At 50.1% G+C, this 57,671-nt stretch carries 43 protein-coding genes (1 of these 43 only partly in view); 24 read left to right on the plus strand and 19 right to left on the minus strand.

Going from position 1 to position 57,671, the window contains the following annotated elements:
* The 9 genes from F566_RS0123245 to rluB form a co-directional block, all read left to right on the plus strand.
* Positions 1-2,327, plus strand: the 3' portion of a protein-coding gene (locus tag F566_RS0123245) for a 2-oxoglutarate dehydrogenase E1 component (RefSeq protein WP_020409432.1). It extends 517 nt beyond the left edge of the window; 2,327 of the gene's 2,844 nt are visible here — the last part of the coding sequence; its start codon lies off the left edge, out of view; the stop codon is at positions 2,325-2,327.
* Between the two features lie 23 nt (positions 2,328-2,350).
* Positions 2,351-3,601, plus strand: a complete 1,251-nt coding sequence (gene odhB / locus F566_RS0123250; RefSeq protein WP_020409433.1) for a 2-oxoglutarate dehydrogenase complex dihydrolipoyllysine-residue succinyltransferase — start codon at positions 2,351-2,353, stop codon at positions 3,599-3,601.
* A gap of 28 nt (positions 3,602-3,629) precedes the next feature.
* A complete protein-coding gene (lpdA, locus tag F566_RS0123255; protein ID WP_020409434.1) occupies positions 3,630-5,063 on the plus strand; it encodes a dihydrolipoyl dehydrogenase in 1,434 nt (477 codons plus the stop codon).
* Positions 5,064-5,180: 117 nt separating this feature from the next.
* Positions 5,181-6,347 carry an ADP-forming succinate--CoA ligase subunit beta gene (gene sucC, locus F566_RS0123260; protein ID WP_020409435.1) on the plus strand — a complete coding sequence of 389 codons (1,167 nt, stop codon included), beginning with the start codon at positions 5,181-5,183 and terminating at the stop codon, positions 6,345-6,347.
* Complete coding sequence (gene sucD, locus F566_RS0123265) at positions 6,347-7,222, plus strand: succinate--CoA ligase subunit alpha (RefSeq protein ID WP_020409436.1); 876 nt, start codon at positions 6,347-6,349, stop codon at positions 7,220-7,222. The genes sucC and sucD overlap by 1 nt, the downstream gene beginning before the upstream one ends.
* A gap of 194 nt (positions 7,223-7,416) precedes the next feature.
* Complete coding sequence (locus tag F566_RS0123270) at positions 7,417-8,631, plus strand: tryptophan--tRNA ligase (RefSeq protein ID WP_083921162.1); 1,215 nt, start codon at positions 7,417-7,419, stop codon at positions 8,629-8,631.
* A 57-nt stretch (positions 8,632-8,688) separates the two neighbouring features.
* Positions 8,689-9,690, plus strand: a complete 1,002-nt coding sequence (locus tag F566_RS0123275; protein ID WP_020409438.1) for a segregation and condensation protein A — start codon at positions 8,689-8,691, stop codon at positions 9,688-9,690.
* Positions 9,677-10,384, plus strand: coding sequence for an SMC-Scp complex subunit ScpB (gene scpB / locus F566_RS33815; protein ID WP_020409439.1), 708 nt, complete (start codon positions 9,677-9,679; stop codon positions 10,382-10,384). Before F566_RS0123275 ends, scpB begins: the two co-directional genes overlap by 14 nt.
* A gap of 38 nt (positions 10,385-10,422) precedes the next feature.
* Positions 10,423-11,352 (plus strand): 23S rRNA pseudouridine(2605) synthase RluB, encoded by a 930-nt coding sequence (gene rluB / locus F566_RS0123285; RefSeq protein ID WP_020409440.1) that lies wholly within the window; start codon positions 10,423-10,425, stop codon positions 11,350-11,352.
* 103 nt (positions 11,353-11,455) lie between these two features.
* On the opposite strand, the gene F566_RS35740 is transcribed toward rluB, so the two are convergent.
* Positions 11,456-12,418 (minus strand): GGDEF domain-containing protein, encoded by a 963-nt coding sequence (locus F566_RS35740; RefSeq protein WP_157497029.1) that lies wholly within the window; start codon positions 12,416-12,418, stop codon positions 11,456-11,458.
* A gap of 313 nt (positions 12,419-12,731) precedes the next feature.
* Positions 12,732-13,844 (minus strand): alkane 1-monooxygenase, encoded by a 1,113-nt coding sequence (locus tag F566_RS0123295; RefSeq protein ID WP_020409442.1) that lies wholly within the window; start codon positions 13,842-13,844, stop codon positions 12,732-12,734.
* 231 nt (positions 13,845-14,075) lie between these two features.
* Here F566_RS0123295 and F566_RS0123300 point away from each other — a divergent pair, with 231 nt between their 5' ends.
* From F566_RS0123300 to F566_RS0123320, 5 genes are all read left to right on the plus strand, one after another.
* Complete coding sequence (locus tag F566_RS0123300; protein ID WP_020409443.1) at positions 14,076-14,747, plus strand: GntR family transcriptional regulator; 672 nt, start codon at positions 14,076-14,078, stop codon at positions 14,745-14,747.
* 292 nt (positions 14,748-15,039) lie between these two features.
* Positions 15,040-18,540 carry a chromosome segregation protein SMC gene (gene smc, locus F566_RS0123305; protein ID WP_020409444.1) on the plus strand — a complete coding sequence of 1,167 codons (3,501 nt, stop codon included), beginning with the start codon at positions 15,040-15,042 and terminating at the stop codon, positions 18,538-18,540.
* Between the two features lie 286 nt (positions 18,541-18,826).
* Positions 18,827-20,077, plus strand: coding sequence for a cell division protein ZipA (zipA, locus tag F566_RS0123310; protein WP_020409445.1), 1,251 nt, complete (start codon positions 18,827-18,829; stop codon positions 20,075-20,077).
* A 116-nt stretch (positions 20,078-20,193) separates the two neighbouring features.
* Positions 20,194-22,227, plus strand: coding sequence for an NAD-dependent DNA ligase LigA (ligA, locus tag F566_RS0123315; protein ID WP_020409446.1), 2,034 nt, complete (start codon positions 20,194-20,196; stop codon positions 22,225-22,227).
* A 270-nt stretch (positions 22,228-22,497) separates the two neighbouring features.
* Positions 22,498-25,101: a hypothetical protein gene (locus F566_RS0123320; protein ID WP_020409447.1), complete on the plus strand. Its 2,604-nt coding sequence runs from the start codon at positions 22,498-22,500 to the stop codon at positions 25,099-25,101.
* A 29-nt stretch (positions 25,102-25,130) separates the two neighbouring features.
* Here F566_RS0123320 and F566_RS0123325 read toward each other — a convergent pair whose 3' ends face one another.
* The 3 genes from F566_RS0123325 to F566_RS0123335 are packed head-to-tail and all read right to left on the minus strand — an operon-like array spanning position 25,131 to position 28,278.
* Positions 25,131-25,739 carry a CBS domain-containing protein gene (locus F566_RS0123325; protein ID WP_020409448.1) on the minus strand — a complete coding sequence of 203 codons (609 nt, stop codon included), beginning with the start codon at positions 25,737-25,739 and terminating at the stop codon, positions 25,131-25,133.
* 53 nt (positions 25,740-25,792) lie between these two features.
* The gene (gene mnmC / locus F566_RS0123330) at positions 25,793-27,709 is read right to left on the minus strand and encodes a bifunctional tRNA (5-methylaminomethyl-2-thiouridine)(34)-methyltransferase MnmC2/FAD-dependent 5-carboxymethylaminomethyl-2-thiouridine(34) oxidoreductase MnmC1 (protein ID WP_020409449.1); all 1,917 of its coding nucleotides are present in this window, start codon (positions 27,707-27,709) and stop codon (positions 25,793-25,795) included.
* Positions 27,706-28,278, minus strand: coding sequence for a peptidylprolyl isomerase (locus F566_RS0123335; RefSeq protein WP_020409450.1), 573 nt, complete (start codon positions 28,276-28,278; stop codon positions 27,706-27,708). The genes mnmC and F566_RS0123335 overlap by 4 nt, the downstream gene beginning before the upstream one ends.
* Positions 28,279-28,699: 421 nt before the next feature.
* Here F566_RS0123335 and F566_RS0123340 point away from each other — a divergent pair, with 421 nt between their 5' ends.
* The 3 genes from F566_RS0123340 to yaaA all read left to right on the plus strand — a co-directional run bounded on the left by F566_RS0123340 (position 28,700) and on the right by yaaA (position 30,736).
* On the plus strand, positions 28,700-29,455 hold the full coding sequence (locus F566_RS0123340; protein WP_020409451.1) for a cyclic di-GMP-binding domain-containing protein, MshE-related: 756 nt from the start codon (positions 28,700-28,702) through the stop codon (positions 29,453-29,455).
* A 241-nt stretch (positions 29,456-29,696) separates the two neighbouring features.
* A complete protein-coding gene (locus F566_RS0123345; RefSeq protein WP_020409452.1) occupies positions 29,697-29,972 on the plus strand; it encodes a glutaredoxin family protein in 276 nt (91 codons plus the stop codon).
* Positions 29,966-30,736: a peroxide stress protein YaaA gene (gene yaaA / locus F566_RS0123350; protein WP_020409453.1), complete on the plus strand. Its 771-nt coding sequence runs from the start codon at positions 29,966-29,968 to the stop codon at positions 30,734-30,736. Before F566_RS0123345 ends, yaaA begins: the two co-directional genes overlap by 7 nt.
* 37 nt (positions 30,737-30,773) lie before the next feature.
* On the opposite strand, the gene F566_RS0123355 is transcribed toward yaaA, so the two are convergent.
* A complete protein-coding gene (locus tag F566_RS0123355; protein WP_083921163.1) occupies positions 30,774-31,535 on the minus strand; it encodes a substrate-binding periplasmic protein in 762 nt (253 codons plus the stop codon).
* A 424-nt stretch (positions 31,536-31,959) separates the two neighbouring features.
* On the opposite strand from F566_RS0123355, the gene F566_RS0123360 reads away from it, so the two are divergent.
* Complete coding sequence (locus F566_RS0123360) at positions 31,960-32,160, plus strand: DUF2788 domain-containing protein (protein ID WP_020409455.1); 201 nt, start codon at positions 31,960-31,962, stop codon at positions 32,158-32,160.
* A 141-nt stretch (positions 32,161-32,301) separates the two neighbouring features.
* Positions 32,302-33,585 (plus strand): adenosylmethionine--8-amino-7-oxononanoate transaminase, encoded by a 1,284-nt coding sequence (gene bioA, locus F566_RS0123365; RefSeq protein WP_020409456.1) that lies wholly within the window; start codon positions 32,302-32,304, stop codon positions 33,583-33,585.
* 11 nt (positions 33,586-33,596) lie between these two features.
* Here bioA and F566_RS0123370 read toward each other — a convergent pair whose 3' ends face one another.
* The 7 genes from F566_RS0123370 to F566_RS0123400 all read right to left on the minus strand — a co-directional run bounded on the left by F566_RS0123370 (position 33,597) and on the right by F566_RS0123400 (position 42,158).
* The gene (locus F566_RS0123370; protein ID WP_020409457.1) at positions 33,597-34,469 is read right to left on the minus strand and encodes a substrate-binding periplasmic protein; all 873 of its coding nucleotides are present in this window, start codon (positions 34,467-34,469) and stop codon (positions 33,597-33,599) included.
* Between the two features lie 444 nt (positions 34,470-34,913).
* Positions 34,914-36,716: a BatD family protein gene (locus F566_RS0123375; RefSeq protein ID WP_157497031.1), complete on the minus strand. Its 1,803-nt coding sequence runs from the start codon at positions 36,714-36,716 to the stop codon at positions 34,914-34,916.
* Positions 36,716-38,626: a vWA domain-containing protein gene (locus F566_RS0123380; RefSeq protein WP_020409459.1), complete on the minus strand. Its 1,911-nt coding sequence runs from the start codon at positions 38,624-38,626 to the stop codon at positions 36,716-36,718. Before F566_RS0123380 ends, F566_RS0123375 begins: the two co-directional genes overlap by 1 nt.
* Entirely contained in the window at positions 38,626-39,693 is a 1,068-nt protein-coding gene (locus tag F566_RS0123385) for a vWA domain-containing protein (protein WP_020409460.1), read from the minus strand. Before F566_RS0123385 ends, F566_RS0123380 begins: the two co-directional genes overlap by 1 nt.
* The gene (locus F566_RS35745; RefSeq protein WP_020409461.1) at positions 39,687-40,157 is read right to left on the minus strand and encodes a DUF4381 domain-containing protein; all 471 of its coding nucleotides are present in this window, start codon (positions 40,155-40,157) and stop codon (positions 39,687-39,689) included. Before F566_RS35745 ends, F566_RS0123385 begins: the two co-directional genes overlap by 7 nt.
* Complete coding sequence (locus tag F566_RS0123395; protein ID WP_020409462.1) at positions 40,154-41,098, minus strand: DUF58 domain-containing protein; 945 nt, start codon at positions 41,096-41,098, stop codon at positions 40,154-40,156. The genes F566_RS35745 and F566_RS0123395 overlap by 4 nt, the downstream gene beginning before the upstream one ends.
* 100 nt (positions 41,099-41,198) lie before the next feature.
* Positions 41,199-42,158, minus strand: a complete 960-nt coding sequence (locus F566_RS0123400; RefSeq protein WP_020409463.1) for an AAA family ATPase — start codon at positions 42,156-42,158, stop codon at positions 41,199-41,201.
* Between the two features lie 489 nt (positions 42,159-42,647).
* Between F566_RS0123400 and F566_RS0123405 the strand changes: the two genes are divergently transcribed.
* Positions 42,648-47,510, plus strand: coding sequence for an NAD-glutamate dehydrogenase (locus F566_RS0123405; protein WP_020409464.1), 4,863 nt, complete (start codon positions 42,648-42,650; stop codon positions 47,508-47,510).
* A 128-nt stretch (positions 47,511-47,638) separates the two neighbouring features.
* Here F566_RS0123405 and F566_RS0123410 read toward each other — a convergent pair whose 3' ends face one another.
* The 5 genes from F566_RS0123410 to F566_RS0123440 all read right to left on the minus strand — a co-directional run bounded on the left by F566_RS0123410 (position 47,639) and on the right by F566_RS0123440 (position 53,025).
* Positions 47,639-48,682, minus strand: coding sequence for a YHYH protein (locus F566_RS0123410; RefSeq protein WP_020409465.1), 1,044 nt, complete (start codon positions 48,680-48,682; stop codon positions 47,639-47,641).
* A 691-nt stretch (positions 48,683-49,373) separates the two neighbouring features.
* Positions 49,374-49,901 (minus strand): hypothetical protein, encoded by a 528-nt coding sequence (locus F566_RS0123420; protein WP_020409466.1) that lies wholly within the window; start codon positions 49,899-49,901, stop codon positions 49,374-49,376.
* The gene (locus F566_RS0123425) at positions 49,898-50,914 is read right to left on the minus strand and encodes a YHYH protein (protein WP_157497033.1); all 1,017 of its coding nucleotides are present in this window, start codon (positions 50,912-50,914) and stop codon (positions 49,898-49,900) included. The genes F566_RS0123420 and F566_RS0123425 overlap by 4 nt, the downstream gene beginning before the upstream one ends.
* Positions 50,915-51,569: 655 nt before the next feature.
* The gene (locus F566_RS0123435; RefSeq protein WP_020409469.1) at positions 51,570-51,854 is read right to left on the minus strand and encodes a hypothetical protein; all 285 of its coding nucleotides are present in this window, start codon (positions 51,852-51,854) and stop codon (positions 51,570-51,572) included.
* Between the two features lie 10 nt (positions 51,855-51,864).
* A complete protein-coding gene (locus tag F566_RS0123440) occupies positions 51,865-53,025 on the minus strand; it encodes a porin family protein (protein WP_020409470.1) in 1,161 nt (386 codons plus the stop codon).
* A gap of 440 nt (positions 53,026-53,465) precedes the next feature.
* On the opposite strand from F566_RS0123440, the gene F566_RS0123445 reads away from it, so the two are divergent.
* The 4 genes from F566_RS0123445 to F566_RS0123460 all read left to right on the plus strand — a co-directional run bounded on the left by F566_RS0123445 (position 53,466) and on the right by F566_RS0123460 (position 56,637).
* On the plus strand, positions 53,466-54,239 hold the full coding sequence (locus tag F566_RS0123445; protein ID WP_020409471.1) for a substrate-binding periplasmic protein: 774 nt from the start codon (positions 53,466-53,468) through the stop codon (positions 54,237-54,239).
* Between the two features lie 107 nt (positions 54,240-54,346).
* Positions 54,347-54,568, plus strand: coding sequence for a DUF2835 domain-containing protein (locus F566_RS0123450; RefSeq protein WP_026180265.1), 222 nt, complete (start codon positions 54,347-54,349; stop codon positions 54,566-54,568).
* 81 nt (positions 54,569-54,649) lie between these two features.
* Positions 54,650-55,780: a BaiN/RdsA family NAD(P)/FAD-dependent oxidoreductase gene (locus F566_RS0123455; protein ID WP_020409473.1), complete on the plus strand. Its 1,131-nt coding sequence runs from the start codon at positions 54,650-54,652 to the stop codon at positions 55,778-55,780.
* A 5-nt stretch (positions 55,781-55,785) separates the two neighbouring features.
* Positions 55,786-56,637: a hypothetical protein gene (locus tag F566_RS0123460; protein ID WP_157497034.1), complete on the plus strand. Its 852-nt coding sequence runs from the start codon at positions 55,786-55,788 to the stop codon at positions 56,635-56,637.
* Positions 56,638-56,736: 99 nt separating this feature from the next.
* On the opposite strand, the gene F566_RS0123465 is transcribed toward F566_RS0123460, so the two are convergent.
* Positions 56,737-57,579 carry an SDR family oxidoreductase gene (locus F566_RS0123465; protein WP_020409475.1) on the minus strand — a complete coding sequence of 281 codons (843 nt, stop codon included), beginning with the start codon at positions 57,577-57,579 and terminating at the stop codon, positions 56,737-56,739.
* Positions 57,580-57,671: the final 92 nt, after the last annotated feature.

Consider the following 57,671-nt stretch of genomic DNA (forward strand, 5'->3'; position numbering starts at 1 on the left):
CGGTAGGTGCGGAATATATGCATATCGTCAACACCGATGAAAAACGTTGGTTGCAACAGCGTTTGGAATCGGTGAGAAGCCATCCCGTGTATGAAAAGGAACGTCGTATTCACTTGCTAGAACGACTGACTGCTGCAGAAGGGTTGGAAAAATATCTGTCCTCCCGCTACCCAGGGACCAAAAGGTTTGGCCTGGAAGGTGCGGAGAGTCTGATTCCACTTGTTGATGAGCTGATTCAACGGGCCGGAAGTTACGGCGCCAAAGAAATTGTTATCGGTATGGCGCACCGTGGCCGTTTGAACGTTCTGGTCAACACGCTTGGTAAGAACCCGAAAGATTTGTTTGACGAATTTGAAGGTAAGCGTTTGCTGGATGATGGTTCCGGTGACGTGAAATATCACCAGGGCTTTTCTTCAAATGTCATGACTGCTGGTGGTGAAGTCCATCTGGCGTTGGCCTTTAACCCGTCCCATCTCGAGATAGTGTCTCCGGTGGTGGAAGGTTCCGTCAGGGCGAGACAGGATCGTCGTGATGATGAACAGGGTGATTCGGTTGTGCCGATCATCATGCACGGTGATGCGGCTTTCGCAGGTCAGGGCGTTGTGATGGAAACATTCCAGATGAGCCAGACCCGTGGTTACGGTGTGGGTGGTACTGTTCACATCATCATCAACAACCAGGTTGGTTTCACGACCAGTCGCCGTGAAGATGCTCGTTCTACTGAGTATTGTACAGACGTTGCGAAGATGGTTCAGGCGCCGATATTCCACGTGAATGGTGACGACCCCGAAGCGGTCCTGTTCGTGACTCAGGTGGCAATGGACTATCGCAACACCTTCAAAAAGGACGTGGTCATTGACCTGTTGTGCTATCGCCGTCGCGGTCACAACGAGGCAGACGAGCCGTCAGCGACCCAGCCTCTGATGTATCAGAAAATTCGTAGCTTGCCCACGACCAAGACACTGTATGCCAAGCGTCTTGTCGAGGATGCTGTCCTGAGTGAGGAAGAGGCGAAGAAGATTGAAGACGAATACCGAGATCTGCTGGATAACGGTTACCATGTCGTCAGAAGTCTGGTGAAAGAGCCCAACAAGGAAATGTTTGTTGATTGGGCGCCTTTCCTCGGCCACAAGTGGACTGCAAAGTGTAAAGCCGGAATTTCCATGAAGACGTTACAGCGTCTTGGGAAAAAGATGGACACGCTGCCTGAGAGTTTTGTACCCCAGCGTCAGGTTTCCAAAATTCTCGACGACCGCAAAAAGATGACTCAGGGAGCCATGTCGGTTAACTGGGGGTATGCGGAAGTCATGGCATATGCCACGCTGCTTCACGAGGGGAACGGTATACGTCTGACCGGTCAGGATGTTGGTCGCGGTACTTTCTCTCATCGTCATGCTGTTCTGCATAACCAGAAAGACGGTTCCACCTATGTGCCATTGCAGCACATCGCCGAATCTCAGCCTGAGTTTGATATTCATGACTCGTATCTGTCTGAAGAGGCAGTGTTGGCCTTTGAATACGGGTATGCCACTACCAACCCCAAAACTCTGGTGATCTGGGAAGCGCAGTTCGGTGATTTCGCTAATGGTGCTCAAGTGGTGATAGATCAGTTTATCACCAGTGGTGAGCACAAGTGGGGACGCCTATGTGGTCTGACTCTGCTGTTGCCACACGGATATGAGGGGCAGGGTCCTGAGCACTCTTCTGCACGGTTAGAGAGGTTCCTGCAACTGGCAGCCGAGCATAATATTCAGGTTTGTGTTCCGACGACACCCGCCCAGGTTTTCCACATGTTGCGTCGTCAGGTAAAAAGACCGCTGCGTAAGCCTCTGGTTTGCATGAGTCCAAAGAGCCTTTTGCGCCATAAAGAGGCGATATCCACTCTGGATGAACTGGCCGACGGCCACTTCCAGACAGTATTGCCTGAAGTTGACGATACGATTGAGCCGAAGAACGTTCGTCGGGTCATCATGTGTAGCGGTAAGGTTTACTATGACCTGCTGGACAAGCGTCGCACTGATGGAATTACCGATACCGCAATTGTCCGTATTGAACAACTCTATCCGTTCCCGGAAGATGACCTCGAAGAAGTGTTTTCTCAGTACAAAAAACTGGATGCGATTGTCTGGTGTCAGGAAGAACCGATGAACCAGGGTGCCTGGTATTGTAGTCAGCACCATATGAGAGCTGTTATCGGCAAGACTCATCCCAAAGTATATCTGCATTATGCCGGCCGTCCGGGATCAGCATCACCAGCTGCTGGATACGGTCATGTACATGCAGAAGAACAATCTAAACTCGTTAATGATGCCTTCACAGTTGAATAGGCGCTGAAAACTAAGGATAAAAGATGGCGATCGAAATTAAATCTCCCACTTTCCCGGAATCTGTCGCAGACGGTGTGGTTGCGACTTGGCACAAGCAGCCGGGCGAAGCAGTAGCAAGGGATGAGCTGCTGGTCGATATCGAGACGGACAAAGTCGTACTTGAAGTTGTTGCACCAGCAGACGGTGTGATTGAAAAAATTATCAAGGGTGAAGGCGAAACAGTACTGAGTGAAGAAGTCATAGCAATCTTTGCTGAAGGCGCCTCTGGTACTAAAGCAGCGCCAGAGAAAGCCGCTGAATCCGCTCCGGCAGCGCAGGAAACTGCTCAGCCGGCCGCTTCTGCTGGTGAAGTGCTGTTGAGCCCATCGGCTCGTAAAATGGTTGACGAAAACAATCTGGATCCGGCAACTATCCAAGGGTCCGGCAAAGGTGGAAGAGTCACCAAGGAAGATGTTGTGAAGCATCTTGAGAGTGGCGCTTCCAAGCCAGCTGCCACTACTTCAGCGCCAGCTGCTACTGCAGCACCGTCGACCTCCGGTGCGATGCCTGCTGTTGATTCTCCTGCAGGTGCCAGACCTGAGAAACGGGTGCCTATGACTCGTCTGCGCGCGAGTATCGCCAAGCGTTTGCTGGATGCGCAACATAATTCTGCCATGTTGACCACGTTTAATGAGGTCAACATGAAGCCGATCATGGATATGCGTAAGCAGTACAAAGATATTTTTGAGAAGAAGCATAACGGCACCAAGCTTGGCTTTATGTCTTTCTTCGTTAAGGCTGCTTGTGAAGCGCTGAAGCGTTTTCCAGGAGTCAATGCATCAATCGACGGTAGCGATATTGTCTATCATGGTTATCAGGATATCGGTGTGGCAGTGTCAACTGAGCGTGGTCTGGTGGTACCGGTATTGCGTGACGCGGATCAGATGGGCCTGGCGGATATTGAGTCCTCTATTGTTGACTATGGCAAGAAAGCCCGTGACGGAAAGCTTTCCATCGAGGATATGACCGGTGGAACCTTCACCATTTCCAATGGTGGAATTTTCGGTTCGCTGATGTCTACGCCAATTCTGAATCCACCACAAACTGCGATTCTGGGTATGCATAAGATCCAGGAGCGTCCCATGGCTGTAAATGGACAGGTCGTGATTCTGCCAATGATGTATCTGGCAATGTCATACGATCACCGTATGATCGACGGAAAGGAAGCAGTGCAATTCCTCGTGACGATCAAAGACCTTCTGGAAGATCCAGCTCGAATTTTGTTGGAAATTTAAACGCTTAAAAGAGAATTTGGAAACTGATATGTCTGATAAGTTCGATGTGATCGTCATCGGTGCGGGTCCTGGTGGATATGTAGCAGCGATTCGTGCTGCACAGCTGGGCCTGAAAACTGCCTGTGTTGAAAAATGGACTGGCGACAGCGGCAAAGTTGTATTGGGCGGTACCTGCCTGAATGTGGGTTGTATTCCTTCGAAAGCGTTGCTGGAGTCTTCCCACAAGTATGAAGAAGCACAGCATGATTTTGATCTGCACGGTATTCAGGTCAAAGATGTGGCCATGGACGTCACCAAAATGCTGGACCGTAAAAACAATATCGTAAAAAACCTGACTGGAGGAATCGCTTCTCTGTTCAAGGCTAACGGTATTACGTCTATTCACGGTAACGGTAAGCTGCTGGCAAACAAGCAGGTGGAAGTCACCGACAACAACGGGAAAGTCACAGTCTATGATGCTGAAAATGTCATCATTGCAACAGGTTCTCGTCCTGCAGAAATTCCACCGGCACCTATTGGCGAACATATTGTGGATTCCAGTGGTGCACTGGATTTCGAAACTGTGCCCAAGCGTCTTGGTATCATCGGTGCAGGTGTCATCGGTCTGGAATTAGGCAGCGTCTGGAGCCGTCTGGGCTCTGAGGTGGTTGTACTGGAAGCTCAGGACAATTTCCTGGCCTCTGTTGACCAGCAGCTGGCCAAGGATGCCATGAAGCAGTTCACCAAACAGGGTCTGGATATTCGACTGAAGGCCCGTGTGACCGGCACTGAAGTTAAGCGCGGTGTGGTCAAAGTGACCTACAGTGACAGCAAAGGTGATCACGAAGTCAAAGTTGACAAGTTGATTGTTGCTGTTGGCCGTGCTCCGGTGACCGATAATCTGCTGGCTTCCGACAGCGGTGTCAATCTCGACGAGCGCGGCTTTATTTACGTCAACGACCTGTGTCAGACCAATATGCCTGGTGTATGGGCTATCGGGGATGTGGTTCGTGGACCAATGCTTGCGCATAAAGCTTCTGAAGAAGGTATTGTGGTTGCTGAGCGTATCGCTGGCCAAAAAGCCAAAGTCAATTACGACTGTATTCCCTGGGTTATCTATACCCATCCTGAAATCGCCTGGGTTGGTAAAACTGAAGAGCAGTTGAAGGCTGAGGGCGAGGAATACAAAGTCGGGACCTTCCCATTTGCGGCAAATGGGCGCGCCATGGCGGCCAATGCGACAATGGGAATGGTGAAGATTGTTGCCCATAAAGAGACTGACCGTATTCTGGGGGTCCATATTATGGGTCCACAGGCTTCCGAGATGATTGCCCAGGCGGTCATCGCAATGGAATTCGGCTCCAGTTCAGAAGACCTGGCCATGACTGTGTTTGCACATCCAACGCTTTCCGAAGCGGTGCACGAAGCAGCATTGGCCGTGGATGGTCACGCCATCCATGTAGCTCAGCGCAAGAAGCGCTAATTAGCAGTAGGGAAGGGCAAACCCCTTTCAGCTGTTTTAACAGGTCCATCCGGTGGGGTCTGCAGAGATATCACCGGGTGGAAATCAGTCATAAGCTGACTTAAAGCGGAAATCGTTATGAATCTTCATGAGTATCAAGCTAAGCAACTCTTTGCGGACTACGGCCTGCCTGTTTCCAAGGGGTTTGCCTGTGAATCAGCGCAGGAAGCCATGTCTGCAGCCGACTCAATTGGTGGCGACCAGTGGGTTGTCAAAGCCCAGGTCCACGCTGGTGGTCGCGGTAAGGCTGGCGGTGTAAAGCTGGTTTCTTCCAAAGAGGAAATCAAGGCATTTGCGGAAAAATGGCTTGGTCAAAATCTGGTTACTTACCAGACGGATGAGAAAGGTCAACCAGTTAACAAGATTCTGGTGGAATCCTGTACTGACATTGATCAGGAGTTATATCTGGGTGCGGTTGTAGACCGTGGTACCCGTCGCATCGTGTTCATGGCGTCAACTGAAGGCGGTGTGGAAATCGAGCAAGTGGCCGAGGAAACGCCTGAGAAAATTCTGAAGGCCGAGATCGATCCATTGGCGGGTGCTCAGCCATATCAAGGTCGTGAACTGGCATTTGCTTTGGGCCTGAAAGGTGATCAGGTAAAACAGTTCACCAAAATTTTCCTGGGTCTGGCGAAATTGTTCCAGGACCTGGATCTGGCGCTGCTGGAAGTTAACCCACTGGTGATCACCAAGCAGGGTAATCTGCACTGCCTGGACGCAAAAGTGAATGTTGACGGCAACGCTCTGTACCGTCAGCCTAAAATTCGCGAAATGCATGATCCTTCTCAGGAAGATCCACGCGAAGCTCACGCAGCCAAGTGGGAACTGAACTATGTTGCTCTGGACGGCAACATTGGTTGCATGGTGAACGGTGCAGGCCTGGCCATGGGCACCATGGACATTGTCAAGCTGCACGGCGGTGCTCCGGCAAACTTCCTGGACGTTGGCGGCGGCGCTACCAAAGAACGGGTAACAGAAGCGTTCAAAATCATTTTGTCTGACGACAATGTCAAAGCGGTTCTGGTTAATATCTTCGGCGGTATCGTACGTTGTGACCTGATCGCTGACGGTATCATCGGTGCGGTTGAAGAAGTCGGCGTTAAAATACCGGTTGTTGTACGTCTGGAAGGTAATAACGCTGAGCTGGGTGCCAAGAGACTGGCAGACAGTGGACTGAATATCATCGCGGCAGAAAGTCTTACTCATGCTGCTGAAGCCGTGGTTAAAGCAGCGGAGGGTAAATAATGAGCATTTTGATCGACAAGAACACCAAAGTGATCTGCCAGGGCTTTACCGGCTCTCAGGGAACTTTCCATTCAGAGCAGGCAATTGCCTACGGAACCAAGATGGTAGGTGGTGTGACTCCTGGAAAAGGCGGTCAGACTCACCTGGATCTGCCAGTATTCAACACTGTTAAAGAAGCAGTAGAAGCGACTGGTGCCGAAGCTTCTGTGATCTATGTGCCAGCGGCTTTCTGTAAGGATTCAATCCTGGAAGCAGCCAATGCCGGGATCAAACTGATTGTCTGTATCACTGAAGGTATCCCGACTCTGGACATGCTTGACGCCAAAGTGAAGTGTGACGAGCTGGGCGTTCGCCTGATTGGCCCGAACTGTCCGGGCGTTATCACTCCGGGTGAGTGCAAAATCGGTATCATGCCTGGCCACATTCACAAGCCTGGCAAGGTTGGGATTGTATCCCGTTCCGGTACACTGACCTACGAAGCGGTCAAGCAGACGACTGACTTCGGTTTTGGTCAATCTACCTGTGTCGGTATTGGTGGTGACCCGATTCCTGGTTCCAACTTCATCGATATCCTGGAAATGTTCCAGAATGACGCGCAGACTGAAGCAATCGTAATGATTGGTGAGATCGGCGGTACAGCAGAAGAAGAAGCTGCTGAGTACATCAAGAACAATGTCACCAAGCCGGTCGTTTCCTATATCGCAGGTGTTACTGCGCCTCCTGGTAAGCGTATGGGCCACGCTGGTGCCATCATTGCCGGTGGTAAGGGTACTGCGGCAGAGAAGTTTGCAGCGCTTGAAGATGCTGGTGTGAAGACTGTTCGCAGTCTGGCTGATATCGGTAAGGCTCTGGCCGAACTGACTGGCTGGAAATAATCCTGCCTGATTAGAAAAAGCCGCTTTATGCGGCTTTTTTTATGTCTGCGTATTTCACATAAGGTTCGTTTAACTCCTGGCCGATTGTGTTTATAATCCGCCCTTCAACCTACAACAAATGTGGCTGTAAACAATCTGGGACATCCCCAGTTTTTCACTGTTAAAGCTACTATGACAATCATCTGGGAGTTATTTTGGGATCTGTAGATTCGCAAAGTCGGGTTTTGTCAGGAATGCGCCCGACCGGGAAGTTGCATCTGGGGCACTATCATGGCGTGCTGAAAAACTGGGTTAAACTGCAACATGAGTATGAGTGTTTTTTCTTTGTTGCTGACTGGCATGCTCTTACTACCAACTACGACGATCCCTACGGAATCGAACAGTCTACCTGGGATATGGTGATTGACTGGCTGGCCGCGGGAGTCAATCCCGGCTCGGCGACTTTGTTTATCCAATCCAGGGTGCCGGAGCACGCGGAACTCCATCTGCTGCTTTCAATGATTACACCTCTGGGCTGGCTAGAGCGGGTTCCTACCTACAAGGATCAGCAGGAGAAACTGAAGGAAAAAGATCTGGCAACCTATGGATTCCTGGGGTATCCATTGCTGCAAAGCGCCGATATTCTGGTGTACCGTGCGGGGCATGTGCCTGTTGGGGCTGATCAGGTGTCTCATATTGAGATGACCCGTGAGGTGGCTCGCCGCTTTAATCATATCTATGGTAAAGAAGCCGGTTTTGAGGAAAACGCCATTGCGGCCATCAAGAAGATGGGTAAAAAGGCCGGCAAGCTTTATGAATCACTGCGTAAGCGTTATCTGGAACAGGGAGACACCGAGGCCCTGGAAACTGCTCGCGCACTATTGCGGGACCAACAGAATATTTCATTGGGGGACCGCGAGCGTTTGTTCGGTTATCTGGAAGGCGGCGGCAAGGTGATTTTACCGGAACCTCAGCCTTTGCTAACTCCTGAGAGCAAAATGCCGGGGCTGGACGGGCAGAAAATGTCGAAGTCCTACCACAATACAATCGGTTTACGGGAGGATCCGGATACGGTTTCCCAAAAGATCCGGACCATGCAGACGGACCCTCAACGTGTACGTCGATCAGACCCGGGTGACCCGGCAAAATGCCCGGTATGGCAGCTCCATGAGGTCTATTCTGATGATAGTACCAAAGACTGGGTTCAGACTGGATGTCGTTCGGCCGGGATAGGTTGTATCGAGTGCAAGAAGCCTGTCGCAGATGCCGTGATTGAAGAGCAGCGTCCAATACGTGACCGCGCTCTGCGCTATGAAGATGATCCGGGGCTGGTTCGCAGTATTATTGCGGAAGGGTCGGATAAAGCGCGTGATGCGGCAAAGTCTACACTGGACGAAGTTCGTAGTGCCATGGGGCTTTCCTACGAATAAGGGTCTGGCCTGCCAGTCGCAGGTCGCCTTTCACCCAATCGCCTGGCGAATAATTGAATGACTGAACAGAACTCTCCCGACAACCAGCAGCAGGTTCCGCAGCAACAGGAACTTCCGCTGGCTGTTGTCGAGGGGAAGCCAGTCACTGAAATTCCCCAGGATCTGTATATTCCTCCCGATGCCCTCGAAGTCTTTCTGGAATCTTTTGAAGGGCCTCTGGATCTTCTGCTGTATCTGATCAGGCGCCAGAATATGGATATTCTGAATATTGATGTGTCCGAAGTAACACGTCAGTACATGGAATATATCCATATTATGCAGGACATGAGGTTTGAACTGGCAGCAGAGTATCTCGTCATGGCTGCGATGCTGGCAGAGATCAAATCTCGCTTCCTGTTGCCAAAGAGAGAGTCTGACGAGGAAGAGGAAGATGATCCCAGAGCTGAACTGATCCGTCGACTCCAGCAATACGAAAGATTCAAAACGGCCGCTGAAAACATTGATGAACTGCCTCGGATGGAGCGTGACTTTGCAGAAGCCCAGCCCGAAGTTCCCAAAATCACCAAGGTAAAGAAACATCCTGACGTAGATCTGAGGGAGGTGCTGCTGGCTTTCAGGGAAGTGCTGAAACGCTCTGAACTGTTTGAGCATCATCAGGTGGAGAGAGAAAAGCTATCTACCCGTGAACGTATGACACAGGTGCTTGATCGGTTATCTGCCGATCAGTTTACCCGCTTCGTTGATCTGTTTAAGGCGGAAGAAGGCAAGCTAGGTGTTGTTGTGACCTTCCTGGCGATTCTGGAGCTGGTAAAAGAGTCTCTGGTAGAACTGGTACAGACAGAGAGCTTCGGTGAGATTCATGTGCGTGCCCGAGGCGACAAACTGGATACAGATGAGCCATCGGAAGAAGGGCCGTCTGAAGGACTGGATGAAGGTGCAACTGCGGAAGGGGCTTTTGAAACCCCGAACGTAATTGAAGGCACTGGGTTAGAAAACGCAGACAGGGACGATCAGGAATATTCCGAGCCGAGATTAGAGGTGAATAATGACCCTGAATAATGTCATTGAGGCAATATTGCTCGCAGCAGAAAAGCCGATGTCGGTTGAGCAGCTAGTGGCATTGCTGAGTGAGGATGACCTGAAGCCATCCCGAGATGACGTTCGGGCTGTAGTTACCGAATTACAGCTCAGATACCAGGATGGTGTTATGAATCTTACCGAGGTTGCCAGTGGATATCGTTTCCAGATTAAGGCAGACTTCGCGCCCTGGGTGGGGTTGCTGCAGGAAGAGCGGCCACAACGATATTCCCGGGCATTACTTGAAACGCTGGCAATTATTGCTTACCGGCAGCCTATTACCCGAGGTGATATTGAGGATATTCGTGGTGTGGCAGTCAGCACTCAGATCATGAAAACCCTTCAGGAAAGAGAGTGGGTCAGAGTTGTCGGCCACAAAGATGTGCCAGGAAAACCGGCATTGTTTGCCACCACCAGGCAGTTTCTGGATTACTTTAATCTGAAGAGTCTGGATCAGCTACCGCCATTGGCGGAAGTGAGAGATCTGGATGAGATCGGCCGGTCTCTGGAGTTGAATCTGGCCGGTGTTGAAACAGATACAGGTGTTGAAACAGATGCAGGTGTTGAAGCAGATACAGATGCCGGTGATGATTCTGATAGTGATACAATCCACGAAGAGGAGGCAGAGCAGCCTGCCGTGTCTCCTGAACTACCTCAAGATAAAACGCTTCATTAGTTTGAACAGTCCCTTAATTTTTTTTACTCAGGTGTTATATGCCGCAATCCGTTGATGAAAAACTGCAGAAAGTTATTGCCCGTCGAGGAGTTGGTTCTCGCAGGCAGGTAGAGGAATGGATTTCGCAGGGGCGGGTTCGGGTGAATGGTCACGTGGCCAAATTGGGGGACCGTGTCTCAGGAGCTGATAAAATCATCGTGGACGGCCATCCTATACCCGATGAAGTGGCGGAAGAAACCCTGGTATTGGTTTACAACAAGCCTGAAGGCGAAGTTACCAGCCGGAATGATCCTGAAGGTCGACCTACGGTATTCGGTCGTTTGCCCCGTCCGGTTCAGGGGCGCTGGGTCGCCGTTGGCAGGCTGGATATTAATACCAGCGGTCTGTTGTTATTTACGACAGATGGCGAATTGGCCAACAAGCTGATGCATCCCTCGTCTGAAATTGATCGGGAATATGCGGTCCGTGTCCTGGGCGAAGTGGATGAGGAAATGATTGGTCGTCTCAAGGAAGGCGTATTTCTGGAGGATGGGCCGGCACGATTCAGTGATATCAGTGAAGCTGGCGGTACTGGCTCAAATCGCTGGTTCCATGTTGTTCTGCAGGAGGGGCGGAACAGAGAGGTGCGCCGACTTTGGGAGTCTCAGGGTGTTACGGTCAGCAGGTTGAAGCGGGTGAGATATGGTTTTATTTTTCTGCCCAGCCGCATCAAAGTCGGAGGCTGGGAGCTTATGTCCCAGAAAGACGTCAATGTTCTTTATGAGATGGCAGGATTAAAGCCCAAGAAAGTCGTTGAGTTGAACCCTCAGCATAAGGCTAAACTTAAGCGTCAGATGAATAAATCAGGCCATCAGATCAAAAAGCCGTCAGGTAAGCCTTCTGGTCGCAGAAAGCTGGCTGAAGGGGGAGCGGGGTCTGTGAAGAAGGCTCAAAAGGAGCGGGGACGCCGACCCTCTCCGAAGAAATGATGCCTGTCCCCCCCCGATTGGCCACCGACCAGTAGTTTGGGCTTTTCTCAAAACAGATTGCTCTGAAGAACAATTGTTGTGAAACAGGTCTGCCTAAATCAACTTAGATAGATAGTTGATCGGCGGACTCTTCACATCTTTCCCTTAGATCCTGGTAGTTGTCGGCAATCACTGATTTATTTCTGCCAAGGTGTTTGGCTCGGTAGAGTGCCTTGTCTGTCCTCTCCATCAGGCTACAGCGGGATTCACTTCCTTCATGACAGGCCACTCCCAGGCTGATTGTGGCGCTGATTTTCTGGCTTTCATAGCAGAAGACCGTTTGAGCTACAGATTCACGAATTCTTTCCGCAATAGTCAAAGCCCCAGCCAGACCGGTTTTGGGTAAGAGCAGCGCGAATTCCTCGCCCCCCATGCGAAATATCATATCGCTATCCCTGCAGGTGTCTACCACCACTTTAGTTAACTGTTTTAACACTGCATCACCAGCGTTGTGACCATAGTTGTCATTGATGGATTTAAAGAAATCCACGTCAAACACCAGGAGCGACAATATCGATCCATAACGACGGGCTTGAGCCACTTCGCGATGAATCTGATAATCAAATGATCGCTTGTTACCTATGCCAGTCAGGGCGTCTGTCATGGCGGCACTTACTGCCTCATGATAATGAAGACTGTTTCTGAGAGGATAAATCAGGCATCCAAGCAATGCTTCCAGAGAAGCCAGTTCTTCCTCTGTGAACTTGGCAGCCCTTTGAAACTCGATTTGGCCGAGCGGGTTTCCTTCCAGAGTAAGGTTGTAACTGGCAGTGTGGCGAGCCTTGTCCGCGGTTCCGGTATTGACGGTTATTAATGTCGACTCGAATTTGCAACGGATGTCGCCAAGCAAAGGGGATACGCCTTCAACAAACCATGTGATCAGTTGCTCTGTTTCCAAAGTCGTCTGGAGTTTGCGTACCAGGATATGGGATAGATCTTCCGTGTTCAGTTGACGGGCGCTTGGGCTTGGCGCTAAGGCCAGGCGTGAGCCCGTGGGCTTCCGACTGTCAGATCTTGAATTTGGCATAGAGACTCCTGCTTTCACGCTTTGATACCAACCGGCAAACATCTGGTTCATACAAACATTAAGCATTTTCAATGCCAGTTTTAAAATGCTAGGAATAACAATAATATAGATAAATCTGCGGCAGAATGTGGTCGTAAAGTAGACGGTTTCATGACGTCGAATAGGGTAAAGAAATGCCGAATGCCAAAAAAATGACGAATGGGGATTCAGATATTTGATCGGAAAAGCCACCCTGAACGGCAGAGGTGAGGCTCTGCCGTTCTCAGGAGTTCTTTTCATTGTATAGGGAAAGATATGCTTGGGCGCAGTGACACTACTGAAGCTGGTGGTGCTCATGCTGGTAATAGGCTTCAACTTTGGGATTCATGACTTTAAACCAAAGTGGAGGAATAAGGGCCAGTAATACCATGGTCGCATAGCCAGCAGGTAGCTGCGGGGCATGGTCGTAGTGCCTGAGAACCTGATAACGACGTTTGGCATTGGCGTGATGATCGGAATGCCTCTGTAGATGGAACAGAAACAGATTGGTTAAAAAATAGTTTGAGTTCCAGGAATGTTCCGGTTGAACTCGCTCAAAGCGGCCATTTTCCAGCTTGCGACGATGCAAGCCGTAATGTTCCAGATAATTCACGATTTCCAGAAGAGTAAAGGCAACAAAGCTTTGTGCCAGAAAAAACACAGCGCCGCCAACTCCCCAGAAAGCGAAACACAAGATTAGCCAAAAGAGGCTCAAGCCATACCACCAGATCAATTCATTCTGAAATGACAGCAGAGATTTCCCCTTTTTTGACAAGCGTTTTTTCTCTAGCTTCCAGGCATTCAGAAAATTGTGCAGGTAAGCATGAGGAAGGAACTGATACAGAGATTGGTTAAAGCGCGCTGAAGATGCATCCAAAGGAGTGGATACATTCACGTGGTGCCCTCTTAAATGTTCAACCTTAAACCCTCCATAGCTTACTAGGCTGAGTAGAACCCCGCCGAATAGCCTCTCTAATTTCTCATCTTTGTGAATCAACTCGTGAGCAATGGTGATGGCCAGCGCTCCGACGGTTCCAATTGACAGCATCCAGCCCAATTTGCCAACCCAGTTAAACTGTTCCGCGGTAAAAATATGTGCACTCCAGAAAACGAGTATCAGATAGAGGGGAACAGACAAAAGTGTGAGTCGTTTGTAGAAGGGATCTTCTTCCATTGTGGGGACTTCATCCTGTTCATCCGGGTTGATTGGGTCTTTCCCAATAATTGGGTCGAGCAGCGGTACTAATCCAAATACAAATGTAACCGTGGTAAAGGCCCATAGGTTGTGATTGTCAAAATGGTTGCCAAGAACGTGGCTGATAAATGGCAGGAGTGCAGGTACAAGAAATAACAGATAGCTCCATTTCTTGACGGTCAGTGCGACCTGATGAGGCAGATGCTTCAGCATGATGATTTCTTCCTTTTTTATTGTTTGAATGTTGGATTGTAGGACAATAGGTATGGTGTGGTCAACAAGTGATCAGAGCTGGAAGGTGTGGTGTCAAAGCGGCCTTGTAGGATGATCATTGACTCTACGGCTAATCTGGTGAAGTATTTATTGTCAGTTTCGGTAGCAATTGGCGTTTATCGCCAGTTCATTTGTGTTCATTAATGGCCCCATAGATGGGGTGGGTAGGATATGAGGTTTCAAGCTCCAGAGAGTCTGGCTGAACAGATCGCGCAGCATTTGGGTCGTTTAATCATGGTAGGCACACTCAAGCCGCTTGAAAGAATTCAGGAATTGAAGGTTGCCAGTGATCTGGATGTCAGCCGTGGATCAGTCAGGGAGGCTCTTTTGATTCTGGAAAGACGCCACCTGATTGAGATCTATCCCCGCAAGGGGGCGGTGGTATCTGACCTGACCCCACATCAGGTGGCTTCTCTGTATGATATGTTTGCCGTTCTCCTGACCATGCTGGCCAGCAAAGTGGCGACAACCTGGGAAGAGACTGATCTGAAGCCGGTCAGTGATCAGATTCAGCGGATCAACACCATTATTCTGACCCCGGATGCCTCCATTGAGTCCGTGGTGGATCATTCATTCGAACTGATGGATATGTGCATGGGTTTTTGCGATAACCCATACCTTCAGGAAACTCTGGAAAATCTTCGGCCCTCGATCAGCCGGACCTATTATCTGGCGATGCATTCCAGACGGGATGAATTGATTCAATCCCTGCATTTTTATGATGGACTTCTGAAAGCGGTCAAGGCCCGCGACCTGTCGGGCCTCAAGCTGGTCATTGATAGTTTTGCCGAGCACCAGAAAGATCTCGTACTTTCCGTTCTCGAAGATCGCTCAGCTGCCTGACAGGGTATTAGGTAACCTGCTAGTCGAACCAACATTGGTTTTCCTTTATGTTGATGGGCATAAATCCTTGTCCTCAGGATTTCTTGAGGGGGGAGCTATATGGCTTTTGGCAAACAGCCTCTTTTTCAGCAGTTTAGATGATGATCTTGTAATGATCTGGCGATTATCCTGCGGCGGCTTGGTGGCTGTCTCCGCAGCTTGAAAGAACTGCTGCTGGTCTGACCTTTGGGAATCCGCTAAACTCCAGCCTCACGTTGTACGCAATTCTTTTTCTCATCCTGCAAAATCTGATATGAGACTGAAATCCATCAAGCTTGCCGGCTTCAAATCCTTTGTCGATCCGACAACGGTGCATTTTCCCAACAACATGTCGGCAGTGGTCGGGCCGAACGGTTGCGGCAAATCCAACATCATTGACGCTGTCAGATGGGTCATGGGGGAGAGCTCCGCCAAGCATCTGCGAGGCGAGTCGATGGCGGATGTCATATTCAATGGCTCCAACTCCCGTAAACCGGTAGGACAGGCGACCATTGAGCTGATCTTTGACAACACCGGCGGCACTATTCAGGGCGAATTCGCCCGCTACAACGAAGTTTCCGTTAAACGTAAAGTCACCAGAGATGGCCAATCGGCCTATTTTCTCAACAATAATAAATGTCGAAAGAAAGACATCACCGACCTGTTTCTGGGAACTGGTCTGGGGCCTCGAAGTTACGCGATCATTGAACAGGGGATGATCTCCCGTCTGATTGAATCCAAGCCTGAAGAATTACGCATCTTCCTAGAAGAGGCGGCTGGCATATCCAAGTACAAAGAGCGGCGCAGGGAAACCGAAAACCGCATGAAGCGTACCCGCGAAAACCTGGACCGCCTGACCGATATCCGTGAAGAGCTTGACCGACAGCTGCAGCATCTGCACCGCCAGGCCAAGGCAGCTGAACGCTATAAAGAGTTGAAAACCGAAGAGCGGCACAAAAAGGCACTTTTGAACAGTTTCAAATGGAATCAGTTGGATCGGCAATCTACCGAACTGGCCAATTCCATTCGGGACAGAGAAGTGGATCTGGAAAGGCTGCTGTACGAACGTACTCATGTGGACAGCCAACTGGAGACGCTGAGACAGCAACGCCAGGAAGCGGGAGAGGCAGTCAATCAGGCGCAGGCAGACTATTACGGTACCGGAGCTGAAATCGCCAAAATAGAACAGCAGATTAAGAGTGCCCGGGAACGGGAAGAACAACTCAAGGCTGAACTTGAACAATTACAGATGACCCTCACAGAATTGCGTGAAGAGCGTGCGCTGGAAGAGGAGCAACTGACCGAGTCTGAAGAAGAGCTGCTGGAACTTGAACCGGAGCTTGAAGAACTTCTGATGCGCTCGGAGACTTCCGCAGATCATCTGGCGGAAGCAGAAGAGGCCATGCAGAACTGGCAGCATTCCTGGGATGAGTTTTCTCACCGTAACAATGATCTGCAAAAAACGGCCGAGATAGAACAGTCGCGCATTCAGCAGGCGGAAAAACAGATACAACAACTGCAGGACCGCCGCAGCAAACTCATGGAAGAAAAGAATGCCACGCAATCTTTGGGAGACAGCGAATCTCTGGAGATGCTCAGGGAACAGCTGATGGAGCTGGAGCTGCGTTTAGAAGATCAGAATCAGATCCATGAGTCCCATCGCCAGTCTGAAAAAGCGCTCCGGGTAAGATTGGAAGAATATTCCCGCCAGCTAAATGATATTCGTACCCAGGACCAGACACTCCGAGGCGAGCAGTCTTCATTGCTGGCATTACAGGCCAATGATGAGGCCAGTATCAATGAAAGCGCCACGCAGTGGCTACAGCAGGTGGGTGCTGATCAGGCCCCGCTGTTGTCTGACTCTTTGCAAGCTGATTCACAATGGGAAACGGCCGTCGAATCTTTATTGCATGAGAGATTGCAGGCTCGAGTACTCCCGTCAGAGCAATTGAAAGCCATTCAGCAACCGCCGGCTCCCGGTGTTTGTCTGATTGCTGAGCATGTTACCCGAAGCAATGTGTTTGCTCAGTTCTCCGGAAATACCGGCGCAGAGTCCTGTCAGACATCCGTGGCATACTGGCTTGATGGCGCCAAGGCCTGTGACAACTTTGAGAATGCTTTCAGCAGGCTGGATGAACTGGGGGATGAAGAATACTTCGTGCTTCCCGACGGTTCCCGGATTGCCCGTCACTGGATGCAGGGGCCTCATGCGGAACATTCTACTGCCGGTGTGTTGACCCGAGCCCGAAGGCTGGCGGAAATTGATGAGCAGTTGGCAGTGATCAGTGCCCATATGGATGAGGTTGCCGCAGCACGCTCTGGTATCGAACAACAACTCGAAGACTTTGAGACTACTGCGGAAAATCATCAGAAGGAACTGGTGGAACTGAATAAACAGCAGCTTCAGATCAAAGCGGAAATCAGTGCCAAGGAAGCCAGGCAGGAACAGATTGAACGGCGTCAGTCGCATATCGCAAGTGAAGTGGGGCAAATCGACGAACAACTGGCGGAAGAAAATGAATCGTTGAAGCTCAGCCGGGAAGTCTGGCAACAATCTCTGCTGGAGCTGGAAGAATGTGTTGAGCAGAAAGAAACGCTGCTCAATCAGCGTGACAGTGCGCGGCAGAGACTCGATAACCTGCGTTCCCAGGCGCGCCAGGATCGTGAGCAGTCTCATCAACTGCAACTACGGGTCAGTGCGCTGACCACGCGCCGAGACTCGGTGAAGCAGGCGCTTGAGAAAGGTTTGGTGAATATCAAACGTTCCGAAGACCGGTTGCACTGGGTGGAGGAAAATCTCAGTACCCATCAGGCACCGGAAGAGGATCTGCATGAGCGGTTGGAAGGTCTTTTGGGACTCAGGCTGGAGCAGGAACAGGTTCTGTCGACCCAGCGGGATAAATTGTCGGACCTTGAAAAATCCATGCAGGATGACGAAGTAAGACGCCACCGCAATGAGCAATCCATTCAGGATCAGCGGGGACAGATTGAGTCCATGCGCATGCGGCAGCGGGAAGCGGATATTCGAAAAAATACACTGAGAGATCAGTTGGCCGAGGAAGATTTCGATATCCAGCAATTGCTTCCCATGCTGGCAGAGGAAGATACCGAACAGGCGCTGCAGGACGAAATTGAGCAAATTGGCAACAAAATCTCCAGATTGGGCGCGATCAACCTGGCAGCGATTGATGAGTATCAGGCGCAATCCGAGCGTAAGGTCTATCTGGATGGCCAGTATGAAGATCTGCAGGAAGCTTTGGAAACCCTGGAAAACGCCATTCGTAAGATTGATAAAGAGACCCGGAACAAATTCAAGGAAACCTTTGATCAGGTCAATGAGGGGCTGCAGAATCTGTTTCCAAGAGTGTTTGGCGGTGGCCACGCCTATCTGGAGCTGACCGGGGAAGATCTCCTGGAAACCGGTGTGGCGATCATGGCGCGGCCTCCGGGTAAGAAGAATAGTACGATTCACTTGCTGTCAGGGGGAGAAAAAGCCCTGACCGCTATCGCCCTGATTTTTTCGATCTTCCAGTTGAATCCGGCACCATTCTGTATGCTGGATGAGGTGGACGCGCCGCTGGATGATGCCAACGTTGGGCGCTATGCTCGCATGGTGAAGGAAATGTCCGATCAGGTGCAGTTTATCTATATCACCCATAACAAGATCGCGATGGAAAAGGCGGACCATCTGATGGGGGTGACCATGCATGAACCTGGCGTGTCTCGTCTGGTATCGGTGGACGTTGAAGAAGCCGCTGCTTTGGCAGAACTTTGATGTTGTTCCACATCACCACAGCGTGATGTGACCAAATTATTGGCTTTTAATGTGACCTTTTTGATGTGACTCCCAGTTGCAGTTAGGGGCGTTTAAAACGTCCTAGTCAAGATGGGTTAAAGGCCTGTCAGATATGGATATCCATTTAGTAATCAATAAACTCTGACGCCTGAATTGTAATGGTGTCTGGAATTGAATAAATTATGTCGCCAGAAGCGACGAAATTAAGGCGATACAGGGCCGAAAGGCGATCCACGAAAACGCTTTTACCGAGGTAATTTAGGGAATGGATAATAGTTTACGGGAATGGCTGGTCATTCTCGGTGTCCTAATCATAATCATCGTTGTGCTGGACGGTGTTCGCCGTGCCCGGCGTGCCCGGCGCGACTCGATGGAAATTTCCCAGGGCATGGGTGGGAATTTCGAAAACACTCCTCTTGACGATGGATTTAATCCGGAACTCCCCGGCAGTGGTTTCAGAGTTGTGCGAGAAGGCAAGGACAGTCGCCATCCGGATCAAATGGACGATGAACGTCAACAACGATCGCCCTATGCCGACCTGGAAGAGGATGATTCTGAAGAGGAATATGCTGAAGACCGCTATTCACAAGAGAGCTATTCACAGAGAGGCTACTCTCAAGAACAGTCTCAGGATCGGTACTCCCAGGACGACGATGTCGAAGAGAATGCTGAAGAGTATGTCGAAGAGCACTATGCATCGAAACCCAGGGAGCATGAGTACATCCGCGAAGAGCATGAAGAGCCCTATTTCTCGGAAAAGGAATCCGAATACTACAGTGAGGAGCCTCTGAGGGCTGATCCCCAGTGGGAGGATCAAAGCGAGGCGGTAGAACCAATGCCGCCTGAATATGCTTCGTCGCGGGATGAGGAAGCATACGACTCGTCTGAGCTGCATGCTGAAGTAGAAGACAAGCCGGTGCGGGCTGAAGAAAAGCACAATGACTTCAAAGATCGTTTCCTGAAAAAAATATCCACCAACATGGATGCCATTCAGGAAAGTCTTCATCAGAAACACCAGAAAAGCAAAGAGAAGAGTAAAGACAGGAAGGCCAAGCGGCAGGAAAGCCGTAAATCCAAAGACAATAACAGGGAAGAAATTATTGTCGTCAACGTGCTGGCCAAAGCGCAGGAAGGGTTCGAAGGCTCGAAACTCAGGCATTTGGTGGAAGCTTGCGGAATGCAGATCGGCGAAATGTCTATATACCATCGCCATGAATATGATTTCGATAAAGGGCCGGTACAGTTCAGTATGGCCAATGCTGTGAAGCCTGGAACCTTTGACAGGGACATGGATGAAAGTACCACGCCAGGCGTGAGCTTTTTTATCAGACTGCCTGGCCCTGATGACAGCATGCAGGCATTCGATTATATGATCGAAACCGCCCAGTGCATCGTCAGAAATCTGGACGGAGAGCTCAAGGACGAAAACCTGAGTGTCATGACCAGCCAGACGATTGAGCATTGCCGTCAGAGGGTTCGGGAATTCGAGCGCAAGCAACTATCTTCCAAGGTGTAAAAAAGCTTTTTTACCAAGAGCTATTAAAGAGCATTCTTTCAAGGCGTGGTTAAGAGCTTTCTGGAGTACATACAGAGAGCTCTTAAACATTAGGCTTCCAAGGTTTAGGACCATTCATGAGTCAAGAGTTTCAAGCGGCTTCAGAAGAAGCTATGGGCCTTCGTGCGGCCATCGAAGACCACAACTACCGTTATTATGTGCTGGATGATCCCAGCGTTCCTGATGCCGAATATGACCGGCTGATGCAAAGACTGCGTCAGTTGGAAGCCAGGTTTCCCGATCTTATTACACCGGATTCGCCAACCCAGCGGGTGGGGGCAATGCCCTCAGATAGTTTCGAAACGGTAGAGCATCGGTTGCCGATGTTGTCCCTCGATAATGCGTTTGAAGAGCAGGATCTGTTGGATTTTGATCGTCGTGTGAGGGATCGTCTCAAGCGGGAGGAGGAAGTCGTCTACTGCTGCGAACCGAAGCTGGATGGTATTGCTATCAGTGTATGGTATGAAGACGGACGTTTGATACGTGGTGTGACCCGGGGGGATGGAACCGCGGGAGAAGATATCACGCCCAATGTGAAAACCGTGGCAAACATTCCTTTAAAGCTGCGAGGGGAAGGCTATCCGGGAACTTTGGAAGTCCGTGGAGAGATTTATCTGCCGCGGGCGGCATTTGACGCCTATAACAAAAAAGCGCTGGAAAAAGGCGACAAGGTTTTCGTCAATCCGAGAAATGCCGCTGCAGGGAGTCTGCGACAACTTGACCCGAAAGTGACTGCCACCCGGGCTCTGGAAATGTGCTGCTACAGTGTCGGCTTTGTGGAGGGTGGAGAACTTCCGGGGTCACAACGCCAGATTCTGGAAAAGCTGAAGGAGTGGGGGCTTAAAATTAACCCTCTCACAGAACGAGTCACGGGTGCCCAGGCTTGCCTGGAATACTATCGCAGCATCATGCAGCAAAGGGACGGACTTGCTTACGACATCGATGGTGTTGTATTCAAGGTCGATGACCTGGCTCTCCAGGAAGCTCTGGGATATGTTTCCCGGGCACCGCGCTGGGCAATTGCGCACAAGTTTCCTGCTCAGGAGGAAATGACCGTTCTGGAAGCGGTGGACTTTCAAGTGGGGCGGACTGGTGCGGTGACGCCAGTTGCGCGCTTGCATCCCGTGTTTGTGGGTGGTGTCACGGTGAGTAATGCCACTCTGCATAATATGGACGAAATTCGACGACTAGACCTGCATGTCGGCGATAGTGTGGTGATTCGCCGGGCGGGGGATGTGATTCCCCAGGTCGTCAGTGTGGTACCTGAAAAACGGCCGCAGAACGCGGCGGTCATTCAGCGTCCTGAAACCTGCCCTGTATGTGGTTCTGACATCATCCAGCTTGAAGGAGAGGTCGTTGCGAGATGCTCTGGTGGGCTTTATTGTGCTGCCCAGAGAAAAGAAGCGATCAAGCACTTTGCTTCAAGGAAGGCGATGGACATTGAAGGTTTGGGCGACAAACTGGTGGATATTCTGATTGAGAAAGAATTGATCAGTACGCCGGCATCGCTGTTTACACTTAGAGTGGCGGATATTGCTGCATTGGAAAGAATGGGGCAGAAGTCAGCGGAAAACCTGATTAAAGCCCTGGAAAAAGCCAAGTCCACGACGCTGCCCCGGTTCATCTTCGGGTTGGGTATTCGCGAGGTGGGGGAGGCAACCGCGAAAACACTCGCCAATCATTTCGGCTCTTTGGAAAAGCTGCAGCAAGCCACCATTGAAGACCTCGAAGAGGTTTCCGATATCGGGCCGGTCAGTGCCGGGCATATCAAGAGCTTCTTTGAGCAGCCTCATAACCTGGAAACCATCGAGGAACTGAGGAGTCATGGCGTCCATTGGCAGGATATCGAGCAGGTAAGCCGGGAAGGGTTGCCGCTGGATGGACAATCCGTTGTTGTGACCGGTACTTTGACAAACATGACCCGTGATGAAGCCAAGGACCTGTTGGTCTCTTTGGGGGCAAAGGCGGCCGGAAGTGTCTCTGCCAAGACCAGCTTCCTGGTGGCCGGTGAAAAAGCGGGTTCCAAGCTCACCAAGGCCGAGCAGCTGGGAGTTCAGGTATACAACGAAGAAGCATTTCTGGCCAAGGTCAAAGAGTGGAAAGGTGAATAGGCCTGCCAGTCTGAGATTGTAGAGGCTGTGAACCCCATAGGTGTACCTGAAAACTGTTGTTGCGAACTGCATGCAGTTTTCAGGTTTAGCCCTAGCCTTTTGTACAGGTGAGGGTGTTAGCATCATTCTATGCTCCTCTTATACCTTTCCATGTTTCTCATATCACCTTTCTATGTGACCCGGGTTTGGTTTCAGACACCCGGATATGGTTACAAAAAACAAACTTTTATAAGATTCTGTAAAAATCTATAACAAGATTGCAGGATTTCTATGTGTCGATTCTCAAGGATCAGCCTTTCAGGTGTTGTTTCGCTGATATTCGTTTTGCTGGCTGGGTGTGGTTCACAAGGCGAAAGCGATGTATTGCCTATCCGGATTCTGGGATCGATTCCCGGAGAGGCCTATGTGGGAGTCGAGTACTATTACGAAGTGGGCGTGGATGGTGGCGATGGGAGCTTGAATTACAGCCTGACCAATGCGCCGGACTGGCTGGAAACCGATCTGATTGATAATGCCTTGCGCAGAGGCGTGGTGCTTCGCGGTATTCCTGGTGCGACTGGGGCGGACGATACCTTCAATGATTCTGACACCATCATACTCAGTGTCACCGATGGCAATACCGTGGCGACGGTGGAATTCGGTGTTGAAGTCAGTCAGGTCAGTTTCAGTGATATCAGCGGTTCTATCGATGAGGGCGACAAGGGAACATTTCCGGAGGATAAAGTCGATAGTAACGGCAATGGTGTTATAGATGCCGCCGATGACACTGAACCGGGCCGGGTCTGTATGCAGGATGCTGATGGCAATGATCTGTTTACCGATGACGATATTGATTATTTCGTTGAGAACCAACTTGATCCAGATGCCTGGGATGGCAAGAAAGTTCGACTGGAGTTCCTGCCAGTGATTTTGAGCGACCCGTTCTATCTTGATGTGCTGGGGTCGTATTCACTGGTAGATCTGAAGACACAGAGCGGGGCGGATTATCTGGAAACCGTTCAGAAAACCAATGGCGACAGCGTGACGGTCAAGGATGGAAACTTTTCTATACCGGCCGGTGAAACCACCTGTTATATCATGTTGTTTGTGGTGGATGATCTGATCGCTGAAGATGATGAAAACTTTGGCATTGATCTGGAAATTGACCAAGTGGGAGAGCTGGATGCGGATGTGTCCAGTCGCGCCACGATCACGATCGAAGACAATGAACCGATTGTTTCCTTTGCTGTTCCCAAGGTGGCCGTGACAGAGTCTTCTGCCGGACGCACCATCACCATACCTGTCACCGTAACACTGGACCGGGTACCTGAGCAGTCAGTCTCGGCCGAATTTGAGGTGTTGACCATCAACAGCGGTGATGCTGATATTGATACCGGCGCCAATGACGACCTTGTCATCACGCCTTCCAATTACACCGTGCAGTTCGCTAAAGGGATTACCGAAGCCCGGATTTTTCTGAATGCGCCGGACAACACCAGTGGTGATGATGGGGACACGGATGAATTTCTGACCCTGGGGTGGGTGGATACGGATACTGTCCGGGCTTCAGAATCCACGCTCAAAGTCTACGTAAACGAGTGGTTGTCCGATGTTAACGTGGCCATGGGTGCCAATGCTGAAGTGGTGGAGGCCTATACTGACGACAAAGGTGATGTCTATGTGGGTTATCGCAACTTCGATAGCAGTTCGAACGCGGTGGCCAATATTATACATCTCAGCCGTACTAGGGGCCTGGTGGTGGACGGCAGTCTGGGAGACTCACTACTGCGAGCTCTCACTATCCAACAGGATGACGTCAATATCGTGCTCAATGATTTCGGTATTGATCGTTATGACGTTTCCAACGATGAAATCATCAACCTGTATGTGGTGGCGACAGTCGATAAGGTGATCGCATCAGCACCCAGTGGAAGTGATTTTACTTTGGGCGGGGATGATATCCTGGTGCAGAAATACGAGAATGTGAACGGTGTTGGAGACTTTGAGCTGGTCTGGGAGCGCCAGATTGGTACCAGTCAGGACGATTTTGCGGAGTCCTTGTCCATTGATGGCGAAGACAATATCAATATTGTAGGAGGAACCCACGGAGGTTTCCTTGGAGGAACCAATGCCGGCGGGATTGATGGCTTTGCCATGAAGGTCGATTCCAATGGTGAAGTGACCAGCGTGGTACAGTACGGCACCGATCTGAATGAATACCTGAATCATGTAGCACAGGACGGTCCCAGTAATTTCTCTACCTTTGCTATCGTAGAGCGATCCTCAAGCGATCGTGGTGACAATATTCAGATGCGTTCCTTGTCCAAAGATGGGTCCCTGCGCCGTTCTGCCGAATACGGGTCCGACGCCGATGATGAAGTCAATGCGGTCAACCCGGCTCCTACCGGGGCAATCCTGGCGGGGGCGACCAAAGGTGCGATTCCCCGGTTATCAAGCAACAAAGGGGGTTGGGATGCTTTCCTGGTGTATCACCGGAATCTTTCCGAAATTACTGCTGTTGAACAGTGGGGAAGCAGTGGTGATGATCGGACGTTGGACGCCAAACAAGTGGAGTCCCAGGTCTATGCTTCCGGCTTCAGTACAGGAGATTTGTTTGGCGATAATGCCGGCGGCGAAGATGGTTGGGTGGTGCGTTACGATATCGTGGACAACGAAGAGTTGGACATCGAAATGTTTGAAGAGGTCTGGGCACATCAGACCGGTTCATCCGGGAATGAGCGTCTGGTGAAAGTCATGCCCACACTGTTCGGAAAAGTCTTTGGTGTGTCCCAGGAGGAAGTCGGGGGAACCAATTACCTGAAGATCGAAAACCTGTCCGTGGTGGACGGTATCAGCCATTATGCGGAATGCCGTGAGAGTACTGACGGCTGCTGATCTAAATAAAGAGGCGGGTTTAAAGTGCCCTAGGCCCAGACTTCCAGCTCAAGATCTGCGAGAGATTTCAGAATATCACTGGTGGTGAGTATGCCGATCATCTGACCGGCACCGTTACGAACGATCGCGGCATTGGTATTCTGGTGCAGCATTGCCATACAGGCTGTGGCTACCGGGTTTGAACCTTCGATAACCAGATAGGGAGTGCAGATCGTTTCGACTGTGGTGGAATCGTCTAGTGTGAGAGAGGCTTTCAATAGATCGTTTTCGGCAAGAAGACCGATAATCTCCTCATCCTTGGTGACTGGTCCGTGCTTGATGCTGTGTTGGTCCATGAAGGTCAGTGCGTGCTGAATTGACCAGTCACTTTGCAGAAGCAGTACCGGACTGCTCATGATGGCGCTGATCCTGGGTTGGTGCCTCCGTTCCGTTCGGGGCGACGACGCGGCAGTGTCCTGTTCGGATGTGTCGCCAGGCTCAAGCTGGTTGTAGTAAAGCTCAGTATGGGGGCCAGCATCAGCAACCCCGATCGGATGCATCGCGGTGACACTGTCCAGCTCTTCCACGGTCCTGATTTTCGGGTCCACCCTTAGCGGTGTCACTACACGGCGCCCGGAATCCACCACATATACAGACATAGGCTAATTTGCCTCTTTAGTCAGTCCCTAGGGTCTGAAACGACCACAGACCCCTAGTTTCCCTTATTGAACCGGTCCGGAGCAAGTCGCTTTAATAGCGAATTTTCAATAGGCAGTGGGACGCCCTCAATCATATCCGCGATGATTTCACCTGCCAAAGGCGCAATAGCCAGTCCTTTTGAGCCGTAGGCAGTATTCACAAAAAGCCTTGGTAGTTGGCCCTCCACGGAGTGCCCGCTTTTAGCAATTACTGGTCCTATCACCGGCAGATAGTCAGGTAATGCACACCTGACTGCGGCCCGTCCCTGGATATCTGACTGCACTGGGCTGATAGCCTCAAACAATTCCTCAGAGATTTGACGGAGCTTGTTAAGGTTTTCCTGATTGTCTCCTGTTGTGACGTCAGTCGCTTCGGAATTTGGATGAAAGGAGGCCCCGAAAACGATTTTATCCTGTACCGCTGGTAGAGCGTATCCATCACCACAAATGACTTTTTTAAGTGGATAGGAAAGTGGGGGCGAATCCTTTTCTGTGGATTCCCGATAGGTGTGCAGGTAACTGATTTGCCCTCTGATGGACTTGAACGGCAAATCCTGCAGCAGGGGATTCTGGTTGCTGTTGTGTCCTTCGGTCAATATCAATGCGTCAGCCTGATACAGTACCCCGTTGTGATCAAGAATCTGCCATTGATCATTTAGAAAGTTATAGTCCGTAATATGGGTCAGAAACCGAGTGTTGATGTTGGGATGATCCAGAAGGTGTCGGCAAAGTGCCTGTGGGTTTACCCAACCTCCATTGGGAAAATGCAATCCGCCTTGCGATAGTCTTGTGTTCGCCAGACGGCTGGCTTCATCTGCAGTTAATGGATAAACAATGTTGTCTGGATAATCGGTTTTTTTAACAAACTTGTGTTGCCTCTGTGCTTCCTTGGAATTAAAAGCCAGCTGAATTACGCCACAGGCGGACCAGAGGTGTTCCGGTAGTTGTAAAATGTGCTGAAAGCTGCGTTGGGCAAACAGGTAGTGGGCCAGATGAATACGGGTATGTGGGTTCCAGTCCACAGCAGGTTTTATGTAAAGAGCGCCTTGTGAATTACCCGATGCGCCAGCGCCAGGTTGCTCGTGCTGTTCCAGGACAGTGACCTGGAAGCCCCGGCGTGCCAGAGTTGAAGCGGTCATTGCACCAGCCAGTCCGGCACCAATGATGGTTATCCTGCAGGATGTGGCCAGACCCCTGCTGATCGGAGCAGTTTCTGCCGCGCCCATATGCCCAACGGTCATGTCTCTTTTCTGGCCAAAACCTTCGGTCTTGGAAACATTGAAGCCGCATGCGGCCAGACCACGCCGAATAAAACCGGCAGCAGTAAATGTGGCAAAGGTAGTGGATTCAGCGGAATGGGCGGCAATGCCTGCAAACAGCTCGTCAGACCACATGTCCGGATTCTGTTTGGGAGAAAATCCGTCGAGAAACCAGGCGTCGGCTGTGAAATTATGAGATTTCAGCCACTTGAGTACGTCGCCGTGGTAAACCGTTAAACTCACCCGATCCTGTTCGAACTGGCAGCGATGGGTTCCCATTACCGATGGGGGTAACTGGCATTGAAGCTGCCTGGCATAATCTTCAAGATCAGGCCATACCTCATGACTGCGTATCATATCGGCAAGCTTCAGCGGGAATTTTTCGACTGAGACAAAGTGCAGACTGGCATCCTTTGGTGCGACTTCGGCCCAGATCTGCCAGGCAACAAGAAAATTCAGGCCGCTGCCAAATCCTGTTTCGGCAATGACAAAGCGGCTACCCGGGGGAAGAGACTGATATCTCTCCCTTAACCGGTTACCGTTGATAAACACATGTTCTGTTTCTGCTTTTCCATTCAGGCGGGAAAAATAGACGTCCTGGTACTGGTCCGAGACTGGCGTACTGTCATCACTCCAGTCGATACTGGCTTCCTTGATTCCTGGGGGCTTCATGAGGGTTGTTCAATCACCACGGTCTGTATAACGATTGGGACTTCCGGCAAATCCGTAAATGCACCTTTGCGAACGGTTTTGGTGTTGGCAATTTTATCGACCACATCCATTCCTTCAACCACTTTCGCAAAAACAGTGTAGCCAGACCGGCCGTTCTGGTAATCAAGGTAAAGGTTGTCGACGACATTGATGAAAAACTGGGAGGTCGCCGAGTTTGGTGCGCTTTTCCTGGCCATGGCGACAGTTCCCCGGACGTTGGAAAGTCCGTTGGAAGATTCATTTTTGACAGGAGGCAGCGTGATTTTTTCCGCCAGTTGCTGGTCGTAACCACCACCCTGGATCATAAAGTCAGCGATAGTGCGGTGAAACACCGTGCCATCATAGAAACCCGCATCCACGTATTTCAGGAAATTATCGACAGTCTCAGGAGCCTTATCCCCATCGAGCAGAATTTTAATGTCGCCCTGATTGGTCTTGATTATAGCAATAACCGAACCTTGAGCGTGACTGAATGTGGACAGGAAGCAAGTGGCGACAAACAACGTAGCAGCGATCAGAAACTTATTCATTTACACCTCTTGGATCAATAAAAGCAGGAAACCTGTACAACCCCTCTACAAATCCTCGATTCTCACGCCTCCAAAATCCGTTGTAAAGCATTCCTCTCCGGGTCCGTGGACTGTTGCCCTTTTTTGTTATGTTTTATCAACCCACCATACTCACTTCGAGGAGTGAACGTCATGGCTGGTAGTAAACGCTTCGTTTTTCCTGTCGGGCAACCCTGATAATAGAGGCTTTTACGCTCAAGAGAAAAGCAAAACCAGCAGGATTTTACCCTTTGGCGAAAATTGCTACAAAATTTAACGTTCCAGGGCCCGTTTACCGTTAGTTATATGAAAAGTGACAAAAAATAACGAGTACCGGCTGTACAAAATTCAATCCATTTTCCATGCTTAGAAAACTACTCAAATACTACTCTGGAGTGTCGCTATGGCGGTGCATAAAAATTCGCTTGAAAAATCGCGTCTCGGGCGTCTGCTCGTAAATCGTGGATATATCACCGAATCCCAACTGAATGAAGCTCTGAAAGAGCAACACCTGCGCGAAATGCGTCTGGGTGAATTGCTGATTGAAAAAGGGTGGATCTCAGAGAAAGAACTCTCTCGCACACTGAAGCATCAAAGTCGTTATCGTTATGCTGCCGCTTTTGTCGCCATGGCTGTGACGCCTCTGCAGCCATTAGTCGCCTTTGCCGCCACAGCGCCGGTTCAGGCTGTCCCTGTTAAACAGGTGGAACATTCCCAACAACGGACTAAAGGCCTGCGTCCGATGGATGAGTCTGAGATGGGAGCCGTCAGTGCGCAGGGGATTCAGCAGGACGTGGTGGATATTTTCACCCGTCTGCAGGAGGCCCAGGTCGATGAAGAAGCAATGAAAAAGTTTGAGGAAGAAGGTGGACTGGACGGGGTTGAAGTCATGGGTTCAATTGGAAAAATCTTTTTCCCTATCGCCAATGTGCTGGATGCGGATGTGGAAGTTGAGGGTGTCCAGATAGAACCTGACCGCGTCAAACCCTTGATGACCGAAGACGGCTATTTCAATGTCACATTGCCAAACCGCATAGAAAGGGTAAGTTTTAACAATATCCGTCCTATGGGGCAGGTGGGTGGTGCCACGATGGGCAGCGTGCACCTGGAAGGTATTGAGTTCAGCGACGACGCCTATATTCGCATCCGCACCTATTGATTAGTCTGGTTCCAGATCAGTCAGGTTTATTGATGTACCTGGCTGATATGATCTGCTTGTCCATCAAATTCAGGGCTATGTGGCTAGCACAGGGCTGTCCCCCAGTTTTAACAGCATATAATCCGAGCCGGTAGACCGGTTATCAGCTACATCCCCTTTGCTCGACCCCGAAACCTCACAAGTTGTGAAAATGACCTGATGTGATAGCATCCCCTTTTTTGAATTCTGGAATCGCTCTGAAATGACGATTGATCTCATGTTGTATGGAACTCTTGGCTGTCATCTGTGTGACGATGCACAGGGGATTATCAACGAAGTTCTGGAAGCCAATCCGGCTATCGCCGACATAGTCTTTCTAAATTATGCGGATATCAGCGAATCAGACAAAATGATGACTCTGTACGCTGAACGTATTCCCGTACTGGGTTGTCGTCAGAGTGAAGAAGAGTTGAACTGGCCATTTGATCATCAGGCCTTTGTGGATTATTTGAACAGTATATTGAGGGCTGCATGTTAACGGTTGTATCTCCTGCCAAGACTTTGGATTACGAATCCGATATTCCTTCTGTTGAATCTACCGTCCCCGCATTTCTTGACCACAGTCTTGAATTGATTGATGTACTGAAAGGCAAGGAGCCCTGGGAATTGTCTGAAATGATGAGTATCAGCAGTGACCTGGCCACCTTGAATGCCAATAGATATCAGCAGTGGTCCGTACCCTTTACGATCGAAAATGCCAGGCCAGCCCTGTTTGCCTTCAAAGGGGATGTGTACACAGGCATTGATGTCGAAACCCTTAGCGAAGAGGATTTGCAGGAAAGCCAGAAGCGCCTGCGTATTTTGTCTGGTCTTTATGGACTGCTGAAGCCTCTAGACCTGATGCAGCCTTATCGGCTGGAGATGGGCACTCGTCTGGTGAACCCTCGGGGAACCAATCTCTATCAATTCTGGGGAGACACGATTACCGAAACGCTCAACGATGAGTTGCAGGAAAAGTCTGATCCGATCTTGGTGAACCTGGCTTCTAACGAGTACTTCAAGTCTGTGAAACCCAAGAAGCTGAATGCTCGGGTGATCACTCCTGTATTCAAGGACCTTAAAGGGGATAAGTATAAGGTCGTGAGTTTCTGGGCAAAGAAAGCCCGAGGTCTGATGGCCAGGTATATTGTCCAGAATAGGATTGACGAGCCGGAAGGATTAAAGGATTTTAACGAGGAAGGGTATCGTTTCCGGGCCGAAATGAGCCAGGGTGATGAATGGGTGTTTACCCGCGATCACTAGCGATCCATCTGATAATTCAAGCAACGCTCAGCAAACCCTAATGAGCCATAAAGTGCTCTGCCGGCTTACCCGGCAGGGCAAAAAGATCCTGTAACTCTCCCGTTTCCCGCATGGTCTGAAGGGCGCTCTGAATCGGTTCGATTAAGGCCTTGTTGCTTGAGGCCCGTGAGAAGTACAGGACTGCCTGGGCGCTTCCCAACACCAACAGCGGCTGAAACATCAGCGGATTAATGCGTTCGTTTTTAAGGCCGTGATATAACGCCTGATCTGTGCCCACCATACCAGTTATGCGGTTGGCAGACAGCATACGTAGCCCTTGACCCATGTCCAATACTGGGATCTTGTTAATGCTGGTGTTGGTTTCAAAAGCTTTTCCGTACAGGGAGCCCCGGATATAACCCACCAGCTCCCCTGCCATATTGTCCAGACTTTGAACTTTCGGATGACTGGTTCTGGCCACCATGATGATATCCATATTCGTCACCACTCCTATAGGTAGGCCAATGGAGTCTGAACTGGGGCCGGCGAACATGACAGCGAAGTCCACTTTACCTTTTCTGATTTCATCAATGGTTCTGGGATAGGGGCGGAGATTATTGATGATGCGGATGCCGCTGATTTTGCCAAGGCGTTCCGCCAGTACTGACAGTAGACCGGCAGGGTGTCCCTGAGGGTCTTCAAGACCCCAGGGCGGGACCTCTGCAGTGGAGAAACAGGCAACAGGTTCTGACGCAGAAGCCAAGCTTACGGCCAGAGCAAGGCCCATTCCCGTTAGAAGACAGCGGAAAGTCGGACTCATATTCAGGTAATTTCGCTTTTATTATTGTTTGCACCACTTCAAGAGCGGGACAAAGCTCGTGCTACTGTTATTGGATTTAGCTGGTGTCAGGGAACTTCTGAATATCTTCGGCGACGCCGCAATGGCTACGCAGGCAGTTTTTCACTGACTCCTTAGCTATTATCCACCCCCGGCAGCGGGATTGGTTCAAATCTCTCATGGAACTTTAAGTGTATAACATGAACCAGTCTTTTGTTTAACTGACAATGGTCAATAACGCGCTTCTTTGTTGTATTTTTGTGAGCCGTTAACCTTCTGAGTCGAAAGTAATTTCGACGATCCTCTATTGTTTATAGCTGATTGATATATAAAAACCTCGTAAGATTCTGTTTACTTATTAACCGTTGACCGTATAATGGCTCCCGATTTTTGGGAGGAGAGACTAATGACTGTTGAGCAATTTGAGAATATCAGCCTGGTCGTTCTGATTACGGCTCTGATTGGTTTCATGGGTTTTATCGTTCTGGATCTGGCCAAGAAATCCAAAGCCGGTAAGTTCGGTACCATGGTGCTGTTTGCTGCTCTTGGCATGGGAGCTTTGGGCTTTGTGATCAAAACTGTGCTGGTCGAGGTACTGAACGTATAGTCGGCAATCAGGCACGTTAAAAAAACCGAACCTGTTGAGTTCGGTTTTTTTATGTCTGCAGAAAAGGTTTAATACGCTATTCAAGTATGACTTTTTAAGAGCAGGTCTTTACTAAACGTTCACCATAAATACGGGAAATACATGCTGACTCCAGAAGAAATTGTTCGCATCGACCAGGCCCACTGCTGGCATCCATACTCCTCCCTGATCAATCCACCACCGCTGTTTCCAGTTGAGAGTGCCTCAGGAGTCAGGTTTAAACTGATGGACGGTCGTGAACTGATCGACGGCATGGCCTCTTGGTGGTGTGTCATTCATGGCTATAACCATCCGCGAATTAATGAAGCCATTACCCACCAGGTTGAGCAGATGTCGCATGTGATGTTTGGTGGTTTAACGCATGAACCCGCAGCGCGGCTGGTTAAGCATCTGGTGGATCTCACGCCGGAGGGACTGACTAAGGTGTTCCTGGCCGATTCTGGATCTGTATCCGTAGAGGTTGCCATCAAAATGGCGATCCAATACTGGAACTCACAACAGAAGCCAGAGAAGCATCGTTTGATAACCGTGCGTAACGGCTATCACGGTGACACCTTTGGCGCCATGGCAGTGTGTGATCCGGTGAACGGGATGCATCATCTTTTCAGCGCTGTATTACCCCAAAATATTTTTGCGCCTGCACCACCGATGGGTTACGACCGGCAGATAACCGATGAAGACCTGAGTGAGTTGAGAGAATTATTTGAGCGCCATCATCATGAACTGGCGGCGATGATTATTGAGCCGATTGTGCAGGGGGCGGGAGGTATGCGGATTTATTCTCCGCAATACCTGAAAGCGGTTCGGGAACTGTGTGATGAGTTCGATGTTCTGTTGATAGCCGATGAGATTGCGACAGGGTTTGGTCGTACTGGCAAGATGTTCGGCTGTGATCACGCGGATATCTGTCCAGATATTATGACTGTCGGCAAGTCGCTCTCAGCCGGTTATATGACACTGGCGGCAACATTGTGTACTGACAGGGTGGCAGATGGGATATGCCGGGGCGAGGCTGGTGTATTTATGCACGGGCCGACTTTCATGGGGAATCCTCTGGCCTGTTCAGTGGCAAACGTCAGCATTGAGTTGTTATTGGAAAAGGACTGGCAAGCTGACATCGCCAGGATAGAAGGCATTCTCAAATCCCAGTGGGCGGATGCGATGAAGATCGAGGGAATCAGGGATGTCAGAATTATAGGCGCCATTGGCGTGATTGAAATGGAAGAGCCCGTGGACATGGCGGTTATCCAACCCCGGCTGGTCGAAGAGGGGATTTGGCTGCGGCCATTCGGGCGACTGATTTATACAATGCCGCCCTACGTTATCTCTGATGAGGATCTGATCTACCTGTGTCAGAAAACTCTGGAGGTGATTCGGGAACTCTGATCCGTATGCACCTAGCATTCATCGGCAGCATGTAGAGAGCTGTAGCGATCAACACATTGTTCGTACAGCTCTTCCAGCCCCCAGTTTTTCAGGATCGCCATATATTCTTTGGACGCTTTGAAATGTGCCAGACTGCGCCGGACAGATTCGAGTACCTGGTCAGCGGTATTGATGTTGGTGGCCAGATAATAGCCGTTGGATAATTCAGAGAGTGCATATACCCGACGCAACCGGTTTTTTGGGTTGTCTCCCTGGGAGCGGGCAATATGGTAGGCCACGGCGTCAGGAATCGGCCAAAGATCAATTCTTCCGGCCTTGAGTTTGAGGTAGTTTCGGGTGTTGGCATCTTCACCGCTCAAGCGGTCAAAGTGGCGGACATCGAATCCTTTGCTCAACAGATATACTTCCCTGGCATCGTTAACAGTTGTACCAATGCGATAGCGTTTCATGTCCTCCAGAGTTTCCACCTTAATATCCTGGTTACCTTGCAGGGTGAAAACACTGTAGCCCGCTGGCACGATCTTTCCGACCCATTTGAACAGGCCTTCCCGCTCTTTCAGGCGGCTGATCGAGTAGATGAAAGTATTCTGGTGATCCAGGGTTTCCCGGTAACTTCTGGTCCAGGGGTAAACATTCAGTGTATAGGCCAACCCTGTTCGATTCATGACTTCACGGATGATCCGGGTTGATACACCGTCTACGGTTTCATCGCTGGTGTAATTGTAGGGAGGGAATTCTTCCGTATAGATGCTAATCGCGTCTGCCTGTGCCCAGCCACACGTGCAGTAAATCAGGGCAAAAAACAAGATGTTTCTGATGTGGTAAACCTTGCTACGGTGTTGAAATCTTCGGCTTTGGGCAGGTTTCGCGTCAGGGTAGGACATGCTAGACCCCTTGAGGCTCATTCTTGGTTTCTACGGTTACGTGTTAGGCAATACATCGCCGGTGAACTGGTATCCAAACCATTAGAATAAGTAACAGACTATTGCGAAACTCGACCAAAAGGAATACGCAGTTATCCTTTTGGTGAATTTACCATCAGTATTTTTACACAATCAGGTATTGCTGATATTCAATCGGGTACTTCGGTTTTTCAGGTGTTTTCGCTTATTCAGTGATATCCGCTATCCGCCAGATTTTATCCATCAAACTTCTATGATCAGCAAGTCTTAGTCTCAAAGTTTCGGCCACCATTATCTATCCGATGAAATTCTCAGCCTACAAGCTCGATCTGTCATGCTCATTCTGACAGGCCTGACTTTACTGGCCCTATCTATAATAGATAGGGCCTCAGCTAATGGGCATCAGGCACTTCTTCAGTGAGATTTTCAGGTCTCTGGATACAAAGGTTGTAGTTGATTTGTATGTCGCTGTTCAAGTTTTGCCTGGATGCTTTTGGCCATACTCAGAACCTGGCTGGCAAGCTCAGTCACCTCGGCAGCTTTCTTCTGCCCTGAGGACGGATCAGCGTTCTGGCCATAGTGAAGTCGCTGGATGTCATTGAGTAATGGACGGGCGCCGTCATGCAGGGCATCGCATTCGCTAACGGGAAGAATTTTCCGCTGTTGCTGAAGCCAGTTGAGAAACTGTTCCGGAAAGCGAGGGTCTCCGGATGCCGCTAATTGCTCCAGTTTCTGCAGACTAATGCGTTCGTTTGGTGCAGGCGTTGGTTTGGGGGATTGGTCATTGCCAATCCTGTTTCCGGGCTTTTTCCACCATGCCCAAAGAGTCAGCAACCAGAGAAGCAGGAAAATGGCAGACAATACCTGCCATATCAGACTGCTTTCTTCGCCCGTATTCAAGGTGTCTTTTCCGGTATTCAAAGAGCCGTTGGGGCTTGCAGGACTGGTTGTTTGATGTTGTTCAAATTCCGGGCTCGACGGCTGTGTTTGCGGTCCCTGCGTCGGTTGGTTTCTGGTGGTAGGCGCGCCGGTGACTGTGATCGTTCTGCTGGGAAGAATGGCAACCCTTTCTTCATCATTTACCACATCCCACCAGGGAATCCGAACTTCTGGAAGGGTATAGACGCCTGGCTGCAGAGCTACGATGGCCTGTGTTTCTTGCCGTTGCCCGGTCACTCCGGCGGAATGCTCTTCGGTGTCCAGGGGCTCAGGTTCCGGATAAACCCGTAGTCCGTCAAGACTCTCGTTAGGAAGTGGGGGGAGTTGTACGCCTTCCAGTCCCAGTGCCTGAAGGGAAATGGTGCGCGTCATTGAATCGCCGGTTTTCATTTCTCGTGCCGGATCACTCCAGACATCTCGAATATTGAGGCTTTGTGCCGGCAGCCAGTTTTTGCCCGAAAAGCTTGATGGTGGCGCTTTAACGTTGATTTTGACGGACGGCGAGGATTCTTTGGAATAGATCCGGCGCCCGATTCGACGCTCCATTAAAGTCCCCGTAAAAATCAGGGAGGGAATCTCCATCTCACCGGCTTTCTGTGGAAACACAACATATTGCCGTTCGATTACATTAAAGCGTCGGGTGCCCACATAGCGGGAAAATTCTTTCTGTTTTCCTATCTGTTTGAACAGCGCATCAGGGTGATCCGGGTGTTGCAGTTCGCCTCTGATCAGGTCCTGGCTGTAGAAAAGCCTTACTTTATAGATGGCCTGCTGCTGAACATAGACTTCCGATAAGTCGATTTCGGCCTCAAGAAACACGTCTTTTTGCTGGTTGGGGATATCCTGAGGGCCGGTGAGCACTCTGATTGAGATCGGGGAAGACTTTTTATTCTCATACTCAATTGCAGGAATCGTCAGCTCCCCGCTACGCTTGGGTAATAATGTGTAGTCCCAGGTGATCACGGAATTGTTCTGATTGTTTTCGATCTGAACCCGATAACTCTGACGCCGGTCGAGGATCTCAAAGTCTTTTTCCAGCGCACTGATGTCCGGTTGTGGTATAGACAGACTATTCAGACTGAAGAGATCCAGCGTGGAAGAGACCTCCAGGGTACTGGTGACTGTCAGTTGCAAGGATTCATTCTCCTGGACCTCTGTCCTGTCCACTTCAGCTCTTAAGTCCGCCCAGGCGACGCCAGAAAACACTGATGCCGAGACTATCAGCCATAGTACGGCGATGATTTGTTGCCGGAAGGATCTTCGACTCTCCACCAAAACTTGTTTACCCATTACCATATTGTTCGACCGTTGTTGTCGTTTGACTGCCGCCTGTTATTCGATTGATGTTGCTGAAGAAATTTGCGCCTGAGCAGGCCGCCGGGATCATCAGGAATGCGTCTTAACCATTGCTCGGTCTGCTGGTCCTTCAGGCTGGCCTCATCTGCCAGAGTGGCGCTTTGTGAGGACTCTTCATTGGCTTGAGACTGCTCTGTTTCATTTTCAGGTGAGGACAATGCCTGTGATTGTTGCGCTTCTTTTTGAGATTCTTCCTCATTCCCATTATCAGCCTGCTGGTTCTCGTGAGTTTGCTGATTCTGCTCATCAGTCTGAGAGTCGGAGTTTTGGTCGGGCTGAGACTGCGCCTGTTGGTCACGCTGCTGCTGGGCGTCGGATTGGCTTTGCTGCGATTGGCTGCCTGCCTGTTCATTTTCCTGCCCACCCGATTGTCCGGAGGTGTTTTCATCTTGAGATGACTGGTTTTGAGATGGCTGGTCTTGCGAGTTGTTATCCTGACCGTTTTGTTGTTGGTCCTGATTCGGTGAATTTTTCGATTGTTGTTGCTGCTGTTTAAGAAACTGCTCAAGTTTTTCTTTGTTGTCACGGGCGGCTTCGAAGTCGGGGGCTTCCTTCAAGGCTCTTTCGTAGGCTTTAAGTGCTTCTTCAAACTGTTGTTGTTGTACTAGTGCATTACCCCGGTTGAAGTGAGACTGTGGGGTATCGACTGACGCAAATGCCTTGGCCGCTTCCTCATATTCACCTGCTTTGTAGTGAGCCATTCCTCGCCATAGCGGATCATTGAAGAGCTGGCCGGCAGTTGCATAATCCTCTTGATTGTAGGCTTCCTGCGCCTGTTGGTCCGGCGTCTTCCAAAGGTCCTGCCAATCTATGGCGTAACTGTTGTCAGGATAGGTAGTTATCACTAATGCCAGCATGATGGTGATACCTGAACGGCGATACTGCCACAAGGCCAGCACCATGATAGGGAACAGCAGCCAATAACCTGCGTCATGCCAGTCGAGTGACGTCTGGCCGGAGCCATCGTCGGAGGACAGAAGCAGCTCCTGGTCAGGAAGAGTGTAGCGGATATCACGATTATCCAGTGTTAACTGGGTAAATCGTCCGCCGGAATTCGTCGCAATAGTCTGCATGTCCGCAAAGTTAGGCCTGGCGACGACAATTTCATTGTTCTGTTTGATGAACCCCCGATTGGGAATCGGGATCGGGCCGCCATCTGCTGTACCGACCCCAATGACAGACAGCTCTGCGCCGGCTTTTTTGACAGCGTCTTCAATGGTGGGAATATCACTAGGCTCTATGCCATCTGTCATCAGCAATATTCTTCCCCGGCGGGACCCTGTCTGTTCCAGAGCCTCAACAGCCTTAAGTACGCCGGAAGCCGCATTACTGCCGAGCTCGGGCATAATGAACGGGTCCAGGGCCGGAATCATGGCGCGGAGGGTATCAGAATCTTCGGTTAACGGACTAACGACATGTGCGCTGCCTGCAAAAGCGACCAGTCCGGTTTGTCCTTCGCGACGATACTGAACAATGTCATACAGTTTTTGCTGTGCTTTTTTCAGGCGGTTAGGGGATTGATCGGTTGCCAGCATGGACAGGGACAGATCAAATACGATGACCACAGGATCTTCCTTCAACCCTGTCGGTGTTTCCTGCTGATACCAGGTAGGGCCTGCCAGCGCCAGAATGGCCAGCAGCAAGCTGGTTGGCCACAGCCAGGTAAGCACCGAAGTCTGCTTGCCGGACTGGCCAGTGGAGAGCGCCTGCAGGAACTCCGCCGGTAGAATCTGGTTCCAGGAATTGCTGCGACGGGCCTTTTGCCTCAGTACCCACCACAACACCAGCACCAGCGGTAAAAACCAAAGCAGCTCAGGGCGAAGAAAGTGAAACTGGCCAGGCATTACTTTCCTCCTTTTGCTGATTGTGCTGTCAGTCCGGCTTCAGTGGAGCCAAAGTGCTTTGAGATTCGTGGGTGGGAAAGAATCCAATTAATCGCCCAGAACATCAGGAGGAATACCATCGAGAATGCCAAAGGCAATGCATAATACTCCGTGGTGGGGCGGTATACCCGTTGATCCTGCTCAATAGGCTCCAACTGGTTGATAGATTCATATATCAACTCCAACTCACCGGTATTGCGGGCGCGAAAATATTGTCCGTCGGTTTTGTCTGCAATACTTTGCAATAGCCTTTCATCCAGGTCTGATGAGGGGTTTTCCTTGCGGTAACCAAAAATCCCGCGGCGAAGCACTTCGTCTGCACCAACACCAATGGTATAGATTTTTACGCCGGCTTCTGCCGCCAGTGTCGCGGCTTGCTCCGGGCTGACTTCGCCTCCCGTGTTGGCACCGTCAGTCAGCAGGATCAGTACTCGCGAATCGGCCGGTCGTTCACGTAGCCTTTTGATGCCCAGTCCGATGGAATCACCGATAGCAGTGGCGTTGCCGGCAATACCGAGAGTTGCTTCATCCAGCAGTTGGGCGACGGTTGTCAGATCGAACGTCAGGGGGACCTGAATGTACGGCTGTGCACCGAACAGAATCAATCCGACCCGGTCTCCCTGTCGTTGGGTGATAAAATCCGTCACGACGGATTTAACCACTTCCAGGCGGGTGGCCTGATAGCCTTTCAGAAGTAAGTCAGTTTCCTGCATGCTCGGGGATATGTCCACGGCGAGCATCAGGTCCCGGGCCTCGGATTTCACCGGGATGGGGTCTCCCAGCCATTGGGGTCGGGTGCTGGCAACGACAAGAAGCAGCCAGGCCAGAGTCGCCAGCAATTTCAGCCAGCGGGGTTGACCATTTCGGGCAGTACGTTGTCCCCCATACCCGGCAAGCGCTGATCTGGCCTGGTCATAAAAGGGCACGTAAACGGCGGTTGAGTTGGAAGCGTCGGGTTTGGTGCGCTTTCGGATCAACCAGGGCAGGGGGATCAGAATGAATAACCAGGGCCATGCAAAAGTCAGCACTTTAGCCTCCTGATCCAGTCCTGGAGTTTGACATACTGGTCTCTAGCCTCTTGTTGAGTGGTCTCAACGGGTCGGTAGAGTAAATGACAGAAACTGCTCACCTCACTATGGTAACGAGGGGGGAGTTTTTTCATCAGGAATTTTTGCCAGGATTCAGCCGGCATTGACGCAGTGTGGGTGTATCCTAATTGCAGGCAATGGCGTTTCAGCACCAGATTGGCTGCATGCCTGAATCCCGGATAGTCTTCTCTGGCGCTATGCACTTGCCAGCATTTTTCCAACGCTGTCAATGCGCGTCTGCGATAGGTTCTGTGTCGGCGGAGACGAATGAGCCAGTATATTCCCAGGGCTAACATGAGTAGTGCCAATACCAGCAACAGCCACCAGCCTGGGGCGGGAGGCCAGGCAGATATCGGAGAAGGTTCTATGACGTCGTTCAGTTGAAGTTGCTGTACGATGCTCATGAGGCAACCCCGGTTGAAGCAATTGAGCTGCGGCTGCTTTGCTGTAACAGTAGCAAGGTTTCGGCGGCATCTTCCTGGGTGGATATTCGGGCGCATCCCATTCCCAGGCCGGCAAATTTGTTTACGATGTCTTCCTGCCACTGCTGGAATTGTTGTTCAAATCGATACTCCAGAGCCTGGTCGTCGGTATTGATTTCCAGTTCGTTAATGCCGTCCGTCAGGCGAAAAGAGCCGGGAGGGAATGAGGCCTCAAGTGGGTCGTACACCTGAAAGGCCAGGAGCTGGCAATGACGTTTCAATTCGAACAACAGCTTTTCTGTCGTGCTGTCAAACTGTCGCCAGTCGGATATGAGAAAGCACTGGCTGCCGGGCCGGGCGATTCGTCGCAGTTCCACTAAAGCGTCATTCAGACCAAACTGCCGGTTTCCGTCTAAGGGCAGCTTCAGTTGGTTGTTAAATTCGTGCACGCATTCCAGTAGTCTTAACGCCTGCCTTGGGTGGCGAGAGGGTTTGATTTCCTGATGCCCGAAATCTGAAAAGACCACGCCACCGATGCGGTCGCCTTTGTTCAAACCGGCCCAGGCCAGTAGTGAAGCAACATCAGCTGCAGCGACCGATTTGAACGCCTTGTCGCTGCCGAAAAAGAGATTAATGGACTGGTCGACAAGAATCAGTACCGGGCGCTCCACTTCTTCATGAAACACTTTGGTATGGACTCTGCCGCGACGGGCGGTAACGCGCCAGTCAATGGAGCGTGGGTCATCTCCGGGCTGGTATTGGCGATGCTCGGAAAAATCAATGCCACGTCCGCGAAAGCGGGAAAGATGGGTGCCCGCCAGCTGCTGAAGCTTTCTCCTATCGAAGCGCAGGCTCAATCGGGCCGCCGAAATTCGCAGTCCGAGGAGTTCCTCCAATGTCGTATAAACGCGATGTGGTCGCATATTGTTCCAGGCTGTACAGAAATTTATACCAAAACCGTTGTATTCTAGTCTGATTCAGTCGTTGCCAACTTTGTGGCAATGCTAATAGATTAAAATAACATCAGGGGACCGGAACCAGTGAAATAATTCGGTCAATGACCTGGTTGGTGGAAACTCCCTCAGCTTCGGCCCGGAAACTGGTGATCAGACGATGACGAAGTACATCATGGATTACTGCCTGAATATCTTCCGGTGCGACAAATTCCTTTCCCTGCAACCAGGCATGAGCACGAGCACAACGGTCTAAAGCGATGGTTGCCCGGGGGCTGCCGCCAAACTCCAGCCATTGGGCCAGTTGCTCATCATAGGCCCCCGGATTCCGGGTCGCCATGATCAATTGCACCACATACTGCTCAACAGGTTCCGACATGTAGACATCCAGAACCTCCTGACGTGCTGAAAAGATATTTTCCTGGGTAAGTGCTTTGGCGGTATCTGCCGGAGCGTGACTGGCTTCCTGCCTGGCCAGGCGGAGGATGGCCAGTTCAGATTCGGCATCGGGGTAGTCAATGCTGACATGAAGTAGAAAGCGGTCCAACTGGGCTTCCGGCAGCGGATAGGTCCCTTCCTGTTCGATTGGGTTCTGAGTGGCCATGACCATGAAGAGACCGCTCAGTGGATAACTGCGTCCACTCACAGTGACCTGACGTTCTGCCATGGCTTCGAGCAGGGCGCTCTGAACTTTGGCTGGTGCTCGGTTAATCTCATCCGCCAGAACCAGGTTGTGGAAAATGGGTCCCTGCTTGAACTCGAATGCGCCGGTTTCAGGACGATAGATATCGGAACCGGTGAGATCTGCCGGTAATAGATCAGGGGTAAACTGAATTCTCTGGAAATCGCCTTGCAGGGTTTGTGAAAGCTCTTTGATCGCCTTGGTCTTGGCCAGTCCGGGAGCGCCTTCAACCAGGAGGTGCCCATCGGCCAGTAAGGCAATCAGTAGTCGGTCCAGTAGATGGGATTGACCGATGATGCGGTGACTTAGATGTTCTTTTAACTCTAAAAAGGTGCTCTGCAGTGACATGTTGATTCCGCTTTGACACTGAACTGGAAGTCACCATGACGTTGGTGTGGGTTCCGCACTTTAGCTTTGCCTGAAAACGAAAACACGGAAATTGTCGTCACGACCCCCGGTTCAGAGTGCTGTTATTGTCGTCTGTCTGATTGATCAGTTGTACTGCTCTCAAGGCAACTACCTCTCAGCTGTTTCAACCGAAAACTGAGAGGATTATGCAGGTGCCATGGGCCTGTCGCCATTAATTATTCGTCATATGCTGTCATCACCTGAAAAATTCAAGAGCTGAACTATCCTTATCTTTGTTGGGACAAATAGCTGGTTGATGTGGCTGACTCCGTGAACAGTCCAGGTCATGGACATAAGTATTAGAAGTGGGAAACTACGTACATATACCCCCTAAGTGACCATGGATAATTGCTTTTTTATTTTAATGCCTGACATATGCTCAGGCATTGGCACGGATTTACGAGCGCATCAATAAAAAGAAGGTGAATGATGAAGCAGGTCAACGTTGAAACGAAAGAACAATTTTTCACGTTGCTGGAAAACGAGTTCAAGGCAAAGTTGGAGCCCCAGCTCGCCGCTGAGCTAGCCCGGTTTACCCGTTTATACCTGGAAATGTCGCCTCTTGAAGAAGCACAGGGTCGAAAGATTGCCGATATTTATGGCGCTATTATGGCATGTTGGCACTTTGTTCAGGAGCATCATTTCGGTGAACCCAAGGTCAAGGTTTTCAATCCGGACCTTGACGAGCACGGATGGCAGTCCACGCATACCGTCATCGGCATTTTGCATGAGAACATGCCGTTCATTGTCGACAGTATCCGCATGGAGCTTAATCGACAGGAGCTGAATATCTATTCGATGCAGCAGGCAGTGCTGTATATCGATCGTGACCGCAAAGGTCAGTTCAAGGGAATTCGGGGTAGGGATGATGAAAGGCCCTTGGATATCGCCGAATCCATCCTCTACGTCGAAATCGATCGTCATGCGGACGAAGAGCATCTGGCTACGATCAAATCCAGCCTGGAACTTGTGCTTGAAGAAGTTCGCACTGCCGTGACTGATTATGCGGCTATGAAGGTGCATGCAACCAAACTGGTTGATGAGTTAAAGACAGAGATCCCCAATATCAAGAAGCTGGATCTCAAAGAAGCCCAGGAATTCATGAAGTGGCTTGTGGAAGATCATTTCACCTTCCTTGGCTACGATGAGTATGACTTTAAGAAGTCCGGCAAGGAAATGGTGCTGCAGCAGGTGAAAGGGTCTGAACTCGGTATCCTGAAAAGCCACCAGGAGCGACCGGCCACACTCAAGTTCAGTGACCTGCCGAGAAGAACAGCCAAAGAACTCCTGAGCCCCGAAATATTCATCTTCGCCAAATCCTCCCAACGTTCTATAGTGCATCGTCCCGCCTACCCAGATTACATCGCTGTCAAGAAATTCAATGACCAGGGCGAGGTTGTGGGTGAGCGCCGTTTTCTGGGGCTTTATACCTCCCGTGTCTATCAGCAGCCGCCGGAAGAAATCCCATTACTGCGGCGCAAAGTTAAATATGTCATGCGCCGTTCCGGTTTCAATCCTACAGATTATGCCGGTAAGGAAATTGACCAGATTCTGTCTGTCTACCCACGGGACGAGCTGTTTCAGATCCAACGTGATGAACTCTACGAAGCGGCCATGGGGATCATGTATATCCAGGAACGCCGCAAGATTCGTCTGTTCATTCGGGAAGACATTTACGGCCAGTTTGTCAGCGCGCTGGTCTTTGTACCAAGAGACATGTACAGCACTGAGTTGCGTATCAAGATTTCAGACATCCTGGTAGAGGCAACTCATGCAGAGGACGTTGAGTTCACCACCTTCTTTTCAGAGTCCGTATTGGCCAGGACCCAGTTCAATCTGAAGGTTCCCTGGGGTGAGAAGCGCTCCCTGAAGCCGAAGGAACTGGAAAACAAGATCGTTGCGGCAGCCCAGTCATGGCAGGATGGCCTGATGGAAAGCCTCAGTGAGGCACACGGTGAAGAGCTGGCCAACAGTTACATCAATCAGTATGCCCATGCCTTCAACGCCAGTTATCGGGAAACCTTTTCTCCCCGTCGTGCAGTGATCGATATCGATCATATTGCCTCCCTCAATGATGACGCGCCGCTCGCCATGAGTTTTTACCGCGCGATCGAGGAAGAGGAAAGTATTCTGCACTTCAAATTGTTCCATGCTCACGAGCAGGTACCGCTGTCGGATGTATTTCCGCTGTTTGAAAACCTGGGGCTCAGAGTCTTGGGGGAACACCCCTTCGAAACCCTTTCCCGGGATAAGAAAACGGTCTGGATTCACGATTTCGCGCTGCAGAGCCGAGACGGGCGGGTGATTGACATCTCCAAGGTTCGCAGTAAGTTCGAGCAGTTGTTTTACAAGGTGTGGACTCAGGAAGCCGAGAACGACATCTTTAACCGGCTGGTTCTTGCGGCACATATGGACTGGCGTCAAATCGCCATGTTCCGTGCCTATGCCCGTTACATGCGTCAGATACGCTTCAGCTACAGTCAGGACTTCCTGGCTCAGACGCTGGTTAACCACGTCAATATCGCTGATTTGATTTTCAAATTGTTCGAAGCCAGGTTCAATCCGGAAAAAATTCAAAGTGAAGCCCAGTGTGGGGCGGCGCAGCAGAAGCTGGAAATTGAAATTAATCAGGCCCTGGACAGCGTTGAAAACCTCAGTGAAGACAGAGTTCTGCGCCGGTTTGTTGAGCTGATTAAAGCCACGTTGCGGACCAACTATTACCAGAAAGATGAGAACGGCGAACTCAAAACTTACATGTCGTTCAAAGTCGCACCCAACGACATTCCAGAAATGCCGTTGCCACTGCCGATGTTTGAAATCTTTGTCTATTCACCGCGTATGGAAGGCGTGCATCTCAGAGGCGGTAAAGTGGCGAGGGGCGGGCTACGCTGGTCTGATCGCTTCGAAGATTACCGCACAGAAGTGCTGGGTCTGGTAAAGGCACAGCAGGTGAAAAACTCAGTCATCGTACCTGTCGGTGCCAAAGGTGGATTTGTAGCCAAACGGCTGCCTGAAGGTGACCGTGAAGCGATGTTGCAGGAAGGGATTGCCTGCTACAAATCGTTTATCCGAGGACTGCTGGATATTACTGACAATCTGAAAGCCGGAGAGGTTGTGCCTCCTCACGACGTAATCCGTCATGATGAGGATGATTACTATCTGGTTGTGGCAGCCGATAAAGGTACGGCCACTTTCAGTGATATTGCCAATTCCATTTCCGAGGAATATGACTTCTGGTTGGGAGATGCATTTGCTTCCGGTGGGTCTCAGGGGTATGACCACAAGAAAATGGGGATTACCGCGCGCGGTGCCTGGGTTTCGGTCGAGCGTCATTTCCGCGAAATGGGGATCAATACGGCCACTGACAAATTTACTGTCGTTGGTGTCGGGGATATGTCCGGTGATGTATTCGGTAATGGTTTGCTGCGTTCAGAGCATATCGAGATGGTGGCTGCGTTTAACCACCTGCACATCTTCGTTGATCCTAACCCGGATGTTGCCGAGAGCTTTAAAGAACGCCAGCGCTTGTTTGCGTTGCCACGCTCCTCCTGGACGGATTACAACGCCAAACTGATTTCCAAAGGCGGTGGGATATTCACCAGAAGTGCCAAATCGATACCGATCAGTCCGGAAATGAAGGCAAGGTTCGGGATCAAACAGGATCGACTGCCACCGAATATGTTGATTTCCCACCTTCTGAAAGCGGAAGTGGATCTGCTTTGGTTTGGTGGTATCGGGACTTATATCAAGGCCTCGGATGAGTCCCATGCAGATGTGGGCGACAAGGCCAATGACGCTTTGCGTGTGGATGCCAAAGATCTGAAAGTGAAGGTGATCGGCGAAGGCGGAAACCTGGGGATGACGCATCTGGGACGAATTGAATATTCTTTCAGGGGCGGCAAGCTCAACACTGACTTCATTGATAACGCCGGTGGTGTGGATTGTTCCGACCATGAGGTCAATATCAAGATTCTGCTGAATGAGATTGTGGCCAACGGCGATATGACCATGAAGCAGCGCAACAAGCTGCTGTCGGACATGACGGAAGATGTGTCTGAACTGGTTCTGAAGAACAACTATCGTCAGACCCAGGCGCTCAGTATTGCAGAGAATGATGCTTCGACAAGGATTGAAGAATACCGACGCCTGATTTCGCATCTTGAGTCTATCGGTAAGCTTAACCGGGCACTTGAATTTATTCCGGATGACGAAACGATCACCGAGCGTAAATCCCTGAAGCGCGGACTGGCCCGGCCGGAGCTCTGTACATTGATCTCATATGTCAAGGGATGGCTCAAAGAGACGCTGATCGACAGTGATATTGTGGACGATGAACATCTGGCTGCTGAACTGGATACTGAGTTTCCGGAAGTGCTGGTCAAAAAATTCGGTCCCCAATTGAAGGAACACCGTCTGCGTCGTGAAATCATTGCGACCCAGGTGGCAAATGATATGGTCAACCACATGGGAATTACCTTTGTGGATCGCCTGCGTCAGTCCACTGGTGCGTCGGTCGCTGCCATTGCGCAAGGCTATGTCATTGCCCGTGATGTGTTTCGTATGAACACCCATTGGGAGCAGATTGAGAGCCTGGACTACAAAGTCAGTGCTGAAACCCAGATTCGCATGATGTCCGAGTTGATCCGTCTGGTGCGTCGGGCAACACGGTGGTTCTTGAGAAATCGTCGCAGTGAGCTGAACGTCATGTCCAATATGGAGAAATTCACCAAGGGGATTGCTCAGATTGCTCATGACTTCAAAGACCTGCTGACCGGTGAGCAGCACGAGCTCTGGCAGCAGCGATATCAGGAGTTCACATCTGCCGGTGTTCCTGAAGACCTTGCGGAAACCATTGCTGGAGCACCTTTCCTGTATTCTGCTCTGGGTATCATTGAAGCACAGGAGCAGACTGGCATGGATCTTGGTTATGTGGCCAAACTGTTCTTCCGCCTTGGTGAGAAGCTGGATCTGCAATGGTTCAGTCATCAGATCAATATGGCACAGCCAACTTCGCACTGGCAGGCACTGGCACGGGAAAGCTTCCGTGAGGACCTGGATTGGCAACAGCGGGCTCTGACTGTCGGAGTGTTGCGGATGAAGGAAGCTCCAGAAGAAATCGACGAGAGAATCGTTGCCTGGTCTGATTCCTACATTGACCTGCTGGAACGCTGGAAGAGCATGCTGACTGAACTGAAAGCGGTCAAGGACCCAGAGTTCCCCATGTACTCGGTGGCGCTTCGGGAACTGTTGGATCTGGCGCAATCCACCACGCATGCCACTCAGGTGGTCTAACGCAAGTCAACCAGCCTATCAATCCCCAGTCAGCCGTGTTCTTCGGTTGACTGGGGATTATTTCTTTTCCCAACGAATACTGAGTCACCAGATCTACTGGTTTTGGCATTAGGACAACGTTCTTGCCATCAAAGCTTATCTCTATTGTGCTGTCGAGACTGCTCCACGATCAGCTGCTCTTTTGCCATGAGGCCACTTAAACACAGCGGTATATTGACGTTGAGCTCGTTATCAAGAGAAGCGTGATAGTGATACATCCCGAAAGGATAGTGGATTGTCGGGCCAAAGTGTCCTCCGCAGCTATCCAGGTTTTGGGGTTGGTTTCCATTGACGGGGAGGTTGGTATAGATGGGAAATCCGTCCATGGCGTAGCCGAGCAAATCACCTGAGCCTTTCTGATAAACCTCTTCACAGCGAATCTCAGAAATTTGATGATCCGCATAAATCTGATTGATGGTTTCCGGGAATATATGGGAATGATAGAACCCCTCATTAATGTGCCCTCCACAGGCATCCAATGCGGGCATGCTACCGACACCACTGGGAGCCCCGGGTATGCCATTGGCGACAGCAGGGGGCAATCCGTTAATTGGCATACCAATCAGCGATAGACCTACAATATCCATGGCATCGTCCATGGAAGTGGGTTCGGGAGCAAACCTGGGGAAAGCAGGTATTATATAGGTAAGTTGCAATGTATTATCGGGTTCGACCTCAATGCAATAAGACAGGTCTGGATCTAGGTTGGGTTGCTCTCCCGTCCTGAGCAAGACAAATCGGATGTTCCCGTTATCGTCCACAATATCGTATCCGTCATGCTCCATATCCTCAAAAAGATCCCTTTTCAAAACTCGTAACCCGGGATTTGTAGCGCCATCGTAAGGATAGACACCGCCAATATCATTGAGGGTTTCAGGGCAATAGGGACCATTTGGCACCGGGTTGCTTCTGACTTTCAGTTTGAAACAGAGGGAATTCTTGCCATTATCCAACTCACATGAGATGACGGATATATCTTCCAGGAAATGTTCCGAGTCATAGAACATTGGGTTGAGGACCGGCAATATCGGCGGCTTTTGCCAGGCATTTTTGGGTTGTTCGGCGTGACTCAGTATGCTGCCTGTCAGGCTGATCAGTGTAATAGTCATGAGTAAAACAGGAGGTATTCTCATAATCAGATTCCTCTTCAGATTTCTCTTCAGGTTCCTATACTGGTTGGCGGTGTTTGGTGGAATGGCATCACACCTTGGATGATTGTTAGATGTGATTGACTGTTATCTTGTTGGGGTTGTTACAGCTTATGTTTGGACGTTCTTAATGCGTGGAGTGGTGTTATGCTCCAGCCGAAAAAGAAGCTAAGTACAGCTGAATTGGAAGCAGAGGTAGGATAGGTAGGAGAGATTGTGCTGAAGACTGGTAAGTTGAAGGGACATATTATGTTTCCTTATGCATCATGCATTCATGCAGCCAAAGGCTGCTCCCTGGGTTCCCTGGTTTTCGGCAGAGACGGTTGTCCCTGAGAAAACAAATAACGGCTATTTTCTTATTGAGGTTACAAACACTACCCTAGATAGTTTGTAAGTTGAACAGTGTCAACCAATTGGTTGAAAAACGTTCGATCGCAGGCTTTTTTGATCCTGTCAGTACCAAAAACTGAAACCAGAGAAGTATATGGCTAAACCTCAGGCAACTACCTTTTCTCATTGCAGTCCCGATCGCTGGTGTCGCTATATTCAAAGAAAGAGGTTCTGAACAGGCTGGTCTTAGCAAGACCAAATAACATCCCTGAGAAACAGCGGGCCGTTTCCCAGGGTGTTTTTATGGCGGCTATTTCCCGGTATTTTTTACCAATGATTTCAGGTCTCAGGGTGATCTGGATGCCAAAGACTGATTCAGTTCGAATTCGGCGGTGAAATCATTTTTATGGGATAGAATTTGCCGATTCTTCTTGGCATCAACAATCAATGTGAGAATGTTGTGATGGTTTCTTCCGTCGGCAAAGCTTTGGATGGATGCTTCCAGAATTTTGAATTTATTGGGAATTCCTTCCAGTGTGAATACCGCACGGGTTTCATGACTCCCCAGGTTAATTGATTCCAACCGAAGCTTTGTGGTGTGACCATCCATTTTCATACTAATGGTGTTGATCAGGTAGTCGGCCAGCTTCTGCTCCAGAATCGCGGTGGCATCTTCGCTGTCACTGAGATCCAGGTTTTGTCTGGCGAACTCCTCGGTGACGCTGGATCTTGCCAGGACAGCGGAAAGACGCCACTGCATATCCAGACCCTGATTGACATTAAAAAAGGACATAAAGGAATGGTGCGAGTGGGCGAATGATGCGGCCAGGCATAACCAGGAAGCTGTCAGCAGCAGACAGATTTTTATTCTCATAGAGATTCCTCCACGACAAGCTGATTTTCCGCAATCACGCCGCTCAGGCACCGAGGAATATTGACTTCATTTTCAAGAGAGGAATGATAATGATACGTGCCGAATGGGTAGTGGGCAGTGGGCCCAAAGTGCCCTCCGCAATCGTCCAGGTCCTGTGGCACCGTCCCGTTTACCGCCAATGGCGTATAAATGGGGAAGCCATCCATAGCAAACCCGATGAGGTCTCCAGGTCCTTTAGGGAAGACTGACTCACAGCGCACTTCTGATATCTGGTTATCGGCAAAGATTTCATTGATGGTCTCGGGGAAAATATGTGAGTGGTAGAAACCTTCATTGATATGGCCGCCGCAGGCGTCCAGAGCCGGCATGCTTCCAGCTCCTGTGGGAGCGCCGGGAATGCCGTTGGCGACTGAAGGTGGCAGTCCGTTGATCGGCATGCCTATGAGCGATAGTCCGACAATATGGGCAGCATCCTCCATCGGTGTCGGTGAACTGGCAAACCGGGGAAAGGCAGGAATAAAGTAGGTTAATTGAAGGGTATTGTCCGGTTCCACTTCTATGCAATAGGCAAGATCAGGGTCCATATTCGGTGGCTCGCCCGCTTTGAGCATCACAAATCGGATATTGCCGTCGTCATCGACAATGTCATATCCGTCCTTTTCCATGTCTTCAAACAGGTCTCTTTTTAACACGCGAAGGCCCGGATTGGTTTCTCCGTCATATGGGTACACGCCCCCGATATCGTGAATAGTCTCCGGGCAGAAAGGGCCATTCGGGACAGGATTGCTTTTAACCTTGAGTTTGAAGCAAAGAGAATTTTTCTCATTGGTCAGCTCGCACTCGACCAGAGAGATATCTTCCAGAAAATGCTCCTGGTTATAAAATACCGGATTCAATACCGGAAGGATCGGAGGCTTCCGCCATTGTTCAGACACCGTGGCGGAATAGCTTGGAGTGGACATAAGAATAGCGGTGAATAAGCCTAGCATTTGGAGGCTATGAGGCGTCCTCATATTAGATTCCTCTTATAATTTTTTTGGGTTGCAGGAAGACATTGCAAAACACAGGGGAGTGCAGGTAATCCTGGATTGATTGCTTTTGGTAAATTGTTGTCCGGAAAGTGAATTTCCTATCTTCGGATGATGTCCGAAACAGGTTTCCGTGTAAGAGTATTGGGAGGACGTTGTATAACGCCTTGGGTTAGAGAGGGCATGGTCTGTTTCCTTTATGCTTCATGCATTATGCAGCCTGGGCTGCTCCTTGGTTTCCCTGGTCTCCGTCAGTCATTATCACATCAACTGTCGGGGACAATGAAGAAAACATACAGCATCAATAAGTATCTTATTGAGCGTCAGGGGAACTTAATTAAAACATAAAATTAACGATGTCAAATTAACTTGGAAAGCTGATTCTATGATGCTTTTATCGAAGCGAAAAACATCGTTAACCGGGTGTGAAAAGTGTCTTGAATCAGGTGCGGAAAACGATAATGTATGGTTTTCTGAATGGCGTCTAAAACCGATAAACTTCAATCACCGAGTCATCCAGTTCAGAGGCGGAAATATAACCAATATAGTTTTGATTTTGCGCCACCAGCGTTTTGATGTCCTGTGTGGTGGCAACTTCAATCATGGGAGCGGCTTTGCCGGTGAAAACCAATCGTGCCCATTAGGACAAAAATTGCCGGAGGCGTTGATGAACCACTTTGAAGCAAAACTCTTCGAACAGCTTTGATGAGCTATCGATCGTCACGATGGTGGCTTTGTTGCCATTGGGGAAAAACGATTTTTTCGCCATATATAGCTTCTGAATGTCTTCGCCACTGAGAGAAAGCTTAGATTGAGGATTAGCAATCACCACGATTTCAGCCCGGCTGAACACAGGCGCATGAATCAGAAAAGCTGCTATCAGAGTCAGCGGCAGGGTGATGGTCCATCGGCGTCTGTCTGGCATCCGTCGCTCCCTAAAAGAGAAAGCTGACGGCCGTACTGAATAATTCAGTATCCGTTCTGGATGGGCCACCCTTGTCGTAATTGACCTTACTGATATCAAATTTCAGTGAGGCGCTGGGGTGAAAATCATAGCGAACCCCCAAAGTGATAATGGTGTTGTCCTGGTCCGTGGATTCGATGGCATCGGTCAGAGCCTCTTTTACCGGATCACTATCTGCCACTAAATCCAGAATCTGGGTCTGTGGATCGGTATCAAATACTTCATAAGTGAGGTGGGGGGTAAAGCGGCCCATGACGTATCCTCCGGATAGGTAATAGGCGAGCGGGTTCTCAAATGCACTATCCTTGATTTTTGATTTCGTCACCTCTGCGATTAGGAATAGATTTTCGAAGTCGGCGCGTAAAGAGACGCTGGCGAAAGTGCCTGTATCATTATTCGCTCTGATTGCATCCGCCACCTCTTCAGAAACTGTTGGGCCCGGGGGAGTGGGATCTGCAGGTGACTCAGGGGGGAGAATGACATTGAATCCAGGTTGAACCCGTGGAAGGGTCAGCTCGGAACGGAAATAACTAAAACGTACTCCAATCCAGTCAATACCAAGTCGCCATGAACCACCCGCGACATACTTCAGGTCTACTTCTCCGATAGGGAGACTTTCCTGAACAGAGCCGTAAAACAGGTCCACTGTAGAATCAAGGCGACCGATGGTTGACGTATAGGTAACGTTGAGTCCGTCAAGATTATTGAACAGTGGCACATACACAAATTTGGGTGGTCTTATCCAGTGATAGGTATACCCCACGTCAATGGTGTCGCTATATTCGAAGAATGGGGTTCTGAACCGGCCTGCCTTGATCGTCCAGTGATTATCGATAGCGTAAGTCAGATAAGCCCATTCAAACTCTGCGTCATAGTCTTCAGCGCCTCGTGCCAGAATTTGGGCAGTTGCCGAGAGGTTATCACCCATTTCCGCGCGTATCTGAAGCCCCAGGAGTGACTCTTGCTTGAAATCGATGGTGTCGTCATAACCAAAATAGGGCTTGTCATCGTCGAAAGTGGTCGCGCCGACGATATTGCCGAAGCCGTTGATTCTGATTCTGTCTTCAAAGGAGGTGGCAAAGGTGCTGCTGGAGATCAGGGCCAGGTATAGGCAGAGAAGGGCTGATTTCATTCTGGATACCTTGCTGTCTTCCACGATTCTTGAACCTTGTCAGGCATTCCTTGGAATGATCTTGCCTTCTTTTGATCATCATTTTTCTGGTTGGGGCGATAATCTGCTTTGGATTCTTGCTAAACCAGAGCCATAACCGAGTGAAGAGTCCCATCTATAAGGGTAGCTGCAGGGTGAAAAGTGTCCAGTTCTGTGAAGACCAATATGCGCCCGGATGGACAAGCCATAGCTCTGACGCTACGCTTCAAATAATGGACTTGAATCTCAGGTTCTGTCTTCAGTTCACCCGCAATGCTGTGTGTCAGACAAAGTAAAGTGTCAAAATATAACTAAGCCACAGAGCCTGTTTGCGGGAGTGAGGAGATAGGGAACCCCCCCCTTCCGGGGGAATAACACCGGAGGGGAGCAGCGGTTCAAATGTTCTGCGATGCGGTAGGTAAATGTCCTTGCTAAAACCTTTATTGCTGTTGTTTTCCATTGGGTGGGGCACAATGTCCCACCTGGTTTCTGCAGAGGTTCTGCCATTAAAACTGGCAGCTGCCGAAGATGTGGAGCCTTATGTCTATCACCAGGCTGACGGCAACATTGGTGGCATTGATTTTGATATCGTTCGCGAAATCATGAGCCGTTTGGAGGTGGAATTCAGACTGCTAAGTTTTCCTCGACCCAGAATTTCCCTGATGTTGCAACAGGGCTTTCTCGATGGTTTGCTGACGACGACCGCCTATAATGATCAGGGGACGCTTGGAGACATGTGGTTGTCTGATCCGCTCTACATTTCAACCGTTTCCACCATCGTGCGCAAGGATCCCCCCCCAACTGGTGGCGCCAGTGATGTCCTGCCTTGCATCAAGGCCGGAATATTAAGAGATTTCAGTTATCGTTTTCCCAATCTGGATCTAAGCCGCTTCAAAAATCCCATTGAGGTCGACAGCGCAGAGCAATTGGTAAAGCTGACCATGTACGGACGTGTGGACTGTGCAATATCTGAAGATGTGACTTTCATGTATCAGGCCAGACGACTGGATTACTTTAATGATCTGAAAATCGTCGAGGAAATTGGTACCCGCTCAATCGTCATTGCATTAACCCGCCGTATTATCGAACAAAACCCTGGCCTGGACAGAAGGATTAACCAAGCGATAGAGCAAGTCAGGGAAGAGGATTTCATTGATAACACCATCATTGATTACCTGACTCCTGAAACTCACTGAAAATCCTATCTAATGTCAGCCCCTTAATGGCGTGGAATGGTGATCTACATGCCCCAGCGTATGTTATGATACGCGCGTTTGAATGGATCTTCTTCAGGCTGAATTCTATGAGACAAGTGGTCGTCGACCTTCATATATCGGCGGATGAATACCTTAAGCATTACCAACGGGTCGCCAGCGTTGTGGAAGTGGTGAGTAGGGAAGGGCTAAGAGTTCATTTCCCCACCGGTATCCTGCAGCGCTTTGTTACCAGGGACGGCATTCACGGCACCTTTGTCATCTACTTTGATGACAATAGTAAATTCCAGAATATTGAGCGTCTGGGATAAGCAGAATCAATTCAACCGGGGTTTACATTGAGTAAGAGAACAGCTGATGTTGTGGTGATCGGAGCAGGGGCGGCCGGTTTAATGTGTGCCATTACGGCAGGTTATCGAGGCCGCAGTGTCTTGGTTCTGGATCATGCAAATAAGCCGGGTAAGAAAATTCTCATGTCCGGTGGCGGTCGTTGTAACTTCACGCACCTGAATTCCACACCGGCCAACTTTCTTTCTGAAAACCCTCATTTTTGTATATCAGCACTAAAACGTTACACACCACATCACTTTCTGGAATGGGTGGAGCGACATGGCATTGAGTACTTTGAAAAAACGCCGGGACAGCTGTTTTGCCAACACAGCGCCAAAGATATTCTCAACATGCTGCTGACTGAGGCGGATTGGGCCGGTGTTGAGATCTCACTGAACACGTCCATTGAGTCTGTAGATCGTCATCAGACAGGCTATGAGCTCAATACCTCTTCCGGAATCATTCAATGTGAGTCTCTGGTCGTGGCGACCGGAGGCCTTTCTATCCCGACTATGGGGGCTTCGCCGTTTGGCTACAGGATTGCAGAACAGTTTGGTCACCAGATATTGCCAACGAGGGCCGGGCTGGTGCCGCTGACACTACAGCCGGTGGATCTGGAAAGGTTTTCTGTACTATCCGGCATCGCCGCCGATGCAATCGTTAGTGTGGATAATACTCGTTTCAAGGAGTCAATATTATTCACCCACCGGGGCCTGAGTGGTCCTGGTATTCTCCAGATCTCAAGCTTCTGGGAGCCTGGGAATGATATCCACGTCCAATTGATGCCTGATCTGGACCTGGAATCCACTTTGAAACAGTGGCGTCAGGAAGCCCCGAATAAAACCCTGGAGCAGATGCTGTCACAGTCTCTTTCCAAGCGCCTGGCGCAGGTGTTGTGCGAGTGGAAAGGCTGGTCCGGAAAATTACAGAATTATTCTAATCAGCGCCTGTCAGAAATAACGTCAGAACTTACCGATATTATCATTAAACCCAACGGCACCGAAGGCTATCGCACCGCAGAGGTCACGTTAGGCGGTGTAGACACCAAAGAGCTGTCTTCCAAGACCATGATGTCCAGTTTGCAGGAGGGGTTGTACTTTATCGGTGAGGTGGTCGATGTTACCGGGCACCTCGGCGGCCATAACTTCCAATGGGCCTGGGCGTCCGGGTTTGCGGCTGGGAATGTGGTTTAAGGTTTTTGGGCGTGGATGAACTCCAATCTGGCTTGTTAAAGGTGCATCTTGCTGTGATTAAGCCAATTCAAAGACTATTCGTGCTTACAACGTTAGTAGGTATTCTCATTTCATGTGTTAGCTTACCTCAGAAACAGCCCCCCATTGATTTTGTCAGCGCGTTTCAAAACCAGGATATCGACTTCATGCTGAACGCCCTCTATTACTCGGAAGATGTAGAGCGGTATCGGGATAATTTTCGGGCAGAATTCCAGAAAATCTATCGGTATTCAGGTCAGATTTCGAACTGTGTTCCGGCCACGCATGATGACTTTCTGGCGATGATTATCGTTTCTACTTATGAGACCGTGCAGTTAGAGCAAGAATATGTCTATGAATGCGAATTCTCGGAGATTGGTAAAGGCGTACTCGTTGTTAAAACCACAGATCTCAATAACCAGGAAAAGGTATATTCGATCTCTGTTGGCGCAATGGCAGTTGAAAAGAGCTCTGAAGAGGTCGTGAATTCAGTCAAACAGCTTGCGGCATCATTGATGGATGGAGACAACCCGGAAAAAATTTATTTTTTGGGCGATAAGCACTTTATTTATATGGAGCGGGAAGAGTGTTTGCAGGGGCAGGGGTATTTTATTCGTTATCGAACTTTGCAAAGACTCGAACCACAAAATGATTCCCTCATTGAAGAGCTACAATTCCTGGTACAAACACATTTAAGTGGAAACTTGCTGTCATGCAATGCAAAGGAAATTCAGGCCTTTATCAAAGAGACATACCCTTCAGTTGGATACGATCATCCCAGAATTGGTAGTATTTACCTCAGATTGGATGAAAGCCGAAAATTGTGGGTTGGGAACTGATTCAGTTAGGGGGCTCTTTTCTGGTCTCATAAACCACATCTCTGGCCGACTGGGGAGAAAAAACTCTTCTCCCCAGTCATATTTTCATCTGATTTCCGTCTACATTTCTTTAGACCAGACACCCGTCGCGATCGTTTTACTCACATACTCATCTAAGGTTGCTGGTGAGCGGCCCAATATGTGTTGTAAGCCGTTCACAGGCTTGGCATTACGACCGTCCAACACCTCGCTGAACAGCATTTCGATCAGCCAGACCATGTCATCTTCGAAACCTTCCTGGCGCATACCGTCCAAATATGCATCGAGAGGCACTTCTGTAAATTTGATCGGGTAGCCTACGGCGGCTTCGATCTGTTGAACGCAGTCCTGAAAAGTGATCGACTCAGCCCCACTGATTTCAATCACCTGATTCGCCAGGTCAGGTTGGGTGAGTGCCGCGACAACCACGTCGGCGATGTCGTCAGCGTCAATGAAGGGTTCTGTTGTCGCAACCTTTGGCAGTATGAGTTCACCCGCAAGTATCCCATCCAGCAGAAAACTCTCGCTGAAATTTTGAAAAAACCAACTGGCGCGAACGATGTTCCAGGTTAACCCGCTGTTACGCACCATGGCTTCTGCTTTCTCAGTACCGGGTTCGCCGCGGCCTGACAGCAGGACCAAGTGTTTTACACCAGCACTGCGAGCGGCGGCCACAAAGTCGTGCATGATTTGGGGGGCTTCGGGGATGGCGAGATCGGGTTGAAAGGTCACGTAGGCACGCTCCACACCCTGCAACGCCTTGTTCCAGCTATCTGGGCGGTACCAGTCAAACTCGGGCTCGGTGGAGCGCGATACCGCTCGGGTCTGGAATCCCAGTGCGCGAAGGTTTCGATCTACACGCACACCTGTTTTGCCGTGTTTACCAATTACCAGTATTGGGGCCTGTGAAGTTTGAGTTGTCATTTCGATGTCCTCTCATTGGTTTGATCGCATCAGGGGGTGTCCATCGGGAACCTGTTTGAAACCTGTGCCGTATCATTTGAAGCCATTATTCT

Origin of the sequence: Hahella ganghwensis DSM 17046 (assembly GCF_000376785.1) — a bacterium.
GTDB classification, from domain to species: Bacteria; Pseudomonadota; Gammaproteobacteria; order Pseudomonadales; family Oleiphilaceae; genus Hahella; species Hahella ganghwensis.

Bases quoted from the DNA above. Each gene is read 5' to 3' on its own strand.
- odhB (WP_020409433.1), top strand. From the start codon at position 2,351: ATGGCGATCGAAATTAAATCTCCCACTTTCCCGGAATCTGTCGCAGAC.
- lpdA (WP_020409434.1), top strand. From the start codon at position 3,630: ATGTCTGATAAGTTCGATGTGATCGTCATCGGTGCGGGTCCTGGTGGA.
- sucC (WP_020409435.1), top strand. From the start codon at position 5,181: ATGAATCTTCATGAGTATCAAGCTAAGCAACTCTTTGCGGACTACGGC.
- sucD (WP_020409436.1), top strand. From the start codon at position 6,347: ATGAGCATTTTGATCGACAAGAACACCAAAGTGATCTGCCAGGGCTTT.
- F566_RS0123275 (WP_020409438.1), top strand. From the start codon at position 8,689: ATGACTGAACAGAACTCTCCCGACAACCAGCAGCAGGTTCCGCAGCAA.
- scpB (WP_020409439.1), top strand. From the start codon at position 9,677: ATGACCCTGAATAATGTCATTGAGGCAATATTGCTCGCAGCAGAAAAG.
- rluB (WP_020409440.1), top strand. From the start codon at position 10,423: ATGCCGCAATCCGTTGATGAAAAACTGCAGAAAGTTATTGCCCGTCGA.
- F566_RS35740 (WP_157497029.1), bottom strand. From the start codon at position 12,418: ATGCCAAATTCAAGATCTGACAGTCGGAAGCCCACGGGCTCACGCCTG.
- F566_RS0123295 (WP_020409442.1), bottom strand. From the start codon at position 13,844: ATGCTGAAGCATCTGCCTCATCAGGTCGCACTGACCGTCAAGAAATGG.
- F566_RS0123300 (WP_020409443.1), top strand. From the start codon at position 14,076: ATGAGGTTTCAAGCTCCAGAGAGTCTGGCTGAACAGATCGCGCAGCAT.
- smc (WP_020409444.1), top strand. From the start codon at position 15,040: ATGAGACTGAAATCCATCAAGCTTGCCGGCTTCAAATCCTTTGTCGAT.
- zipA (WP_020409445.1), top strand. From the start codon at position 18,827: ATGGATAATAGTTTACGGGAATGGCTGGTCATTCTCGGTGTCCTAATC.
- ligA (WP_020409446.1), top strand. From the start codon at position 20,194: ATGAGTCAAGAGTTTCAAGCGGCTTCAGAAGAAGCTATGGGCCTTCGT.
- F566_RS0123320 (WP_020409447.1), top strand. From the start codon at position 22,498: ATGTGTCGATTCTCAAGGATCAGCCTTTCAGGTGTTGTTTCGCTGATA.
- F566_RS0123325 (WP_020409448.1), bottom strand. From the start codon at position 25,739: ATGTCTGTATATGTGGTGGATTCCGGGCGCCGTGTAGTGACACCGCTA.
- mnmC (WP_020409449.1), bottom strand. From the start codon at position 27,709: ATGAAGCCCCCAGGAATCAAGGAAGCCAGTATCGACTGGAGTGATGAC.
- F566_RS0123335 (WP_020409450.1), bottom strand. From the start codon at position 28,278: ATGAATAAGTTTCTGATCGCTGCTACGTTGTTTGTCGCCACTTGCTTC.
- F566_RS0123340 (WP_020409451.1), top strand. From the start codon at position 28,700: ATGGCGGTGCATAAAAATTCGCTTGAAAAATCGCGTCTCGGGCGTCTG.
- F566_RS0123345 (WP_020409452.1), top strand. From the start codon at position 29,697: ATGACGATTGATCTCATGTTGTATGGAACTCTTGGCTGTCATCTGTGT.
- yaaA (WP_020409453.1), top strand. From the start codon at position 29,966: ATGTTAACGGTTGTATCTCCTGCCAAGACTTTGGATTACGAATCCGAT.
- F566_RS0123355 (WP_083921163.1), bottom strand. From the start codon at position 31,535: ATGAGTCCGACTTTCCGCTGTCTTCTAACGGGAATGGGCCTTGCTCTG.
- F566_RS0123360 (WP_020409455.1), top strand. From the start codon at position 31,960: ATGACTGTTGAGCAATTTGAGAATATCAGCCTGGTCGTTCTGATTACG.
- bioA (WP_020409456.1), top strand. From the start codon at position 32,302: ATGCTGACTCCAGAAGAAATTGTTCGCATCGACCAGGCCCACTGCTGG.
- F566_RS0123370 (WP_020409457.1), bottom strand. From the start codon at position 34,469: ATGTCCTACCCTGACGCGAAACCTGCCCAAAGCCGAAGATTTCAACAC.
- F566_RS0123375 (WP_157497031.1), bottom strand. From the start codon at position 36,716: ATGGGTAAACAAGTTTTGGTGGAGAGTCGAAGATCCTTCCGGCAACAA.
- F566_RS0123380 (WP_020409459.1), bottom strand. From the start codon at position 38,626: ATGCCTGGCCAGTTTCACTTTCTTCGCCCTGAGCTGCTTTGGTTTTTA.
- F566_RS35745 (WP_020409461.1), bottom strand. From the start codon at position 40,157: ATGAGCATCGTACAGCAACTTCAACTGAACGACGTCATAGAACCTTCT.
- F566_RS0123395 (WP_020409462.1), bottom strand. From the start codon at position 41,098: ATGCGACCACATCGCGTTTATACGACATTGGAGGAACTCCTCGGACTG.
- F566_RS0123400 (WP_020409463.1), bottom strand. From the start codon at position 42,158: ATGTCACTGCAGAGCACCTTTTTAGAGTTAAAAGAACATCTAAGTCAC.
- F566_RS0123405 (WP_020409464.1), top strand. From the start codon at position 42,648: ATGAAGCAGGTCAACGTTGAAACGAAAGAACAATTTTTCACGTTGCTG.
- F566_RS0123410 (WP_020409465.1), bottom strand. From the start codon at position 48,682: ATGAGAATACCTCCTGTTTTACTCATGACTATTACACTGATCAGCCTG.
- F566_RS0123420 (WP_020409466.1), bottom strand. From the start codon at position 49,901: ATGAGAATAAAAATCTGTCTGCTGCTGACAGCTTCCTGGTTATGCCTG.
- F566_RS0123425 (WP_157497033.1), bottom strand. From the start codon at position 50,914: ATGAGGACGCCTCATAGCCTCCAAATGCTAGGCTTATTCACCGCTATT.
- F566_RS0123435 (WP_020409469.1), bottom strand. From the start codon at position 51,854: ATGCCAGACAGACGCCGATGGACCATCACCCTGCCGCTGACTCTGATA.
- F566_RS0123440 (WP_020409470.1), bottom strand. From the start codon at position 53,025: ATGAAATCAGCCCTTCTCTGCCTATACCTGGCCCTGATCTCCAGCAGC.
- F566_RS0123445 (WP_020409471.1), top strand. From the start codon at position 53,466: ATGTCCTTGCTAAAACCTTTATTGCTGTTGTTTTCCATTGGGTGGGGC.
- F566_RS0123450 (WP_026180265.1), top strand. From the start codon at position 54,347: ATGAGACAAGTGGTCGTCGACCTTCATATATCGGCGGATGAATACCTT.
- F566_RS0123455 (WP_020409473.1), top strand. From the start codon at position 54,650: ATGTGTGCCATTACGGCAGGTTATCGAGGCCGCAGTGTCTTGGTTCTG.
- F566_RS0123465 (WP_020409475.1), bottom strand. From the start codon at position 57,579: ATGACAACTCAAACTTCACAGGCCCCAATACTGGTAATTGGTAAACAC.